This window comes from Brevundimonas sp. 2YAF1 (assembly GCF_052114745.1).
In the GTDB taxonomy this organism is placed as follows: domain Bacteria; phylum Pseudomonadota; class Alphaproteobacteria; order Caulobacterales; family Caulobacteraceae; genus Brevundimonas.
On sequence record NZ_JBFRFI010000011.1, the window covers coordinates 1 to 55,813 of the forward strand.

Annotated in this window: 52 protein-coding genes (1 of these 52 cut by a window edge); 17 read left to right on the forward strand and 35 right to left on the reverse strand. The window is 68.7% G+C overall.

Annotation, left to right across the window (positions count from 1 at the left end; all coding sequences use genetic code 11):
* On the forward strand, positions 1-149 hold a 149-nt coding region (locus AB4Y68_RS13350; protein ID WP_441456305.1), incomplete at its 5' end, for an integrase core domain-containing protein.
* A 110-nt stretch (positions 150-259) separates the two neighbouring features.
* On the opposite strand, the gene AB4Y68_RS13355 is transcribed toward AB4Y68_RS13350, so the two are convergent.
* The 11 genes from AB4Y68_RS13355 to AB4Y68_RS13405 all read right to left on the reverse strand — a co-directional run bounded on the left by AB4Y68_RS13355 (position 260) and on the right by AB4Y68_RS13405 (position 8,429).
* On the reverse strand, positions 260-811 hold the full coding sequence (locus AB4Y68_RS13355) for a TIGR00645 family protein (RefSeq protein ID WP_441456246.1): 552 nt from the start codon (positions 809-811) through the stop codon (positions 260-262).
* A 3-nt stretch (positions 812-814) separates the two neighbouring features.
* Complete coding sequence (gene pheT / locus AB4Y68_RS13360) at positions 815-3,223, reverse strand: phenylalanine--tRNA ligase subunit beta (protein ID WP_441456247.1); 2,409 nt, start codon at positions 3,221-3,223, stop codon at positions 815-817.
* Entirely contained in the window at positions 3,220-3,621 is a 402-nt protein-coding gene (locus AB4Y68_RS13365; protein ID WP_441456248.1) for a hypothetical protein, read from the reverse strand. Before AB4Y68_RS13365 ends, pheT begins: the two co-directional genes overlap by 4 nt.
* Complete coding sequence (locus AB4Y68_RS13370; protein ID WP_441456249.1) at positions 3,618-4,037, reverse strand: hypothetical protein; 420 nt, start codon at positions 4,035-4,037, stop codon at positions 3,618-3,620. The genes AB4Y68_RS13365 and AB4Y68_RS13370 overlap by 4 nt, the downstream gene beginning before the upstream one ends.
* Positions 4,038-4,050: 13 nt before the next feature.
* Positions 4,051-4,440, reverse strand: coding sequence for a hypothetical protein (locus AB4Y68_RS13375; RefSeq protein ID WP_441456250.1), 390 nt, complete (start codon positions 4,438-4,440; stop codon positions 4,051-4,053).
* A 1-nt stretch (position 4,441) separates the two neighbouring features.
* Entirely contained in the window at positions 4,442-5,518 is a 1,077-nt protein-coding gene (gene pheS, locus AB4Y68_RS13380) for a phenylalanine--tRNA ligase subunit alpha (RefSeq protein ID WP_441456251.1), read from the reverse strand.
* A 58-nt stretch (positions 5,519-5,576) separates the two neighbouring features.
* Complete coding sequence (locus AB4Y68_RS13385; protein WP_441456252.1) at positions 5,577-5,780, reverse strand: dodecin family protein; 204 nt, start codon at positions 5,778-5,780, stop codon at positions 5,577-5,579.
* A gap of 149 nt (positions 5,781-5,929) precedes the next feature.
* Positions 5,930-6,286 carry a 50S ribosomal protein L20 gene (rplT, locus tag AB4Y68_RS13390; RefSeq protein ID WP_441456253.1) on the reverse strand — a complete coding sequence of 119 codons (357 nt, stop codon included), beginning with the start codon at positions 6,284-6,286 and terminating at the stop codon, positions 5,930-5,932.
* A 55-nt stretch (positions 6,287-6,341) separates the two neighbouring features.
* Positions 6,342-6,539, reverse strand: coding sequence for a 50S ribosomal protein L35 (gene rpmI, locus AB4Y68_RS13395; protein WP_003166435.1), 198 nt, complete (start codon positions 6,537-6,539; stop codon positions 6,342-6,344).
* A 276-nt stretch (positions 6,540-6,815) separates the two neighbouring features.
* The gene (gene infC, locus AB4Y68_RS13400) at positions 6,816-7,337 is read right to left on the reverse strand and encodes a translation initiation factor IF-3 (protein WP_441456254.1); all 522 of its coding nucleotides are present in this window, start codon (positions 7,335-7,337) and stop codon (positions 6,816-6,818) included.
* Positions 7,338-7,463: 126 nt separating this feature from the next.
* Complete coding sequence (locus tag AB4Y68_RS13405; protein ID WP_441456255.1) at positions 7,464-8,429, reverse strand: glycosyltransferase family 9 protein; 966 nt, start codon at positions 8,427-8,429, stop codon at positions 7,464-7,466.
* A gap of 81 nt (positions 8,430-8,510) precedes the next feature.
* On the opposite strand from AB4Y68_RS13405, the gene AB4Y68_RS13410 reads away from it, so the two are divergent.
* Positions 8,511-9,263 (forward strand): alpha/beta fold hydrolase, encoded by a 753-nt coding sequence (locus tag AB4Y68_RS13410; protein ID WP_441456256.1) that lies wholly within the window; start codon positions 8,511-8,513, stop codon positions 9,261-9,263.
* Positions 9,264-9,415: 152 nt separating this feature from the next.
* Here the strand turns inward: AB4Y68_RS13410 and hslU are convergent, their stop codons facing one another.
* The 3 genes from hslU to hslV all read right to left on the reverse strand — a co-directional run bounded on the left by hslU (position 9,416) and on the right by hslV (position 12,337).
* Positions 9,416-10,720: an ATP-dependent protease ATPase subunit HslU gene (hslU, locus tag AB4Y68_RS13415; protein ID WP_441456257.1), complete on the reverse strand. Its 1,305-nt coding sequence runs from the start codon at positions 10,718-10,720 to the stop codon at positions 9,416-9,418.
* Positions 10,721-10,739: 19 nt separating this feature from the next.
* Positions 10,740-11,618: a DUF4440 domain-containing protein gene (locus AB4Y68_RS13420; RefSeq protein ID WP_441456258.1), complete on the reverse strand. Its 879-nt coding sequence runs from the start codon at positions 11,616-11,618 to the stop codon at positions 10,740-10,742.
* Between the two features lie 167 nt (positions 11,619-11,785).
* Positions 11,786-12,337, reverse strand: a complete 552-nt coding sequence (gene hslV / locus AB4Y68_RS13425; protein ID WP_441456259.1) for an ATP-dependent protease subunit HslV — start codon at positions 12,335-12,337, stop codon at positions 11,786-11,788.
* A 158-nt stretch (positions 12,338-12,495) separates the two neighbouring features.
* Here hslV and AB4Y68_RS13430 point away from each other — a divergent pair, with 158 nt between their 5' ends.
* A complete protein-coding gene (locus AB4Y68_RS13430; RefSeq protein ID WP_441456260.1) occupies positions 12,496-12,906 on the forward strand; it encodes a BLUF domain-containing protein in 411 nt (136 codons plus the stop codon).
* Positions 12,907-12,938: 32 nt separating this feature from the next.
* Positions 12,939-13,703 carry a HesA/MoeB/ThiF family protein gene (locus AB4Y68_RS13435; RefSeq protein ID WP_441456261.1) on the forward strand — a complete coding sequence of 255 codons (765 nt, stop codon included), beginning with the start codon at positions 12,939-12,941 and terminating at the stop codon, positions 13,701-13,703.
* Here AB4Y68_RS13435 and AB4Y68_RS13440 read toward each other — a convergent pair.
* Positions 13,700-15,727 (reverse strand): alpha/beta hydrolase family protein, encoded by a 2,028-nt coding sequence (locus tag AB4Y68_RS13440; RefSeq protein ID WP_441456262.1) that lies wholly within the window; start codon positions 15,725-15,727, stop codon positions 13,700-13,702. The two genes, AB4Y68_RS13435 and AB4Y68_RS13440, sit on opposite strands and share 4 nt — an antisense overlap.
* Before the next feature lie 75 nt (positions 15,728-15,802).
* A complete protein-coding gene (locus AB4Y68_RS13445; protein ID WP_441456263.1) occupies positions 15,803-16,789 on the reverse strand; it encodes a 2-hydroxyacid dehydrogenase in 987 nt (328 codons plus the stop codon).
* A 53-nt stretch (positions 16,790-16,842) separates the two neighbouring features.
* Here AB4Y68_RS13445 and AB4Y68_RS13450 point away from each other — a divergent pair, with 53 nt between their 5' ends.
* The 3 genes from AB4Y68_RS13450 to fabB all read left to right on the forward strand — a co-directional run bounded on the left by AB4Y68_RS13450 (position 16,843) and on the right by fabB (position 19,387).
* Positions 16,843-17,412, forward strand: coding sequence for an SH3 domain-containing protein (locus AB4Y68_RS13450; protein WP_441456264.1), 570 nt, complete (start codon positions 16,843-16,845; stop codon positions 17,410-17,412).
* 68 nt (positions 17,413-17,480) lie between these two features.
* Positions 17,481-18,017: a 3-hydroxyacyl-[acyl-carrier-protein] dehydratase FabA gene (gene fabA, locus AB4Y68_RS13455; RefSeq protein ID WP_441456265.1), complete on the forward strand. Its 537-nt coding sequence runs from the start codon at positions 17,481-17,483 to the stop codon at positions 18,015-18,017.
* A 140-nt stretch (positions 18,018-18,157) separates the two neighbouring features.
* Positions 18,158-19,387 carry a beta-ketoacyl-ACP synthase I gene (fabB, locus tag AB4Y68_RS13460; RefSeq protein WP_441456266.1) on the forward strand — a complete coding sequence of 410 codons (1,230 nt, stop codon included), beginning with the start codon at positions 18,158-18,160 and terminating at the stop codon, positions 19,385-19,387.
* Positions 19,388-19,656: 269 nt separating this feature from the next.
* On the opposite strand, the gene AB4Y68_RS13465 is transcribed toward fabB, so the two are convergent.
* The 3 genes from AB4Y68_RS13465 to AB4Y68_RS13475 form a co-directional block, all read right to left on the reverse strand.
* A complete protein-coding gene (locus AB4Y68_RS13465; protein ID WP_441456267.1) occupies positions 19,657-21,006 on the reverse strand; it encodes a trypsin-like peptidase domain-containing protein in 1,350 nt (449 codons plus the stop codon).
* 84 nt (positions 21,007-21,090) lie between these two features.
* A complete protein-coding gene (locus AB4Y68_RS13470; RefSeq protein WP_441456268.1) occupies positions 21,091-22,203 on the reverse strand; it encodes a serine hydrolase domain-containing protein in 1,113 nt (370 codons plus the stop codon).
* 59 nt (positions 22,204-22,262) lie between these two features.
* Positions 22,263-23,453 carry an acyl-CoA dehydrogenase gene (locus AB4Y68_RS13475; protein WP_441456269.1) on the reverse strand — a complete coding sequence of 397 codons (1,191 nt, stop codon included), beginning with the start codon at positions 23,451-23,453 and terminating at the stop codon, positions 22,263-22,265.
* A gap of 149 nt (positions 23,454-23,602) precedes the next feature.
* Between AB4Y68_RS13475 and AB4Y68_RS13480 the strand changes: the two genes are divergently transcribed.
* Both AB4Y68_RS13480 and AB4Y68_RS13485 read left to right on the forward strand, forming a co-directional pair.
* Positions 23,603-23,869 (forward strand): DUF6356 family protein, encoded by a 267-nt coding sequence (locus AB4Y68_RS13480; RefSeq protein ID WP_441456270.1) that lies wholly within the window; start codon positions 23,603-23,605, stop codon positions 23,867-23,869.
* Between the two features lie 38 nt (positions 23,870-23,907).
* On the forward strand, positions 23,908-25,101 hold the full coding sequence (locus tag AB4Y68_RS13485; RefSeq protein WP_441456271.1) for a CaiB/BaiF CoA transferase family protein: 1,194 nt from the start codon (positions 23,908-23,910) through the stop codon (positions 25,099-25,101).
* Between the two features lie 2 nt (positions 25,102-25,103).
* Here AB4Y68_RS13485 and AB4Y68_RS13490 read toward each other — a convergent pair whose 3' ends face one another.
* From AB4Y68_RS13490 to AB4Y68_RS13520, 7 genes are all read right to left on the reverse strand, one after another.
* Entirely contained in the window at positions 25,104-25,547 is a 444-nt protein-coding gene (locus AB4Y68_RS13490; RefSeq protein ID WP_441456272.1) for a hypothetical protein, read from the reverse strand.
* Positions 25,548-25,632: 85 nt separating this feature from the next.
* Positions 25,633-27,111, reverse strand: a complete 1,479-nt coding sequence (odhB, locus tag AB4Y68_RS13495; protein ID WP_441456273.1) for a 2-oxoglutarate dehydrogenase complex dihydrolipoyllysine-residue succinyltransferase — start codon at positions 27,109-27,111, stop codon at positions 25,633-25,635.
* Between the two features lie 57 nt (positions 27,112-27,168).
* Positions 27,169-30,189: a 2-oxoglutarate dehydrogenase E1 component gene (locus AB4Y68_RS13500; protein WP_441456274.1), complete on the reverse strand. Its 3,021-nt coding sequence runs from the start codon at positions 30,187-30,189 to the stop codon at positions 27,169-27,171.
* 231 nt (positions 30,190-30,420) lie between these two features.
* Positions 30,421-31,323 carry a succinate--CoA ligase subunit alpha gene (gene sucD / locus AB4Y68_RS13505; RefSeq protein ID WP_441456275.1) on the reverse strand — a complete coding sequence of 301 codons (903 nt, stop codon included), beginning with the start codon at positions 31,321-31,323 and terminating at the stop codon, positions 30,421-30,423.
* Positions 31,324-31,380: 57 nt separating this feature from the next.
* Positions 31,381-32,571 carry an ADP-forming succinate--CoA ligase subunit beta gene (sucC, locus tag AB4Y68_RS13510; protein ID WP_441456276.1) on the reverse strand — a complete coding sequence of 397 codons (1,191 nt, stop codon included), beginning with the start codon at positions 32,569-32,571 and terminating at the stop codon, positions 31,381-31,383.
* Positions 32,572-32,708: 137 nt separating this feature from the next.
* Positions 32,709-34,085, reverse strand: a complete 1,377-nt coding sequence (locus AB4Y68_RS13515; RefSeq protein WP_441456277.1) for a spinster family MFS transporter — start codon at positions 34,083-34,085, stop codon at positions 32,709-32,711.
* 141 nt (positions 34,086-34,226) lie between these two features.
* Positions 34,227-36,434 (reverse strand): TonB-dependent receptor, encoded by a 2,208-nt coding sequence (locus AB4Y68_RS13520; protein WP_441456278.1) that lies wholly within the window; start codon positions 36,432-36,434, stop codon positions 34,227-34,229.
* Positions 36,435-36,701: 267 nt separating this feature from the next.
* On the opposite strand from AB4Y68_RS13520, the gene AB4Y68_RS13525 reads away from it, so the two are divergent.
* The 5 genes from AB4Y68_RS13525 to AB4Y68_RS13545 all read left to right on the forward strand — a co-directional run bounded on the left by AB4Y68_RS13525 (position 36,702) and on the right by AB4Y68_RS13545 (position 42,636).
* The gene (locus tag AB4Y68_RS13525; RefSeq protein WP_441456279.1) at positions 36,702-37,433 is read left to right on the forward strand and encodes a TetR/AcrR family transcriptional regulator; all 732 of its coding nucleotides are present in this window, start codon (positions 36,702-36,704) and stop codon (positions 37,431-37,433) included.
* A 74-nt stretch (positions 37,434-37,507) separates the two neighbouring features.
* Complete coding sequence (gene rpe, locus AB4Y68_RS13530; RefSeq protein ID WP_441456280.1) at positions 37,508-38,191, forward strand: ribulose-phosphate 3-epimerase; 684 nt, start codon at positions 37,508-37,510, stop codon at positions 38,189-38,191.
* Complete coding sequence (locus AB4Y68_RS13535) at positions 38,188-39,999, forward strand: heparinase II/III family protein (RefSeq protein ID WP_441456281.1); 1,812 nt, start codon at positions 38,188-38,190, stop codon at positions 39,997-39,999. Before rpe ends, AB4Y68_RS13535 begins: the two co-directional genes overlap by 4 nt.
* 84 nt (positions 40,000-40,083) lie before the next feature.
* A complete protein-coding gene (gene purH / locus AB4Y68_RS13540) occupies positions 40,084-41,688 on the forward strand; it encodes a bifunctional phosphoribosylaminoimidazolecarboxamide formyltransferase/IMP cyclohydrolase (protein WP_441456282.1) in 1,605 nt (534 codons plus the stop codon).
* Positions 41,689-41,886: 198 nt separating this feature from the next.
* Positions 41,887-42,636, forward strand: a complete 750-nt coding sequence (locus AB4Y68_RS13545) for a dienelactone hydrolase family protein (protein WP_441456283.1) — start codon at positions 41,887-41,889, stop codon at positions 42,634-42,636.
* Between the two features lie 7 nt (positions 42,637-42,643).
* Here AB4Y68_RS13545 and AB4Y68_RS13550 read toward each other — a convergent pair whose 3' ends face one another.
* The 9 genes from AB4Y68_RS13550 to AB4Y68_RS13590 all read right to left on the reverse strand — a co-directional run bounded on the left by AB4Y68_RS13550 (position 42,644) and on the right by AB4Y68_RS13590 (position 54,781).
* Positions 42,644-43,108, reverse strand: a complete 465-nt coding sequence (locus AB4Y68_RS13550; RefSeq protein WP_441456284.1) for an OsmC family protein — start codon at positions 43,106-43,108, stop codon at positions 42,644-42,646.
* An 11-nt stretch (positions 43,109-43,119) separates the two neighbouring features.
* On the reverse strand, positions 43,120-43,830 hold the full coding sequence (locus tag AB4Y68_RS13555) for a GNAT family N-acetyltransferase (protein ID WP_441456285.1): 711 nt from the start codon (positions 43,828-43,830) through the stop codon (positions 43,120-43,122).
* A gap of 72 nt (positions 43,831-43,902) precedes the next feature.
* Positions 43,903-44,967 (reverse strand): tryptophan--tRNA ligase, encoded by a 1,065-nt coding sequence (gene trpS / locus AB4Y68_RS13560; protein WP_441456286.1) that lies wholly within the window; start codon positions 44,965-44,967, stop codon positions 43,903-43,905.
* A gap of 160 nt (positions 44,968-45,127) precedes the next feature.
* Positions 45,128-46,846 carry a murein biosynthesis integral membrane protein MurJ gene (gene murJ, locus AB4Y68_RS13565; protein WP_441456287.1) on the reverse strand — a complete coding sequence of 573 codons (1,719 nt, stop codon included), beginning with the start codon at positions 46,844-46,846 and terminating at the stop codon, positions 45,128-45,130.
* A 27-nt stretch (positions 46,847-46,873) separates the two neighbouring features.
* On the reverse strand, positions 46,874-49,564 hold the full coding sequence (gene glnD / locus AB4Y68_RS13570; protein ID WP_441456288.1) for a [protein-PII] uridylyltransferase: 2,691 nt from the start codon (positions 49,562-49,564) through the stop codon (positions 46,874-46,876).
* A gap of 150 nt (positions 49,565-49,714) precedes the next feature.
* Positions 49,715-52,411: a DNA mismatch repair protein MutS gene (mutS, locus tag AB4Y68_RS13575; RefSeq protein ID WP_441456289.1), complete on the reverse strand. Its 2,697-nt coding sequence runs from the start codon at positions 52,409-52,411 to the stop codon at positions 49,715-49,717.
* A 93-nt stretch (positions 52,412-52,504) separates the two neighbouring features.
* Positions 52,505-53,404, reverse strand: coding sequence for an aldo/keto reductase (locus AB4Y68_RS13580; protein ID WP_441456290.1), 900 nt, complete (start codon positions 53,402-53,404; stop codon positions 52,505-52,507).
* 70 nt (positions 53,405-53,474) lie between these two features.
* Positions 53,475-54,128 (reverse strand): maleylacetoacetate isomerase, encoded by a 654-nt coding sequence (gene maiA / locus AB4Y68_RS13585; RefSeq protein WP_441456291.1) that lies wholly within the window; start codon positions 54,126-54,128, stop codon positions 53,475-53,477.
* Positions 54,125-54,781, reverse strand: a complete 657-nt coding sequence (locus AB4Y68_RS13590) for a fumarylacetoacetate hydrolase family protein (RefSeq protein ID WP_441456292.1) — start codon at positions 54,779-54,781, stop codon at positions 54,125-54,127. Before AB4Y68_RS13590 ends, maiA begins: the two co-directional genes overlap by 4 nt.
* Before the next feature lie 159 nt (positions 54,782-54,940).
* Between AB4Y68_RS13590 and AB4Y68_RS13595 the strand changes: the two genes are divergently transcribed.
* The 3 genes from AB4Y68_RS13595 to AB4Y68_RS13605 form a co-directional block, all read left to right on the forward strand.
* Positions 54,941-55,285 (forward strand): glycine zipper domain-containing protein, encoded by a 345-nt coding sequence (locus tag AB4Y68_RS13595; protein ID WP_441456293.1) that lies wholly within the window; start codon positions 54,941-54,943, stop codon positions 55,283-55,285.
* On the forward strand, positions 55,285-55,677 hold the full coding sequence (locus AB4Y68_RS13600) for a hypothetical protein (RefSeq protein WP_441456294.1): 393 nt from the start codon (positions 55,285-55,287) through the stop codon (positions 55,675-55,677). Before AB4Y68_RS13595 ends, AB4Y68_RS13600 begins: the two co-directional genes overlap by 1 nt.
* Positions 55,678-55,782: 105 nt before the next feature.
* Positions 55,783-55,813, forward strand: partial view of a DUF1328 domain-containing protein gene (locus AB4Y68_RS13605; protein WP_300201173.1) — the 5' end (the start) only. Its footprint extends 146 nt past the window's final position; only the first 31 of its 177 coding nucleotides appear in the window; it begins with the start codon at positions 55,783-55,785; its stop codon lies off the right edge, out of view.

Here is a 55,813-nt window from a genome sequence, read left to right on the forward strand (position 1 = left end):
CCTACGCCAGGCCCTATGCCTCGTCAGACGAACGTGCCGCCGCCATCAAACCCTGGACCGACGACTACAACCTGAACCGACCACACTCCGGCATCAAAGGCCTCACACCCTGGAAACGGGTGAACAACCTTCTTGGAAACGACACCTAGCCTGATCAAGGCTTCGTCAGTAGGCCTCCCCCGCCTGATGGCCTCAAGTAGCGCGAAGCGCGATAGGCCCCCCAAAAGAAAGAAGCCGGAGCTTTCGCTCCGGCTTCGCTTCAGTGCTTGTCCGTCTTGGAGGCGACCCAGTCCATCAGCGCCAGAAGCACGCCCGAGACGACGAAGGTCAGGTGGATGATCACCGCCCACATCAGCCCCGCCTCGTCCAGCGGAACGCCCGGCTTGCCGATGTTCATGAAGCTCTTCAGCAGGTAGATGGCCGAGATCGCCACGATGGAGGCGATCAGCTTCATCTTCAGGCCCGAGAAGTCGACCGTGCCCATCCACGGCGGCCGGTCCACCTGGTTCTCGTCCAGATCCAGCTTGGAGACGAAGTTCTCGTAGCCGGAATAGATGACGATCAGCAGCAGATTGCCCGCCAGAGACAGGTCCACCAGGCTGAGGATGGCCAGGATGGCCCCGTCGGACTTCATGTGGCCTTCGCCCATGAGGAAGGCCTGCGGCACGTAGTAGATCAGCTCGCGCACGAAGACAGCCAGCAGCATGACCAAGGCCGCCACCAACCCCAGGTAGAAGGGCGCCATCAGCCAGCGAGCCCGGAACAGGCCGCGTTCGAAGTGGGTCTCCGCCCAGGGCTTCTTGTCCGCCATCCTCTAGGTCCTCAGCGTCGCGCCGGTCTTGGCGGCGGCGGCGACGATCCTGGCCGTCAGGGCCTCGATCTCGGCTTCGGTCAGGGTGGCGGCGCGCGGCTGGATCTCGACTTCCAGGGCGACCGACTTCTGGCCCTCGGGCACGCCCTGGCCGCGATAGACGTCAAAGACGCGCACCTCGGCGATCAGGGCCTTGTCGGCGCCGACGACCGCCCGGGTCAGGTCGCCCACGGCCTTGGCTTCCTCCAGCAGGAAGGCGAAGTCGCGGCTCAGCGGCATCAGGTTCGGCAGGTCCGCTGCACCGCGAGCCTTGCCGCCCTTGCCTTTAGGCTCGGGCAGGGCGTCGAGGATGATCTCGAAGCCCAGCATGGGACCGTCGGCGTCCAGAGCCTTGAGCACGCGCGGATGAAGCGCGCCGAACTCGACGATGACGTTCTTGGGCCCCAGTTGCAGTCGGGCCGAGCGGCCGGGATGCCACCAGTCGCGGTTGGAACCCTGCGCCAGCTGCAGCGAGGCGACCGGCGCGCCGATCTCCTCCAGCAGGGCGAACAGGTCGCCCTTGAGGCCGAACAGGGCGTCTTCGCCCGTCCCGCCCCAGTGGCGGTCGGGGTGGGGCGCGATCAGGCCGGCGATGGCGGTGCGCTGGCCGTTCGGCTGATCGTTCAGATAGACGGGGCCGATCTCGAACAGGGCCGCGTCGGCATGGCCGCGCGCGGCGTTGCGCGCCGCCGCCTGGATCAGGTTGGGCAGGATCGACGGCCGCATGCAGTCGAGGTCCGCCGCGATGGGGTTTTCCAGCACCAGCCGCTCGTCGCCGCCGCCGAACAGGACGGCCGTCAACTGTTTGGTGAAGGACCAGGTCACGGCCTCGGCGTAGCCCAGGGCCGCCAGCGCCCGACGCGCGGCGCGGACGCGCGCCTGACGCGGGCTGAGGACGCCGCGCGCATTGCGGGCGATCTCGGGCAGGGGCGTGTGCGGCAGGGCGTCGAAGCCCTCGATGCGGGCGACCTCCTCGACCAGATCAGCCGGTCCTTCGACGTCGCGGCGCCACGACGGCGGCACCACGGTCCAGGCTGCACCGCGCATGACGGTGAAGCCCAGCGCGGTCAGGATTTCGAAGATGCGGTCGTCGGTCAGGCTCAGACCCGCCAGGCGCTTCACATAGGCGGGGTCGAAGGCGAAGCCTTGCGGCGCGACGGGCGCCTGGCCCGCCACCGTGATCTCGGACGGTTCGCCGCCGCACAGGTCGAGGATCGCTTGGGTCGCCAGCTCCAGCCCCGGCACGACCGAGGCCGTGTCCACGCCGCGCGCGAAGCGGTACTGGGCGTCGGAGCTGATGCCCAGCGACCGGCCCGTCTGGGCGATGGCCAGCGGGTCGAACCAGGCGCTCTCGACGAAGACGTCGACGGTCTCGTCCGAACAGCCGGTGCTCTCGCCGCCCATGACGCCGCCCAGGCCGACCGGGCGCTCGCCCTCGGCGTCGGCGATGACGCAGTCGGCGGGCGAGGCGGCGTAGGTCTTGCCGTCCAGGGCGATCAGGTGCTCGTGCTCGCCCGTGTCGGCGGCGACCAGACCGGCGCGCACGACGATCTCGTGGCCCGACAGCTTGGCCACGTCATAGACGTGCAGGGGCCGGGCGCGGTCGTAGGAAATCAGGTTGGTGATATCGACCAGCTTGTTGATCGAGCGCAGACCGATGGCGGTCAGCCGGTGCTGCAGCCAGGCCGGCGACGGCCCGTTCTGCACGCCGCGGATCACGCGACCGGCGAAGACCGGGCAGAGGTCCGGCGTGTCGATCCGCACCGTGATCGGCGAGGCGAACCCGCCCGCGACCGGCTTGATCTCCGGCGTCGTCAGTCGGCCCAGGCCCGCGGCGGCCAGGTCGCGGGCGATGCCCGCCACGCCCAGCCAGTCGGGACGGTTCGGCGTCACTTCGAAGTCGATCACCGGCTCGGCGCCGAAGACCCCGGCGGCGGGCATGCCGACCTGCAGGTCGTCGCTCAGTTCAAGGATGCCGTCGCTGTCGTCCGCCAGTTCCAGCTCGGCCCCCGAGCACAGCATGCCGTGGGAGACCACGCCGCGCACAGGCTTCTCGACCAGGGTCACGCCCAGGCCGGGCACATAGGCGCCGATGGGAGCATAGATGGTGGTCAGGCCCGCGCGCGCGTTCGGTGCGCCGCAGACGATCTCTTTCAGCCCGTCCACCGTCTCGACCTGACAGACCTGCAGCCGGTCGGCGTTGGGGTGGCGTTCGGTCGAGACGATCCTGGCCACGGTGAAGGGGGCCAGCGCCGCGATGGGATCGTGGACCTCCTCGACCTCCAGGCCCGCCATGGTCATGGCGGCGGCGACCTGATCGACCTCGGCGGTCGTGTCGAGATGTTCCTTCAGCCAGGAAAGCGTGAACTTCATTCGGAGGCTCCGCCGCCGAGCGCCTGGACCATGTTTTCAAGGAAGCCCGCCGCGCCGGTGAAGCCGACGCCGAGGAAGCGGCAGTTGACGAACTGGCAGTTCTTGAACGGCACCACGCCCACGACCTGGCGCGGCCCCTGGGGGGCCAGCATCAGATTGCGCGGATCGCCGTTGGAGACGCCCATGTCGCATCCTTCGAACTGGCAGCCCTCGACCGCCAGCAACACAGCCGGCCCCTCGATCAGGCAGCCTTCGAACCGACGGTTCTCGATCATTTGCGAGCCCGCCCGTGCCGTCTCGAGGAAGAGCTGCGGCAGCCAGACGTTGACGTTGGTATAGGTCGGCCCGGCGCCCAGGGGCTCGAGCGTGATCGGGGCGTTGGTGTTGACGTCGGTCATGCCTGGGCCGCCTGTTCGCGCGCGCTGAGAAGATCCTTTTCGATGCTGTCCAGCAGGTCCGGCGCGCCGGTGAAGCCGACCTGGACGAAACGGCAGCGCACGAAGCGGCAGTTCGACATGCCGACGACGCCGGCGATCATGTCGCCGCGCGGCTCCAGCAGCAGGGTGCGGGGATTTTCCGCCACGCCCATGTTGCAGGTGTCGAAGGACGTGCCGTTCATCACCGCCATCACCGCCGGCCCCTCGATCAGGCATTCGGTGAAGGTCTTGTCTTCGATGAAGGTCTGGCCGGCGTTCATATGGTGCACCGCCAGCGAAGGCAGCCAGACGGCCTCCTTCTCGAAGGTCGTGCGGGCCACCAGGTCGCGGCCGAACTTCTCTTCTGCGGACATCGGTGTCTGGGTCTGGTCGGTCATGTCTGTCTTCGATCTAGATAGAGTTCGGCAGGGCGATGATCTGGGCGATGAATTCATCCGTCCCGGTAAAGCCGACGCCATAGAATTCGCAGCCGATGAAGGCGCAGTCGCGCATCGGCACCGTGCCGATCGCCTTGTCGCCGACGGGCTTCATCACGAGGTTGCGGATGTCGCCGCGGCTGTCGCCGAAATTGGTTTCTTCGAAGGTCACGCCGTTGGAAGCCAGAACGATGGCGGGTCCCTGGATGCGGCAGCCCTTGAAGGTCCGCCCCTGGATCAGGCCAGGTCCGTTCTTCACCGCATGGGCGAAGACGTCATAGAGCGTCAGGTCGACGTTCTCGAACACCGCAGCGCCGAAGTCCTCGGCCAAGGCGACAGGGCGGTTGATCGGAAGCAGGCTCATGTCAGGACAGTCCCGAGGCAGGGTTGGGGGCGGCAAAGGCCGAGAAGCCGTAGTGCGCCAGCCAGCGCGTATCGGCGTCGAACATAGGGCGCAGGTCGGAGACGCCGTATTTCAGCATGGCCAGGCGGTCGACGCCCATGCCGAAGGCGAAGCCCTGATACTCGTCCGGGTCGATGCCGCAGTTGCGCAACACGTTGGGGTGAACCATGCCGCAGCCGAGAATCTCCAGCCAGTCGTCGCCCTCGTTCAGCGTCAGCTTGCCGCCCGAGCGGTCGCAGCGGATGTCCATCTCGGCCGAGGGCTCGGTGAAGGGGAAGTGATGGGGGCGGAAGCGGGCGTTGACGTCGTCCAGCTCGAAGAAGCGGGCGATGAAGGTCTCCAGCGTCGTCTTCAGATGACCCATGTGGATGTCGCGATCAATCACCAGACCCTCGATCTGGTGGAACATCGGCGTGTGGGTGGCGTCGGAATCCTTACGGAAGGTGCGGCCCGGCGCGATGATGCGGATCGGCGGCTTCTGGGTTTGCATGGTCCGCACCTGCACCGGGCTGGTGTGGGTGCGTAGCACCTTGCGCTCGCCCGTCTCCGGGTCCGGCTTGAGGAAGAAGGTGTCGTGCATTTCCCGCGCCGGGTGCTTGGGCGGGAAGTTCAGGGCGGTGAAGTTGTGGAAGTCGTCCTCGATGTCCGGGCCTTCGGCGACGGCAAAGCCCATCTCGGCGAACAGGGCGATCATCTCGTCCATGACCTGCATGGTCGGATGCACCCCGCCCTTGCGGCGCGGGCGGCTGGGCAGGGTCAGGTCGACGCGCTCGGCCAGCAGACGGGCGTCCAGTTCGGCGGCCTCCAACTCGGCCTTGCGGCCGGCGATGGCGGCGGCGACGCGGTCGCGCAGGCCGTTGATGATCGGCCCCTGTTCGCGGCGTTCGTCGGGGCTGAGCGCGCCCATCCCCTTCAGCAGGGCCGAGATGGTCCCCGTCTTGCCGAGGGCGGCGACGCGCACCTCTTCGATCGCAGCGACGCTGGGGGCCGCTCCGATGGCGTTGATCAGGTCGAGTTCTAGCTGGGCGAGATCGGTCATGGTCCGCAGCGTCTAGCCCGACATGGCCGTCACGCAAAGCCTTCAGCGACGATCAGGTTCAGTCCGCAAGGACGAAAGTGACCTTCATATTGACCCGGTACTCGGCGATCTTGCCCTCGCGGACCAGAACCTTTTGTTCCTGGATCCAGGCGCCCTCGACGTGACGCAGGGTCTTGTCGGCGCGGGCGATCCCCTGGGTGATGGCGTCGTCGAAACTGACGGTGGACGACGCGGTGATCTCGGTGACACGGGCGATGGACATCAGCACAGCCTCCTGAACCGCCGGGTCGCCAGTCGACCCGGCTGTCGAACCCCAACGCCCGATCCGGCCAAAAGGTCAGGCTTGGCCATGAAAAACGCCCGCCCCGGAGACCGGGACGGGCGTATTCAGCATCAATGATGCGGTATCGCTTAGGCGGCCAGAGCGGCGCGGACCTTATCGGCGATGCCCTTGAAGCTGGCTTCGTCGGCGGCGATCGTCGACAGGACCTTGCGGTCCAGCTCGATGCCGGCCTTGGCCAGGCCGTGCATGAACTGCGAATAGGTGAAGCCTTCCAGACGGGCGGCGGCGTTGATGCGCTGGATCCACAGGGCGCGGAACGAACGCTTCTTGTTGCGACGGTCGCGGTAGGCGTACTGGCCTGCGCGGTCGACAGCGGCCTTGGCCGTGCGGATGGTGTTCTTGCGGCGGCCGTAGAAGCCCTTGGCCTGCTTAAGAACCTTCTTGTGTTTGGCGTGGGACGTTACGCCCCGTTTGACGCGAGCCATGTGTCGCTATCCTTTCAAATTCAACGTGGAGATCAGATCGAAACGCGCGCGCCGATCAGGCGTACGGCATGTAGGATTTGATCTTCTTGGCGTCGGCGTCGGCCATGACCGAAGTGCCGCGGTTCTGGCGGATGTACTTCGAGTTGTGGCTGATCAGACGGTGGCGCTTGCCGGCAACGCCAGCCTTCACCTTGCCCGTGGCCGTGAATTTGAAGCGCTTCTTGGCGCCAGACTTCGTCTTCAGTTTCGGCATTTTCACTCTCTCTTTTTAGTGGGCTATCGCTCTTCGAGCTGCTTGAGCCCGGAGTGCGAAGCTGAAACGAACGGCCCAGGCATGCCTGTTAGCCCGGCTGTTCGGTCGCGAAGAGGCGGCTTCTACGCCAACCCCCCGCGCGAGGCAAGCGGAGTCACAGCTTCAGCAATCCGGTCGAAGGGATCCCTTGGCTTCCAGCAAGCGCCCGTGCCCCATCGGGCAAGAAAAAGCCCCGACCTTTCGACCGGGGCTCTTCCGTTTAGCGATGCATCGCGATCAGCGAGGCGCCAGGATCATGATCATCTGGCGGCCTTCCATACGCGGAGCGTATTCGACCTTGGCGACTTCGTCGAAGTCGGCCTGCACCTTGTGGAGCAGTTTCATGCCCAGTTCGGGGTGGGCCATTTCACGACCGCGGAAGCGCAGGGTCACCTTGACCTTGTCGCCCTCCTCGAAGAAGCGGTGCATCGACTTGGCCTTGACCTCATAGTCATGGACATCGATGTTCGGACGGAGCTTGATTTCCTTAAGCTCGACGACCTTCTGACGCTTGCGCGCCTCGGCCTTCTTCTTCTGCTCCTGGAAACGATGCTTGCCGTAATCCAGGATCTTGCAGACCGGCGTCTCGGCGTTGCCGACGATCTGGACGAGGTCCAGACCAGCCTCTTCGGCCGCTTCCAGCGCGGACGACAGCGGCATGACGCCCTGTTTCTCACCGTTCTGGTCGATCAGCAGCACGCGCGTGGCGCGGATTTCCTGGTTGATGGGCGGCCCGTCCTTGACGGGCGGCGCTTGCATGGGACGGCGAATGGGCGTCGTTTCCTTATGTGATCAGAAGACAGGCGATAAATCTTGCAGGGACCAGCGCGCGACGGAGGCGTCGCGTTCCCGACTGCGGGAATATGACGATAGAAGGCCTGTAATTCAAGGCTGGTCGGGGTTTGCGCCGTCGATGTAGGCGTCGTGCAGCGCCAGCACCCCTTCAAAGACGTGATCGACGGTCAGGTCTTCGATCGGCGCGAACTGGCCGCGGGTCTCGTTGGAGGCCACCGTGCGCGTCTTTGGTCCCCAGGGCCCGTAGAGCCACCATTCGGTCGGGCCGAACAGGCCCAGCGTCGGTCGGCCCAGCGCCGCCGAGACGTGCATCAGCCCGCTGTCATTGCCCACGAACAGGGCCGCGCGGTCGATAGCGGCGGCCGAACACAGGATGTCGCCCTTGCCCACGCAGTCGATGGCGCGGTCGCCGGCGGCCTCCAGGGCAGGGGTCGCCGGCGGCCGGTCGCCGGGTCCTCCGACGGGCATGAAGCGCCAACCGTCGAAGCGCGGCTCGGCCTTCATCCGCTCGACCAGAGCGCCCCAGCGGTCGGCCGGCCAGGACTTGCCGGGCTGGTGGGCGATGGGGGCGAGGGCGATGATCGGCCCGGGACCAGCGCCCTGGGTCAATTGGGGGTCGATGATGGCGGCGGCCTCGGCCCGCGCCCGGTCGTCGAGGAAGATTTCGGGGTCCAGCGGCACGGCCGCGCCCATCATCGCCGACACCGTCTCGACCTTGCGCAGCCCGGTCTCCCAACTGCGATTGTAGATGATGCGCCGCTTGGCCGGGATCAGATAGGCCAGGGCCGAGCCGCGGATGTCGACGACCAGATCCCATTTCGTCCCGACCACCTGTTTCCACAGTTCGATCCAGTGGCCGGCGGCCTTCTTCTTGTCGAGTGCGATGACCTTGGTCACGCCGGGCGCCGAGCGAAAGAAGGGCGCGGGCGGGCGGCCCGCCGCGACGGTGATTTCCGCCCCCGGCAGGCGGCGGTTGATTTCACGGATCACCCCTGACGAGATGACGCTGTCGCCGATACGGTTGGCGGACACGAACAGGACTTTGGGTGCGGACAAGCGGGGGCCCCTCGCGGCCTGTGAAGAAACGCCGTCTCTGCTAAAGCCATTCCGCGCCGAATGACAGTCCGAGGAGCCTTCATGTCCGACTTCCAGACCCTGCCCCAGATTCTGGCCCGCCCCGACGGCGAGACCCTGGCCTTCAAGGCGGTCACGGGCGCCGGGCCGACCGTGGTCTGGATCGGCGGCTTCCGCTCGGACATGGAGGGGACCAAGGCCCTGGCGCTGGAAGCGGCGGCGCGCGAGCGCGGCTGGAACTTCGTCCGCTACGACCATTTCGCCCACGGCCAGTCGTCCGGCGACTGGAAACAGGCCACCATCGGCCGCTGGCGCGAGGACGCCGTCGCCCTGATCGACAGTCTGGATGGACCGGTCATCCCCGTCGGCTCGTCCATGGGCGGCTGGGTCGCCCTGTTGGCGACCCTGGCCCGACCTGAGCGGATCAAGGGGCTGGTGCTGGTCAATCCGGCGCAGGATTTTACGGAAAAGCTGATGTGGCCCGGTCTGGCCGACCATGAGCGTCAGGCCATCCTGCGCGAGGGCGAGACGATCATCACCGAGGAAGGCCTCGGGTCCTATGTCCTGACCCGGCGGATGTTCGAGGAGGCGCGCGACTGGCTGCTGCTGGACGGCGTCATCGAGATCAGCGCCCCGATCCATGTGCTGCAAGGCCGCGCCGACGACGTGGTGCCGTGGCGTCACCAGGTCGAGCTGGTCGAGCGGCTGACCGGCGGCGACGTGCGCCTGGACCTGATCGAGGCCGGCGACCACCGCCTGTCGACGCCGAGCGATCTCGACCGTCTGGTCGCGGCGGTGGAGGCGATGCGGGGCTGAAACAGGCTCTTTCCTCCCCATTTCATGGGGAGGTGGCGCGGCGCTGCAGGCGGCGTGACGGAGGGGGCGACTCGACGCCTGACGTTGGCGCCGCCCCCTCCACCACTGCGTGGTCCCCCTCCCCACAAAGTGGGGAGGAAAGACTTAGCCCATCACAGAATGAACCGGCTCAGGTCGATGTTCCTGGCCAGTTCGCCGACCTTTTCGCGCACCTTGTCGCCGTCGAAAGTCAGGGTCTGGCCCGACAGGTCGGAGGCCTTGAAGCTGGTTTCCTCCAGCACCCGCTCCAGCACGGTCTGAAGCCGCCGCGCCCCGATGTTCTCGATCGTCGAGTTGGCGGTCACGGCGGCGTCGGCCATGGCCTCGACCGCATCGTCGGTGAAGACCAGGGTCACGCCCTCGGTCTCCAGCAGGGCCTGGTTCTGACGGATCAGATTGGCCTCGGGTTCGGTCAGGATGCGTTTGAAATCGTCGCGGGTCAGGGCCTTCAACTCGACCCGGATCGGCAGGCGCCCCTGCAGTTCCGGCAGCAGGTCCGACGGCTTGGCGACATGGAAGGCGCCTGAGGCGATGAACAGGACATGGTCGGTCTTCACCGGCCCGTATTTGGTCGAGACGGTCGTGCCCTCGATCAGGGGCAGCAGGTCGCGCTGCACCCCCTCGCGCGACACGTCGGCGCCGCCCCCGCGATCCTGCCGCGTCGCTACCTTGTCGATCTCGTCGAGGAAGACGATACCCTCGTTCTCGGCCAGCAGCAGGGCCTCCTTGGTCAGGCTCTCCTGATCCAGCAGCTTGTCGCTCTCCTCGGTGGTCAGCGGGATCAGGGCCTCGGCCACGGTCAGCTTGACCGTCTTGGTGCGCCCGCCGCCCATCTTGCCCAGCAGGTCCGACAGGTTCAGCAGACCGACATTCCCGCCGCCCGGCATGTCCAGCCCGTGGATCGGCGAGCCCGTGTCGGCCAGGGCGATCTCGATCTCCTTGTCGTCCAGTTCGCCGTCGCGCAGCTTCTTGCGGAAGGCGTCGCGCGTCGCGGCTTGCGAGCCCGGCCCGACCAGGGCGTCCAGAATCCGTTCCTCGGCCTGGCCTTCGGCCCGGGCTTTGACCCCGGCGCGGCGCTTTTCACGCACCATGACCAGGGCGCTCTCGACCAGATCGCGCATGATCTGATCCACGTCGCGGCCGACGTAGCCGACCTCGGTGAACTTGGTCGCCTCGACCTTGAGGAAGGGCGAGCCGGCCAGCTTGGCCAGGCGCCGGGCGATCTCGGTCTTGCCGACCCCCGTAGGGCCGATCATCAGGATGTTCTTGGGCGTGACCTCGTCGCGCAAATCTTCCGGCACCCGCTTGCGGCGCCAGCGGTTCCTCAGGGCCACGGCCACGGCGCGCTTGGCGTCGTCCTGGCCGACGATGAAGCGATCCAGTTCGGAGACGATTTCGCGGGGAGAAAGGTCGGTCATGGACCCCAGATAGGAGGCCTCACTCGCCAGCGGGAGGGGGGACGGCGACCGGAGGGGCTGGAATCAGCTGGGCGAACATCAGAGCCCATCCGTCCGCCCCCTTGCGCCACAGCCGGACATACCAGCCGCGCCGCTCGGCGCCGTCGCCCATCCACCGCGCCGGGCCGTAGGTCCAGGCCAGATCGCCGGCCCGCGAAGCCTCGCCGCCCTCGGTCGGGCCGAAGTCGAAAGTTGCGGGCCAGCCGTCCAGCGCCGCCGCCATGGCCCCGCGTCCAATGGCGGGCGGACGCGGGGCGACATAGAGCCGCCCGTCGTCGGTCAGGACCGCCAGATGCGCCGCCTTCTGATCCGCCCGCGCGGCCTCGGCCAGCGCCGCCTCGACGGCCCGCACCTCCTGCATCGCCGCCTCGGGCGAGGTGGAGGCGCCATCGCCGGCCGCCATAAGGTCGGGCTCGCTGTCGGGGCCAGGGACAGCCGCCGCCGTCGCGCCCGAACCGCCGTCATAGACCCAGGCCCAGCGGCCGTCCGGCTGACAGGCCCAGATCGTGAAATAGTGACCGCCGCGCACGCCGTTCACCGCCACCCCGCCGGTGGTGAAGCCCAGATCGCCGGAACGGGCGATCCCGGCCCAGTTGGGCCACCATTCCAGTTTCGGCTCGTCGACGGGACGCGCCGCCTCGGGCGGATAGACGTCGCGCACCGTCTGCGCCCGCCCCTGGGCGATGACCACGGCGTCGGGCAAGGCCCATTTGTTGAAACTGCCGCCGATCCCCAGACCGGGCGCGTCGGCGGCGAAGGCCCGTTCGGCGGCGACCACCGGCGCGGGCGAGTCCGCGGGACAGGAAGGCCTGTCGGCGGACATCATGGCGGCGGCGAACAGCAGGGCGTCGAGCGGCATGGCGGCGATCCTCCGCGCTCATTGATCGCCCGAAATCGACAAGTGTCGCGTTAATTCGCGGAAAACCGGACCACCGCGCTCGCGCTCAAGCACAAGCGCCCCGGCGGCGAGCGTCAGAGCAAAGACCTGCTCGAGCCGCGAGGCTCCGCGAGCCCAGGGTCGCGCCCTTAAAGACTCTCGATGGTCAGATTGCCGTTGGTGTAGACGCAGATCTCGGCGGCGAGCTTCATCGCCTTGCGGGCGATCTGCTCGGCGTCCAGGTCTGTCTCTTCCAGCAGGGCGCGGGCGGCGGACAGGGCGTAGTTGCCGCCCGAGCCGACGGCGGCCACGCCGTATTCCGGCTCCAGCACGTCGCCGACGCCGGTGACGGTCAGGATCGCATCCTTGTCGGCCACCAGCAGCATGGCCTCCAGCCGGCGCAGGTAGCGGTCGGTGCGCCAGTCCTTGGCCAGTTCGACACAGGCGCGCGCCAACTGGTCGGGATACTGCTCCAGCTTGGCTTCCAGCCGCTCGATCAGGGTGAAGGCGTCGGCCGTGGCTCCGGCGAATCCGGCCAGGACCTTGCCGCCCGCCAGCGTGCGCACTTTGCGCGCGGCGCCCTTGACGATGGTCGCCCCCATCGAGACCTGACCGTCGCCGGCGATGACGGTGCGGCCGTTCTTGCGCACCGCCAGAATGGTGGTGCCGTGCCAGTCGGGGAAGCCTGATGTCTGGGTCATGGCGGATCAGATGGCGAGGATTGATCGCTCCCGCAAGACGCCCCGCGCCGCAGCCCGCCGACGGCACTGGCGTGGTGACCTCTTTGTTAACCTCGGCGTGACAGGGAGCGCGCCCCCCTTGCGATCGCGTCGCTTTCGCCTGCCTTTCGAGTACCGCCTTGCCTCTTCACCGCGCCATCTACGTCAGCGACGCCGTCGCCGACGCCGCGACCAGCCTTCTGGTTCTGGCCGAGATCCTCGGCGTGTCCGAACGCAACAACCGCCGCGACGGCTTGACCGGGGTGCTGATGCGTCACGGCGGGCGGTTCCTGCAGGCCATCGAAGGCCATCGCGCCGACGTGGACCGGCTGATGGACCGGCTGCGCGCCGATCCCCGTCACGAGAACATCCGCCTTCTGTCGGATCAGGACGTGCCCTGCCGCCTCTTCCCCGAGTGGCCGATGACCCTGGCCGAACTGACCCCCGCCGCCGCGCGCCTGCTCAACGGCGCCACGCTCGACCAACTTGGGCCCGACCGCGCCGAAGTGCTGCTGAGCACGGCGGCGCAAGCCCTGCCCGTTCCAGCCTGACGGGCCGGTCCGACTGCGCTAGACAGGCGGACGTGACCCAGTCCTCCGCCCCCGCCAGACCCGTCCGCTTCTCCGACGAGGAGGTCGACCGCTATGCGCGCCAACTGGTCCTGTCTGAGATCGGCGGCCCCGGCCAACAGGCGTTGAAGCGCGCCCGCGTTCTGATCGTCGGCCTGGGCGGGGTCGGCGCGCCCGCCGCCCTCTATCTGGCCGCTGCGGGGGTCGGGACCCTGGGTCTGATCGACGACGACACGGTCGCCCTGTCGAACCTTCAGCGCCAGATCATCTTCACCACCGCCGACGCTGAGCGGCCCAAGGTCGAGGCGGGCGCCGCGCATCTGGCCGCCCTCAACCCCCATGTCGCCGTCGAGCCCTTCGTCGAGCGGCTGACCCCCGACAACGCCCGCGCCGTCATCGAGCGGTTCGACGTGGTTCTGGACGGCACCGACGACTTCAACACCCGGTTCGCCGTCAACGCCGCCTGCGTCGCGGCGGGCGTGCCGCTGGTGTCCGGGGCGCTGGGCCGCTGGAACGGTCAGGTCGGGGTCTTCACCGGCCAGCCCTGCTATCAGTGCCTGGTCCCCGAGACGCCGCCCGACGCCGAGACCTGCGCCCGCGTCGGCGTCGTCGGCGCCCTGGCCGGCGTCATCGGCGCCATGGCGGCGCTGGAGACGATCAAGCTGATCACCGACGCGGGCCAGCCCCTGACCGGCCGCCTGATGCTCTACGACGGCCTGGCCGGAACCAGCCGGGTGGCGAAGGTCGCGGCGGACCCGGCCTGCCCGGTGTGCGGCTAGGCGAAGGCCCGACGCAACAGAGCCACGTAGCGCTCCATCAGTCCTTTCTCGACGTCGTCCTCCCAGTCGGCGTGGCCGGCGTCGGGCACCTCGACATAGTCAACGGTCTTGCGCGCGCCGCGCAGGGCGCTGTTCATGATGCGCGACTGAATCACCGGCACGATCCCGTCGTCCACGCCGTGCACCAGCAGGACCGGGCAGACGATGTCGGCGGCGCGAAGGCGAGGCGAAGCCGCCCGCAGCATGGCCGCGTCCGTATCCGGGTCGCCGATCCGCTTCTTCCAGAAGCCGTAGACTTCCTTGGTCGGGGTGTCGTCGTCCCGTTTTTCCCAGGCCAGTATGTCTGACAGGTCCGATACGCCGCAGATCGAGATCGCGGCCTTGTACAGGTCAGGCCGTCGCCCGGCGCCCATCAGGGCCGCATAGCCGCCATAGCTGGTCCCCATGATGGCCACCCGGTCCCCGTCCAGCCCCTTGTCGCGCACGACCTGAGCGACCGCGTCCTCGACGTCCTCCTGCATCCGCTCGCCCCAGCGCCGCCAGCCTTGCTGGGCGAAGGCCAGCCCATACCCGCCCGAGCCCCGGAAATTGGGCTGCAGCACCCACCAGCCTTGCGCGGCCAAGACCTGGACCTGACGATCATAGCCCCGCTGGTCACGGGCCTCGGGGCCGCCGTGCGGCATCACCACCAGCGGTCCCGGCGCGGCGCCGGGCGGGGCGGTCAGATAGGCCTCGATCGAGGCCCCGTCGCGCGTTCGCACCGACAACAGTTCGCAGCCGCCCAGCCGCTCGAAATCCAGGGCGTATCGCGAGCCCAGATTCGTCATGCTCCGGGCGGTCTTGTCGTACAGATACCAGGCGCCCGGCTCGCGGGGCCCCTCGACATAGGCGATGAATCGGTTGCGGTCGTCGCTGACCTGGCTGAGGTGCACGTCGCAGTCGTCATCGAAGAAGCGGTTCATGGCGCGATGGTGCGCCGCCAGTCCCGCCTCGACGAAGTCATACTCCAGCCTGTCGCCATAGTAGGCGGCTCCCATGTAGCGGTTGCGGGCATCCATCAGGCCGTACAGCACGTCGCGGCCCGCCCTCGGCTGGATCGGCGCGCCGAAAGCCAGGGTGTGCAGGTTCATCTCGCGAATGGTCTCGACGTCTTCGCCCTCGGCGCGGGCCGACACCAGGACCATGTTCGGCGCGCTTCCTCCGCCTACCCATGAGAAGTCCGGCGCATCGACAATGCGGTTGCGGCGAACGAAACGCCATTCCGTCTCGCCCGGAGCGCGGGCGTGGATCGTCTCCACCGTCCATCGCGCGTTGACGTCGCGGCGCAGCACCGCGACGCCCTGATGGGTCTGCCAGCCGATGGTCGAGGAGGCGCCGCGCTCCAGCCGTTCGGCCTTGCCGTCGACGATATTGACCCGGTGCAGCCCCATAACGCCGTCCATCTCCCAGGCGGTCATCAGGACGTGATCGGGGTCGTCGGGCAGAATGTCGATGACGCGGCCGAGATCCGGCGAATAGCGCATACGCTGGCGTTCGCCCTCGAACAGGACGACGTTTTCCCCGGTCTCATGATCCAGAGACATGACCCGGCGCGACGTCACCGTTTGACTGGGGCCGGTCAGGTTCGACCCTGGCGGCTTTCTGCCCGGTATCACCCGCTTGATGGCGACCCGCACGAGAAGCCGCCGATCATTGGCCCACTCCAGCGCCTCGACGGTGAGCTTGCCCAGTTCGATACGCCGACGCCGCCCTTCAGGAGCGGCGGCGTCGAGCAGGTCGAGGACGCCGCGCGGTTCGTCGCGGGTTCCGAGCTGTTCCAGGATCGCAATGCGCGCGCCTGACGGCGACAGGACCACCGCCTTCGTCTTCTGCCCGACAAAGAAATCGGCGGCGGCGTAGGCGGCTGCGGGCGCCGCGTTCGCCAACCGCGCGCCCGTGAGCGCAAAAACAGCCCCGGCGGCGCCCGCATAAAGCAGGCCTCGTCGTGACAGCGCCGCGCCGCGACCGTGATCTCGAACCTGCACCCATCCCTCCGGTCTCACCCCTAAACCCCATTACGGAGCGGCGGCGCCAGAGGTCAAGAAATCAGATAACACCGGTCACAACATCGCCGGGATGACCCGGTCCGGCGGGCGGTGGCCGTTCTGGTAGGTCATGATGTTGGCGATGACGCGGTCGCCCATGTCCTGTCGGGCCTCGATCGTGGCCGAGCCGAGGTGGGGCAGGAGCACGACGTTGGCGCGGCCCACCAGACCCGGATGCACCGCCGGCTCGTGCTCGAACACGTCCAGGCCGACGCCGAACAGGGCGCGGCGATCCAACGCCTCGACCAGGGCGGCCTCGTCGATCAGCTCGCCGCGCGCGGTGTTGACCAGGATGGCGTGGGGCTGCAGCCGGGCCAGGCGTTCGGCCGACAGCAGATGGTGGGTGTCCTTGGTCGCCGGACAGTTCAGCGAGATGACGTCCATCCGCGCCAGCATCTGGTCCAGATCGTCCCACCAGGTCGCGCCCAGTTCCTCGGCGATCATGGCCGAGACGGGTTTGCGGTTGTGATAGTGGACCTGCATGCCGAAGGCCCTGGCGCGGCGGGCCAGGGCCTGGCCGATCCGGCCCATGCCGATGATGCCCAGACGCTTGCCCCACAGCTTGCGGCCGCACATCCAGGTCGGGCTCCAGCCCTCGAACTGTCCTGCGGCGACGACATTGGCGCCTTCGACGATGCGGCGGCTGACGGCCAGGATCAGGCTCATGGTCAGGTCGGCGGTGTCCTCGGTCAGGACGCCCGGCGTATTGGTGACGATGATCCCGCGCCCCACGGCGGCGTCGATGTCGATATGGTCCACGCCGGCGCCGAAGTTGGCGATCATCTTCAACTGCTCGCCCGCGCCCGCGATCAGGTCGGCGTCCAGATGGTCGGTGATGGTCGGGACCAGGACGTCAGCGCGTTGCAGGGCGGCGGCCAGGGCCTCGCGGTCCATGGCGCGGTCGGTCAGGTTCAGCTCGGCGTCGAACAGTTCGCGCAGGCGCGTTTCGACGGCGTCGGGCAGGCGCCTGGTTAATACGACCTTAAGCTTGCGGGCGGACATAGGGGGCCTGGGTTTCGACGGGCGGGAACGCCCGTACGGGACGGGTCGATCCGGTGTCTAGCAAAGCTGTGGTCAGGTTCAAAAGTTTCCGGCGTATCGCCGTCATCACCGCCGTTCTGGGGCTGGGCGTCTTCGCGGGCGCCGGCGCCCTCATGCCTGACGGCCGGCCGACGCCGACCGGGCTGGAAGTGCCGCGCTGGGTCACGCTGAAATCCTCTCAGGTTCGGGCGCGCCAGGGGCCGGGCCTCGATTACCAGATCCTGTGGGAATACCACGCCGCGGGCCTGCCCGTGCAGGTGATCGCCGAGACCCGCGAGTGGCGCAAGATCTGCGACCCCGACGGCTCGGTCGCCTGGATCCACCGCACCGTGGCCTCGGGCCGCCGCAGCGTCTTCAACCGCTCGGCCGAAGAAATCATGATCCATTCCGGTCGGTCCGCCACCTCGTCGGTGCGGGCCCGCCTGTCGCCGCGCTCCATCGTCTCGCTGGACGAGTGCGAAGAGGGTTGGTGCCGGGTTCGCGCCCGCAAGATGAGCGGCTGGGTGGCCCAGCGCGGGGTGTTCGGAACCCAGGACCGGGCCCTGTGCAACGCCTCGCGCCCGGCCGGAACAGGCCGGAGCTAGACTTCACAACAGTTGAGCGGGCGCGCAGGGTCGTGTAACCCGCCCGCAACACTTCCGGAGCGTCATCCTTGAGCCAGTCCCAATATCCGTCGTCGTTCGATCATGAAGGCCTGCTGGCCTCGGGCCGTGGCGAACTGTTCGGTCCGGGCAACGCCCAGCTGCCGGCCCCGCCGATGCTGATGTTCGACCGGATCAAGACCATTTCCGCCGACGGCGGCGACTACGGCAAGGGCTATGTCGAGGCGGAACTCGACATCAACCCGGACCTCTGGTTCTTCCAGTGCCACTTCATCGGCGATCCGGTCATGCCGGGCTGCCTGGGCCTGGACGCCATGTGGCAGTTGGTCGGCTTCTACCTCGGTTGGATCGGCGGTGCCGGCAAGGGCCGCGCCCTGGGCGTCGGCGAAGTGAAATTCACCGGTCAGGTGACCCCGGACGTCAAGAAGGTGGTCTACAAGGTCCACCTGAAGCGCGTCATCAACCGCAAGCTGGTCATGGGCATCGCCGACGGCGTGCTCGAGGCCGACGGCCAGGTCATCTACACCTGCGCGGATATGCGCGTCGGTCTGTTCGGCGGCCAGAGCGAAACCGGCTCGAATACCTAGCATTCGCGCTCAGGTTTCGCTCTCTTTGTCGTGGGACCATTCTCTTGGGAATGGTCTGGTGGCGCCGACCGAAGCCTGACCCCATTTAATCCAGACCGCGGTCAACGCGGCGCCTGAAGACTGAACGTTAGGAAACCAGCATGCGGCGTGTCGTCGTCACCGGATTGGGCATCGTCTCCTCCATCGGCACTGGCCAGGACGAGGTCACAGCCTCCCTGCGCGAAGCGAAATCGGGCGTGCAGGCCGCGCCGGACCACATCAAGCACGGCTTCCGCTCCCAGGTCTGGGCCCCGCCCGCCCTCGGCGTGACCGCCGAAGACTGGGCGCCGCTGGTGGATCGCCGGGCCGCCCGCTTCCTCGCCAACGGCACCGCCTGGGCCCACATCGCGTTTGAAGAGGCGCTGAAGGACTCAGGGCTCAGCGCCGACGAGATCAAGGACGAGCGCATCGGCCTGATCGTCGGCGAGGGCGGCCCCTCGACCCAGATCATCCTGCAAGCCGCCGCCACCACCATCGAAAAGGGCTCGCCCAAGCGCATCGGCCCGTTCGCGGTGCCCAAGGCCATGGCTTCCGGCCCCTCGGCCGTCCTGGCCACCTGGTTCCAACTGAAGGGGATCAACTATTCGATCTCCTCGGCCTGCGCGACCAGCGCCCACTGCATCGGCGCGGCCGCCGAACAGATCGCCTGGGGCAAGCAGGACGTGGTCTTCGCCGGCGGCTGCGAGGACATCGACTGGTCCATGTCGAACATGTTCGACGCCATGGGCGCCATGTCCTCCAACTTCAACGAAACCCCCGCCAAGGCCAGCCGCGCCTATGACAAGGACCGCGACGGCTTCGTCATCGCCGGCGGCGCCGGCATCGTCGTGCTGGAAGAATACGAACGCGCCGTGGCGCGGGGCGCGACCATCTACGCCGAAGTCACCGGCTACGCCGCCAACTCGGACGGCTACGACATGGTGGCCCCCTCGGGCGAGGGCGCCGAGCGCTGCATGAAGCTGGCGCTGAAGATGGCCGGCGATCCCCGCATCGACTATCTGAACCCGCACGGCACCTCGACGCCGGTCGGGGACTCCAAGGAAATGGGCGCGGTGCGCAACGTCTTCGGCGACGACCTGCCGATGATCTCCTCGACCAAGTCGCTGACGGGCCACTCGCTCGGCGCTGCGGGGGCCCAGGAAGCCATCTACTGCCTGTTAATGATGAAGCACGGCTTCGCCGCCGAAAGCGCCCACATCGAAAACCTGGACCCTGAATTTGAGGGCATGCCGATCCTGCGCGAACGCCATGACGGCGAACTGAAGCACGTCATGTCCAACAGCTTCGGCTTCGGCGGCACCAACGGCACCCTGATCCTGTCCAAGGTCTGATTTCGGCCCGCCGAGACGAAAGTTTCGCAGAACACGAAAAGGCCCCCATTCGGTCGTTCGCCCGCCCGGAACGGATGCCAGAGATAAACCATCGGCCTGTCGGAGTTCGGAAGAGTCCCGGATCCTGAACAGCCCCCCCAGCCCCCCAGGATTTTTCCGCTAAAGGGCTTCGATGGGCCGATGCTTCCTCCAAGCGAGACGCCCGCGCCTGCCCCCCTCCCCCTCCTGGCAGCGCGGGCGTTTTGCTGTCTGGACCTCGAGACTGAGGATCAGCCGGGCAGGCTGATCGTCGTCCGCTCTCCCTCCCGCGTCACGGTCAGGTCGATCGCGCCGGTCGCGCCCTGCAGCGCGCGGGCCAGAGCCGCCATGCCGTCCACGCCCGCGCCGCCCGCCTCGACCACGACGTCGCCGGCCTGCAGCCCCGCCGCCGCCGCGACCGATCCGCCCTCGACCACCGTGATCTGGGCCCCCGCGCCGTCGCCGGCGTTACGGAAGGTCAGGCCGCGCGCCATCCCCGCGCTGACCCCGACGCGCACCGCCACGGGATCAGACGAAGCGACCGTCATGCTGGCGGTCGCCTCACGCCCGCCGCGCAGATAGACCACCGGCAGGGTCGCGCCCGGCCGGGCGATGCCGACCGTGGCCTGGACCGACCCGGCGTTGGCTACGGGGCGGTTCTGGATCCGGGTGATGACGTCGCCGGGGCGCAGCCCCGCCTGTTCGGCAGGCGATCCCGGCGCGGCGTCATAGACCACCGCCCCGCGCACGATATTGAGGCCCAGGTCGCGGGCCCGCTCGGCCGTCAGCGACCCCAGGGCCACGCCGATCTGGCCGCGCTTGACCTCGCCCGAGGCGCGCAACTGATCGACCACGAACATCATGATCCGTGTCGGCACGGCGAAGGCGATGCCGTCGTTGCCGCCGCCCATGCCGCTGGACAGGATCGAGGTGTTGATGCCGATCAGCCGCCCCCGACTGTCCAGCAGCGGCCCGCCCGAATTGCCCGAGTTCACCGCCGCGTCGGTCTGGATATAGTCCTCGATGGCGTCGCCCAAGCCCGAGCGGTTCAGGCCCGAAATCACGCCCATGGTCAGAGTCTGATCCAGCCCCAGCGGATAGCCTACGGCGAAGGCCAGGTCGCCCGTGCGCAAGGTGTCGGAATCCACCGTCTCGACCTGCGACAGTCCCTTGGCCTCGATCTTCAGCACGGCGATGTCGGTGGCCTTGTCGGACCCGATCAGCACCGCGTCGAACAGGCGACCGTCGATCATGTCGACGGTGAATTTCTGGCCGTTCTCGACGACGTGGTTGTTGGTGACGATGATGCCGTTCGCGGCGTCGATGATCACGCCCGATCCGCCCTGGGCGGGCTTGGGCTCACCGGCCGAACTGGGGCCGCGCGACTGACCCAGGGTGGTGACCTGGACCACGGCGGGCAGGGAGGCGTCCAGTCCCGCGGCGAAGGTGAAGACGCCGCGCCGCGCATCGTAGGGCAGGCCCTGAAAGCCCGGCGTCTGGGCCAAGGCCGCCGCGACGCCAAGGGGGGCGCCGACCGGCGCGATGCTGAGGATCACGGCCAGGACGGCGCCGGTCGAGGCCAGCAGGGTGTGTCGCATCATGGTCGATCCCTTCACAGGCTTGCAGCCTAGCGCGAGATTCCAGACGTGACGACCGCCCCGTTCGCAACGAACCACGCGGCGCGGTCAGTCGCCCAGCGTTTCCGCCGCCAACATGCGCAACACTTTCAAATTCAACGCCGCCGCCTCGGTGTCGTCGCCTCCGTTGGCGACGGTCAGGATGGCGCTGCGATTATCCAGACGCACCACGATCATCGCGTTCCAGTAGCCGTTGGATCCGACATGGGTCAGGAAGCGTCCGGGCATCTTGGCGAAATCGCCGCGCGCCCCCCACCCCAGCGCCGATCCGCTGTCGCCTTCGGGACGATGCAAACGACGGTAGCTCTCGGCGGACAACAGCTTGCCCTTTCCAGTCTCGCCCTCGACCTGGTCGACGGCGAACAAGGCCCAGTCCTGCAAGCTCATGTGGAGTTCGCCCGCCGGGGCCAGCACGGCCGGATTGTCGGCGCGAGGGCCGGTCAGAGGCCTGCCCCCCTCATGACCCAGAGGCTGCCCGGGCTCGGTGGGTCCGAAGGCCGCGGTCGTCATGCCCAGAGGCCTCAGGACCTGCTCGACGGTCAGTTGCTCGAACGGCTTTCCGGTGGCCTGTTCGGCGATCGCCGCAGCCAGGATATAGCCGCCGTTACTGTAGTGCTGAACGGTGCGCGGCTCGACCTCGGCGGGCTGTGTCACGGCGACCGCCGCATAGGCCCGGCGCTGCTCGGGCAGAGGGCGCGGATCGTCGAAAAAGGCCAGGGTCTCGTCCAGGCCGATGATGTCCGGCAGGCCCGCGCGATGCGACAGCAGATCGACCAGGGTCGCCTGGCGGTATTCGGGCCGCATGGCTGCCGCCAGGTCCGGCAGCATCGTCTCCAACGGCGCGGTCCATGACAGGACGCCCTGGTCGACCAGGCGGGCGATCACCGTCGCCGAGATCGCCTTCCCGTCCGAGCCCAGGTGCCAGACGTCCCCGATCGCGGCCGGCGCTCGGCTGTCCAGGTCCCGAACGCCCGCCACGCCCTCGCCGACGACGACGCCGTTCCGGATAGTCAGCACGGCCGTGCCGGGCACGTCCGTTCCCGCCAAGGCCTCGGTCAGGCGCGGGGACAGGTCCTGAACCGCCCCCTCCTGCGCCTGCGCGGGCGCGGCGAGGATGAGCGCCGCAGAGACGGCGGCGAGAAGGACGCGTTTGACGAACATGGGAATCTCCGTGAACGCCTCCCCCTTAGCTTCACCGTAACGGCGAGAAAAGAGCCTTCCTAGAAGGCGCTCTGCCCCGTGATGGCCCGGCCCAGGATCAGGGCGTGGACGTCGTGGGCGCCCTCATAGGTATTGACCGTCTCCAGGTTCATGGCGTGGCGCATGACGTGCATCTCGCCGGTGATGCCCGCGCCGCCGTGCATGTCGCGGGCTTCGCGCGCCACGGCCAGGGCCTTGCCGCAGTTGTTGCGCTTCATCAGGCTGATGGCCTCGGGAACCCAGGCGCCGGCATCCAGCAGGCGACCCAAGGCATAGGCGCCCTCGAAGCCGAGGAAGATCTCGGTCTGCATGTCGGCCAGCTTCTTCTGCACCAGTTGGCGCGACGACAGCGGGCGGCCGAACAGCATCCGCTCGCCGACATAGTCGCGGCTGGCGTGGAAGCAGAACTCGGCGGCGCCCATGGCCCCCCAGGCGATGCCGAACCGCGCCTTGTTCAGGCAACTGAAAGGACCGCGCAGCCCCCGCACGCCCGGCAGAATGTTGGCTTCCGGCACGAAGACGTCATTCAGGCCGATGTCGCCGGTGATCGAGGCGCGCAGACTCAGCTTGTCGCCGATCTTGTCCGTGGTGAAACCGTCGAAGTCGCGCTCGACGATGAAGCCTCTGATCTTGTCATCGAGCTTGGCCCAGACGATGGCCAGGTCGCTGATCGGGCTGTTGGTGATCCAGTATTTGGCGCCGTTCAGGCGATAGCCGCCCTCGACCTTGACCGCTTTCGTCTTCATCGACGCCGGATCGGACCCGCCGTCGGCCTCGGTCAGGCCGAAGCATCCGATCAGTTCGCCCGCCGCCATCTTCGGGAGAAATTTAAACTTCTGTTCTTCCGAGCCGAAGGCGTAGATCGGGTACATGGCCAGCGACGACTGCACCGACATAGCCGAGCGATAGCCGCTGTCGATGGCCTCGACTTCGCGCGCGATCAGGCCATAGGCGACGTGGCTGGCTTCCGAGCCGCCGTACTGCTCGGGCAGCATGGCGCCGAGGAAGCCCATCTCGCCCATCTCGGTCATGATGGCGCGGTCAAAGGTCTCGTCGCGGAAGGCCGCGACCACGCGCGGCAGCAGGGCCTCGCGGGCATAGGAGCGCGCCGCGTCCTGGATCATCCGCTCGTCGTCGGTCAGGCGGCCGCGCAGGTCGAACGGGTCGTCCCAGCGGAAGGTCTGTTGCGGGGCGTGCGAGCCGTCAGCCATGGCGTGTTTCCTGCGCGAGTTGCGGAGTTCTCTGAGCGTCACGCCGGGTGGAAGGGGCGTGACGACGCGACCCCTGTTCCGGTCGCAGGTTTAGGCCAAAATGCATCATCCGGGTAGAGGGCGGCGGGGAACCGCGTTAGGCTGGAACCATGTCGAACACCTTTTCACGCCTGTTCCGCGATCACCCGCGCGAGGTCAGCGAGACCTATCTCGAGCATATGGCCGCGTCGTCGCGGTTCGGCTTCAAGCTGATCCGGCTGGCCGGCTGCGCTTTCGCGCATGCGGTCGTGCCGGGCGTGCACAAGAGCACGGTCTCCGACGCCATCCGCGGCATGGCCCGCGACATGGGCGGCCGCGCCGAGGAAGCGCGCGAATGCCGGATGCGCAACGCTGGCGTCTGGGACGTGGGGCTCTAGGCCTTCTCGCTTCGTCTGAGGCGGGCTAGTCAGGTCCTATGACCCAGATCCAAGGCCCCCTTTCCGGCGTTCGTGTTCTTGATCTCAGCCGCGTCCTGGCCGGCCCGTGGGCGACGCAGACGCTGGCCGACCTCGGCGCCGAGGTGATCAAGATCGAGCGGCCGGGCGCGGGCGACGACACCCGCCACTGGGGCCCGCCCTTCACCACCACGACCGACGGCTCCAAGGGCGACGCCGCCTACTTCTTCTGCGCCAACCGGGGCAAGAAGTCCGTCGAACTGGACATCGCCACGCCTGAAGGCGCCGAGGCCGTGCGCAAACTGGCCACGACCTGCGACGTGGTGGTCGAGAACTTCAAGACCGGCGGGCTGAAGAAGTACGGCCTCGACTACGCCGCTCTGTCGGTCCTCAATCCGCGCCTGGTCTATTGCTCGATCACCGGCTTCGGCCAGGACGGGCCGGACGCCCACCGGGCGGGCTACGACTACATGATCCAGGCCATGGGCGGGCTGATGTCGATCACCGGCCAGCCCGACGGCGCGCCGGGCGCCGAGCCGATGAAGGTCGGGGTGGCGGTCGTGGACCTGTTCACCGGCCTCTACGCCTCCAACGCCATCCTGGCCGCCTTGTGGCACGCGCGAGCGACGGGCGAGGGCCAGTCCATCGACATCGCCCTGTTCAACGTCCAGGCGGCCATGCTGGCCAATCAGGCGACGAACTACTTCGTCTCGGGGGCCGCCCCGACGCGGATGGGCAACGCCCACCCCAACCTGGCCCCCTACCAGCCCTTCCCCTGCTCGGACGGCATGGTGGTGATCGCCGTCGGCAACGACGGCCAGTTCCGCGCCCTGGCCAAGGCCCTGGGCACCGAGCCCATGGGCGCCGATCCCCGCTTTGCGACCAACGCCCTGCGGGTCCAGCACCGTGTCGAGCTGTCGCCCGTCCTGTCGGCCCTGACGGCGGGCTTCACCATGAAGGGGCTGATGGCGGCGCTGGAGGCGGCGGGCGTGCCCTGCGGCCCGGTCAACACCATCGACCAGGTCTTCGAGGAGCCGCAGGCGATCCATCGCGGCCTGACCGTCGAACAGTCCCGCCCCGACCTGGCCGCGCCGATCCGCACCGTCGCCTCGCCCATCCGCCTGTCGAAGACCCCCGTCCGCTACGACGCTCCGCCGCCGAAGCTGGGGCAAGACACGGAAGAAGTGCTGCAGGGACTGCGGTCCGAGCCCTAGGGTCAGGGCGGATTCAGAACGAGCTCCGCAGCCACCCAGAGCAGGCCCCCGAGCGCCGCAAGCAGGGCTGCGGACGCCAGCATGCCCTGCCATGCGACTGGTCTGAACCGACGCGGCAAACTGGAGCCCCAGAACCCGCCGCAGGCGAAGGCCGCCAAGGCCATGACGGTGCCCGCCGCGCGCGTTCCCGGCGTGATCGCGTCCAGATCGTCGCCTTCCGCCGTTGCAAACTCACCCGCCCGAACCCGCGCCAGCAGATCGCGAGCCTGCTCCGCTTGATCGGCGCGTCCCATCAGCCGCAGGCCCAGCGCGCGCTGCATCAGAGGATCGACCGTGGTCTGGAACCGCTCGGTCACATCCACATCCACGCCGTGCGAGGCGAGGAAGGCCGCCGCGAGGTCGGCCTCATAAACATCCTGATAGCGGGCGATTTCGACAAGGCTCATGAGCCGAGGCTAGCACGACCGACGCAATTGAAAACGGCGGCTCCGAAAGAGCCGCCGTCGTCAATCATGGCTGTGCTTGCGAGCCTTACAGGTCCAGCAGGGCGCGGGCCGGATCTTCCAGCAGTTCCTTGATGCGGACCAGGAAGGTCACGGCTTCCTTGCCGTCGACGATGCGGTGATCGTAGCTGAGGGCCAGGTACATCATCGGGCGGATCTTGACCTCGCCGTTGATGGCCATCGGGCGCTGCACGATGTTGTGCATGCCCAGGATGCCCGACTGCGGCGCGTTCAGGATCGGCGTCGACATCAGCGAGCCATAGGTGCCGCCGTTGGTGATGGTGAAGGTGCCGCCCTGCATCTGATCCATGGTCAGGGCGCCGTCACGAGCGGCCTTGCCCAGGGCGCCGATGCCCTTTTCAATACCCGCCAGCGACAAAGTGTCGGCGTCGCGCAGGACCGGAACCACCAGACCCTTATCGGTGCCGACGGCCACGCCGATGTCGTAGTGGTTCTTGTAGATGATGTCCGTGCCGTCGATCTCGGCGTTGACGGCCGGGAGCTCGTGCAGGGCCTGAACCACGGCCTTGGTGAAGAAGGACATGAAGCCCAGCTTCACGCCGTGGCGCTTCTCGAACACTTCCTTGTACTGGGCGCGCAGGGCCATGACGTTGGTCATGTCCACCTCGTTGAAGGTGGTCAGCTGGGCGGCGGTGTTCTGGGATTCCTTCAGGCGGCGGGCGATGGTCTGACGCAAGCGCGTCATCTTCACCCGCTCTTCGCGCGGCTGGTCGGCGCGCGGGGCGGCCGGAGCGGCGGCCTTGGCGGCGGGAGCGGCGGCGCCGATGGCGGCGACGGCGTCAGCCTTGGTGATGTTGCCCTTCGGACCCGAGGCCGACAGCGAGGCCGGGTTCAGGTTGTTTTCCGAGACGACGCGCTGAACCGCCGGCGACAGGTGAGCCGAAGCCTGGGCCGAGCCGGTGTTGGCCGGAGCGGCGGCGGGAGCCACAGCAGCCGGAGCAGCCGCCGCGCCCGAAGCCGAGATCGAACCGATGACCTGACCCGGGGTCACGGTCGCGCCGTTGTCGGCGACGATGGTCAGGACGCCGGCGGCCGGGGCCGAGACTTCCACCGCGACCTTGTCGGTCTCGATCTCGACCAGCAGTTCGTCCTTGGCGACGGTGTCGCCCGACTTCTTCAGCCAGGTGCCGATCGAACCTTCGGCGACGCTCTCGCCCATGGTCGGGACGGCGATCGAGATCGAAGCCGAAGCGGCGGCCGGAGCCGCAGCCGGGGCGGCAGCAGCGGCGGGCGCAGCGGCCGGAGCCGAAGCGCCTTCGCTCACCGAACCCAGCACCGTGCCGGGAACCACGGTGTCGCCTTCAGCGGCGTTGATCGCCGCCAGGACGCCGTCGGCCGGGGCCACGACTTCCAGCGAAACCTTGTCGGTTTCCAGCTCGACCAGGACTTCATCCTTACGGACGGCGTCGCCGACCTTCTTGGTCCACTTGGCGATGGAGGCTTCGCTGACGGATTCACCGAGAGCGGGGGTCAGGATGTCGGCCATGGTTGGGTCCAGTGTCTTTTCGTGTCTTGGCGTATCTATAGGTCAGGCGGGGGCCGGTCAGGCCATCGCCTCGGCGAGGAAGGTCTCGAGTTCCTTCAGGTGGCGGCTCATCAAGCCGGCCGCCGTGGAGGCGGAGGCCGGACGCCCGACGTAACGCGCGCGCTTGGCCTTGATATCCATCTTCTCGAGCGTCAGTTCGATCCACGGATCGACGAAGGTCCAGCCGCCCATGTTCTTGGGCTCTTCCTGACACCAGACCAGGTCGGCGTTGGGGAAGCGGGCCAGCTCGGTCGAGATCGACTTGATCGGCCACGGATAGAACTGCTCGAGACGCAGGATGTAGATGTCGTTGACGCCCGCCTTCTCGCGCGCGTCCAGCAGGTCGTAATAGACCTTGCCCGAGCAGACGATGACCTTGCGGATGTCCTTGTCCGCCTTCAGCGAAACGCCGGCCACTTCCGGACGCAGTTGGGCGTCGTCGCGCAGCACGCGGTGGAAGGACGAGCCCTCGGCCATGTCGGCGATGGTCGAGACCGCCTTCTTGTGACGCAGCAGCGACTTGGGCGTCATCAGGATCAGCGGCTTGCGGAACGACCGGTGCATCTGGCGACGCAGGATGTGGAAATAGTTGGCCGGCGTGGTGCAGTTGGCGACCTGCATATTGTCTTCGGCGCACTGCTGCAGGAAGCGCTCGAGACGGGCCGAGGAGTGTTCCGGGCCCTGGCCCTCATAGCCGTGCGGCAGCAGCATGGTCAGGCCGCTCATGCGCAGCCACTTGCGTTCGCCCGAGGAGATGAACTGGTCGATGACGACCTGGGCGCCGTTGACGAAGTCGCCGAACTGGCCCTCCCACAGGGTCAGGGTGTTCGGGTCGGCCAGCGAGTAGCCGTACTCGAAGCCCAGCACCGCCTCTTCCGACAGGGCCGAGTCGATGACTTCGAAGTGGGCTTGGCCGTCGCGCAGATGGTTCAGCGGGATGTAGCGCTGCTCGGTCGTCTGGTCGGTGATGCCCGAGTGACGCTGCGAGAAGGTGCCGCGCACCGAGTCCTGACCGGACAGTCGGACGTTGTAGCCCTCGTCCAGCAGCGAGGCGAAGGCCAGGCTTTCGGCGGTGGCCCAGTCGATGTTCTGGCCGGTGGTGACGGTCTCCCGGCGCGCCTCGACGACGCGCTTCAGCGTCTTGTGCACGTCGACGCTGTTGGGAATCTGCGTCAGGCGATGACCGTAGTCGATGAGCTTCTCAGCCGGGACGGCGGTCTGGCCGCGCAACTGCTGCTGATCGTCGCCCTTGGGCAGGCCCAGGCCTTGCCACTGGCCGTCCAGCCAGTCGGCCTTCTTGGCTTCGAAGCTCTTGCCGGCTTCGAACTCGGCGTCGAGGAAGGCCTCGAAACGGGCGATCTCGGCGTCGACCTCGGCCTGGGTGACCACGCCCTGTTCGACCAGGCGCTTGGAGTAGATCTCGCGCGTCGACGGCTGGGCGCGGATCTTCGAATACATCAGCGGCTGGGTGAAGGTCGGATCGTCGCCTTCGTTGTGGCCGAAGCGGCGGTAGCAGAACATGTCCACCACCGCGTCCTTGTGGAACTTCTGACGGTATTCCGTCGCCACCTTGGCGGCGAAGACGACCGCTTCCGGGTCGTCGCCGTTGACGTGGAAGATCGGGGCCTGGACCATCAGCGCCACATCCGACGGATAGGGCGACGAACGCGAGTTGCGCGGGCTGGTGGTGAAGCCGATCTGGTTGTTGATGACGAAGTGCAGGGTGCCGCCGGTGCGGTAACCCTTCAGTCCCATCAGGGCGAAGCATTCGGCCACCACGCCCTGGCCGGCGAAGGCGGCGTCGCCGTGGATCAGCAGGGGCACGACCTTGGAACGGTCCAGCGCCCATTCGGCCTCGGGCTTGCCGGCGTTGGCGTCGCGGATGTCGAAGGCCTGCTTGGCGCGCGCCTTGCCCAGGACGACCGGGTTGACGATCTCCAGGTGCGACGGGTTGGCGGTCAGCGACAGGTGGACCTTGTTGCCGTCGAACTCACGGTCCGACGAGGCGCCCATGTGATATTTGACGTCGCCCGAGCCCTCGATGTCCGACGGGACGGTCGAACCGCCCTGGAACTCGTGGAAGATGGCCTTGTAGGGCTTGCCCATGACGGCGGCGAGCGTGTTCAGGCGGCCGCGGTGGGCCATGCCGAAGACGATCTCGTCGACGCCGAGGTTGCCGCCGCGCTTGATCACCTGCTCCAAGGCCGGGACCATGGCCTCGCCGCCGTCCAGGCCGAAGCGCTTGGTGCCGGGGAAGCGCTTGTGCAGGAAGCGTTCGAAGCCCTCGGCCTCGATCAGCTTGTGCAGGATGGCCAGCTTGCCTTCCTTCGTGAAGGCGTTCTGCTCGAACTTGTCCGGGCCTTCGAAGCGCTGCTGCAGCCAGGATTTCTCTTCCGGCTCGGCGATGTGCGTGTACTGCACGCCGATGTTGCCGCAGTAGGTGCGCTTCAGCAGTTCCAGCACCTGCCGGACGCTGCCGGTCTGCATCCCCAGGACGCCGTCGAGGAAGATCGGGCGGTCCAGGTCAGCGGCGGTGAAGCCGTAGAATTCGGGGGTCAGCTCCGGGTTGTCGACCGGCTGCTCGATGCCCAGCGGGTCCAGCGTCGCCTGCAGGTGGCCGCGCACGCGATAGGCGCGGATCAGCATCAGGGCGCGGATCGAGTCATGGGCGGCGGCGCGCACGTCGTCGGCGGTCAAGGCGCCGGAAGCCGAGGCGGCCGGGGCGGCCGGACGCGGGCCGGGTTTGCCGCCGGCGGCCTTGGCATCGACCTTGGGAGCGGGCCAGCGGCCGTCGAAGACGGCGGTGTCTTCGGTCGGGTCGGTGGCGGCGCCGCGGCCCCACGAGCCGGCGGCGGCCGACTGCTTCACCAGGTCGGCGTTGTCCTTCAACTGATCGAAGAAGGCGCGCCATTCCCCCGACACGGAGCCGGGGTCCGAAGCCCATTTTTCGTGCAGGTCCTCAATGAAGGCGGCGTTCGCGCCATAGAGGAAGCTGGTCTCGGCAAAGACCTGGTTCAGCTGACCTGCATCGTCCGCCATGTTTCTCACATCGTCCTACATTCGGCCGCGCGCGCACGCCTGCGCGGTGAGCGGCGCCGCTCATATAGGCCGTGTTTCCTTACTGGTCATGACCGAAGCGGGGCGTTGCGGGTGGAAATTGGTCGAATCCGCAAGAAAAAACGCCTCCGGACGATTCCGGAGGCGTTTCAAAAGGTCGCAGGACGCTAAATTTCGCCCCGGAACGTCGTTCTTTTATTTTTGAAGGACTTCTTAGCCCTTCAGCACTTCCAACAAAGTATGACCCAGGCGCGCCGGCGACGGCGAGACGCGGATGCCCGCAGCCTCCATCGCGGCGATCTTGGATTCCGCATCGCCCTTGCCGCCCGAAACGATGGCGCCGGCGTGGCCCATGGTGCGGCCGGCCGGAGCCGTACGACCCGCGATGAAGCCGGCCATCGGCTTCTTGCGGCCCTTCTTGGCTTCGTCGATCAGGAACTGGGCGGCGTCTTCTTCGGCGCCGCCGCCGATTTCACCGATCATGATGATCGACTGGGTTTCGTCGTCGGCCAGGAACATTTCCAGGATGTCGATGAACTCGGTGCCCTTGACCGGGTCGCCGCCGATGCCGACGGCCGTGGACTGACCCAGGCCGGCGTTGGTGGTCTGGAACACGGCTTCATAGGTCAGGGTGCCCGAGCGCGAGACGACGCCGACCGAACCCTTGGAGAAGATGCTGCCCGGCATGATGCCGATCTTGCACTGTTCCGGGGTCAGGATGCCGGGGCAGTTCGGGCCCAGCAGGCGCGACTTGGACTTTTCGAGGCGGGCCTTCACGCGCACCATGTCCAGCACCGGGATGCCTTCGGTGATGCAGGTGATGAAGGGGACTTCAGCCTCGATGGCTTCGATGATGGCGTCGGCGGCGCCTGCCGGCGGGACGTAGATGACCGAGGCGTCGGCGCCCGTGGCTTCCTTGGCTTCAGCGACCGAGCCGTAGATCGGCAGGGTTTCGCCATGCGAGCCGGTCCAGTTGGTGCCGCCCTTGGTGGGGTGCACGCCGGCGACCATCTGGGTGCCGTGATAGGCCAGGGCCTGTTCGGTGTGGAAGCCGCCGGTCTTGCCGGTCAGGCCCTGGACGATGATCTTGGTGTTCTTGTCGACGAGAATGGACATGTGTCTGTGCTCTGAATCTGTGTGTCTGCAGGGCGGTGGCGAGTAAGGCGTGAAGCCTTAGCCGACCGCCGCGACGATCTTCTGGGCGGCGTCGTCGAGGTCGTCCGCAGCCGTGATGGCCAGGCCGCTCTCGTTCAGGATCTTCTTGCCCAGTTCGACGTTGGTGCCTTCCAGACGCACCACCAGCGGCACCTTCAGGCCCACTTCCTTGACGGCCGCGACCACGCCTTCGGCGATGACGTCGCACTTCATGATGCCGCCGAAGATGTTGACCAGGATGCCCTCGACCTTCGGGTCAGCGGTGATGATCTTGAAGGCCGCCGCGACCTTCTCCTTGCCGGCGCCGCCGCCGACGTCGCAGAAGTTGGCCGGCTCCTTGCCGTACAGCTTGATGATGTCCATCGTCGCCATGGCCAGGCCGGCGCCGTTGACCATGCAGCCGATGTTGCCGTCGAGCGCCACGTAGGCCAGGTCCCACTTCGAGGCCTCGATTTCCTTGGCGTCTTCTTCGGTCTCGTCGCGCAGAGCGCGGATGTCTTCGTGACGGTACAGGGCGTTGCCGTCGAACGACACCTTGGCGTCCAGAACGCGCAGGTGACCGTCGGTCATGACGATCAGCGGGTTCACTTCCAGCATGGCCATGTCCTTCTCGACGAAGGCCTTATACAGGGCCGGGAACAGCGACTTGCCGTCCTCGCGGGCGTCGCCGTCCAGCAGAAGCGCGTCCGACAGGGCGGCGCAGTCGGCCTCGGTCACGCCGGTCGTCGGGTCGATGACGACGGTGATGATCTTTTCCGGAGTGTCGTGGGCGACGGTTTCGATGTCCATGCCGCCTTCGGTCGAGACGACGAAGGCGACGCGGCCGTAGGCGCGGTCGACCAGGATCGACAGGTACAGCTCGCGCGAGATGTCGGCGCCGTCTTCGATGTAGAGGCGGTTGACCTGCTTGCCGGCGTCCGTGGTCTGGGCCGTCACCAGGGTGTTGCCCAGCATTTCCTCGGCGTTCTTGACCACGTCCTCGATCGAGAAGGCCAGGCGCACGCCGCCCTTGGCGTCAGCCGGCAGTTCCTTGAACTTGCCCTTGCCGCGGCCGCCGGCGTGGATCTGCGACTTCACGACGTAAAGCGGGCCAGGCAGTTGCTTGGCGGCGGCTTCGGCCTGGTCGGCGCTGGTGATGGCCACGCCTTCAGCGACCGGGGCGCCAAAGGCCTTGAGAACCTGCTTGGCCTGATACTCGTGAATGTTCATGTCTGATCCGCGCCGTTGGGAGGAGGTGTGTGGAAACTTTGGTCGCGCTTATAGGCGTCGCGCCTTCGCAGACGCAACCGTCCGTCTCCTTATGCGCCTGCCAGGCTTTTCTTATGCGCGAAACGGCTCAGGTCGGATCAGTCGACCCAGTCCTTCTTCAGCGTGCGCGAGGCCCCGAACAGCAGGGCCGAGGACAGCAGGTAGAAGCCCATGCCCGTGTAGATGGCCCAGCGCAGGCTTTCCTCGCCGAAGGCCGGCCGCAGCAGATCGGACATCCAGCCGAAATAGTAGATGCCGACGGCGATCCCCAACAGGTTGTTGATCAGCAGGAAAAGGGCCGAGGTCGTGGTCCGCATCGACGGCGGAGCCAGTTGCTGCACCGCCGCCGTGATCGGTCCCAGCCAGGCCAGGTTCAGCCCGGTCGGGATCAGGAAGATCAGGAAGGCCAGGGTCAGGGCCGCGAACCCGTTGGGATTGGCGCCCGGCATGACCGCCCCGACCAGGGCGCCGGAATTCATCGCCAGGAGGAAGCAGGGGACCGAGATCAGGAAGGCGATGGCCGGGGTCAGCGGATAGGCCGACTTCGATTTCTTGCCCAAACGGTCGGCGATGTAGCCGCCCATCCAGATGCCGGCCACGCCGCCGGCCAGGACGATGCCGGAATAGTACCAGGCGGTGTTGGCCAGGGTCAGGCCGAAGCTGCGCATGAAGAAGCTGGGCAGCCAGGCGGCCACGCCATAGCCGCACACCGACGACGAGGCCGCGCCGAAGGCCAGCAGCCAGAAGCTGGGCTTGGGGGCCAGGGTCTTGAGCACGTCGCCGAACGGCGGGGCCTTGTGCACGAGCGGCGCGACCGGCGCGGGCGCGACCGAAGCCGGCGTATCCATGCCGCCGCGTTTCGGGTCCTTGACCGTCAGGCGCAGGACTGGCGCAACCAGCACGCCCAGGACGCCGACCACGATGAAGGCCGTGCGCCAGCCGTAGGTCGCCGCCAGCAGACCGCCGACCAGGGTGCCGGCCGCCATGCCCAGGGGAATGCCGAAGGCGTAGGCCGCCAGCGCCCGCGCGCGCTGCGACTTGGGGAAATAGTCGGCGATCAGGGAATAGGCCGGGGCCACGCCGCCCGCCTCGCCGATGCCCACGCCCATGCGGCACAGGAACAGCTGACCAAAGCTGCCGGCCACGCCGCACAGGGCGGTGAAGCCGGACCACAGGGTCAGGGCCGCCGTCATGATCCAGACGCGGCTGACCCGGTCGGCCAGCCAGGCGATGGGAATGGCCAGGGTCGAATAGAGCAGGGCGAAGGCCAGCCCGCCCAGCAGCCCGAACTGGGTGTCCGACAGGCCGAACTCGGCCTTCAGCGGCGCCGCCAGGATGCCGATGATCTGACGGTCGAGGAAGTTCAGCATGTAGATGAGGATCAGGACCCCCAGCACATAGTAGCGATAGCCTGGGGAGACGGCCTTTTCGGCCGTTTCGGCCTGCTGCGGCGCGGCGGCCTCGGACGTGGTCATGGCGTGCCCCCCTTGGGCCTCAGGTCTGGTTGCGACGGACCGTAGCGGCGGCGCCCGGCGGCGCCAAAGAAAAAGGGCGGCGGTCCAGTTCGGACCGCCGCCCGCGATCAAATGATCAGGCGTTCAGGAGAAAAGGACGGATCAGAACTTGTACTGCAGCGACGCCGTCACGGTGCGCGGCGGGCCGTAATAGCCGATCACCGAGTCGTTGTAGGTCGCCCCGAGGAAGTTGTAGCCGCCGACACGGTATTCCTCGTCGGTCAGGTTCTTGCCAAAGACGCCGACGGTCCACTTCTGGCTCGGGTCCGTCCAGACCACCGCCAGGTCGACCAGGGCGAAGGCCTTCTGATCCAGGATCGGGTTGGGGAATTCGAACTGGCTGTAGGCGTCGCGGTAGCTGACCGACGGCGTCACCGCCAGCGATCCGCCCGCCACGTCGCCGCGCCAGGTCAGACCCAGATAGCCGGTCCATTTCGGGGCGTTCTGCAACACCACCTGGCTCGAGATATCCTCGTACTGCTTCGTCGTCAGATTGTAGCGCAGGAACTCCTCGAACTTGGAGTCGAGGTAGCCGACCGCGAAGTTGGCCGTCAGGTTGTTGGTGACGACCAGCGCGCCTTCCAGTTCGGCCCCGTAGAATTTGGAGGAGCCGACGTTGTCGACGAAGCTGGCGATGCCGCCCACGGCCGGAACCTGGGTGGTGACCTGCTGGTCCTGGTACTTGTTGTAGAAGACAGCCGAGCTGAAGGTCAGGCGACGGTCGAAGGCCGAGCCCTTGAGGCCGATCTCGTAGGAGTCGACGGTTTCCGGCTGATAGCCGTTGACCGTGTTCGGCGTCAGGATGGCGTCGCCGCGCATGTCGAAGCCGCCCGACTTGAAGCCCTTCGAATAGGAGGCGTAGCCGGTGATGCGGTCCGAGAAGTCGTAGGACAGCGAGGCCTTGGGCGTGAACTGGTCGAAGCTGTTCGAGTTCGTATAGTCGGTGCGCAGCAGGATCGGCGCGCGCGCCGTGCCGCCCAGCAGCGGACTGCGGGTCGCGCCCAGATAGTTGGCGCGGAAGACGTGGCCGGTCTTGTCGTCCAGCGTATAGCGGGCGCCCAGGCCCAGGTGCAGACGGTCGGTCAGGTCCAGGTTCACGTCGGTGAACAGGGCGATGCTGGTCGTCTTCACATAGCCGGCTGTGCCGACCACGACGCCGAGGTTGCCGGCGATGGTGTCGAAGGCGCCCGAGGCGGTGCCGTCCAGATAGAAGATCCCGGCCACGCCCTGGATCCGGTCCCCGGTGAACAGGGCCTGGAATTCCTGGGTGAACTGATGGTCGCCATAGACCGCCGGGATATCCAGCGTCGGCGCCGGCGTGTTGTCGAAGTCGATCAGGGTGTCGGTGTCGCCGGAGCGATAGGCGGTGATCGACTTGAACGACCAGACGTCGTTCAGATCGACCTGCGCGGTCAGCGACACGCCTTCGGTCGTCACCTTGTTCTTGTCGCCGAGGCCGGCGTAGGTGTCATAGACGCTGCTGGGCACGCCGGCGCCCGGACCGACGCCAGCGATCTCGCGGTGGCCGTGACGGGGGTTCGACTTGTCCTCGACCCGATCATAGGCCAGGCGGAAGAAGGTGTTGTCGTAGGGCTGGAATTCGGCGCTGACGCGGCCGGCCAGGACGTCCTTGTTATAGTGTTCGGCGCCGGTGTTCAGGTTCTTGCCGAAGCCGTCGCGGTTGTAGCTGGCGACGGCGCCGCCGATGCGCAGCTTGTCGCCCAGCGGGGTCGAGCCCGAGGCCAGCAGGTCGATCTGGTTGTAGCTGCCGTAGGCGCCGCGCAGCGTGCCTTCGGCCTCATCCGGGTTCAGACGCGCCGTGACGTACTTGATCGCGCCGCCGACGGTGTTGCGGCCGTACAGCGAGCCTTGCGGGCCGCGCAGCACTTCGATGCGCTGGATGTCGAAGATGTCCAGAACGGCGCCCTGCGGACGCGCCACATAGACGTCGTCGACATAGAGGCCGACGCCGGGCTCGAAGCCCCACAGCGGATCCTGCTGGCCGATGCCGCGAATGAAGGAGATCAGCGTCGAGTTCGAGCCGCGCGCGACCTGAACCGTGGCGTTCGGGGTCTGCTGCTGCAGGGCGGTGATGTCGCTCGCGCCGGTTTCTTCCAGACGCTGGGCGCCCAGGACCGACACCGCGACCGGCACGTCCTTCAGGCTTTCCTCGCGGCGACGGGCGGTGACGATGATGTCGTCGACGTTCGAGGCCTGCGCTTCGGTCGAAACCTGCTGCGCCACAGCGCTGGCCGAGAGCGCGCCCCAGGCGGCGCCCGCCAGCAAGGCGGTCTTCACGAGTCTGTTCATTTGGATCCCAATCTCTGTTTCCAGCCCAATCGACGCTTTTATTCAGCGTTCAATGATTTTCACGGAACGTGCCGATCTTTCACCGGTCTGTCAAACGGCCACGCTGGAAACCGCCGCAAATCCGACGCGCCTGTGGCGCCGTTGCACTGGAGGTCGAACCACGCCCCGAGCCTGATGCTCGGCATCAGGCTCCAGGATTGATGCTGGAGCGAATATCCGCGTTCAGAGGCGTTCGCATCTGAACCGATTTCGCTCTAGCTTGCGCGCATGACACGTGACGACGACATCGCCCCGACCCTGCCGCCCGTCGCCGCCGCGCCGGCCCGCCGCGGTCGGCCGAAAAAGACCAAGACCGCCGGCGCGGGCGAGACCCGCGACGCCATCCTGAACGCGGCCGAGGACCTGTTCTCCAAACACGGCTTCTACGGCGTCACCATCCGCGAGGTGGCGCGCGAGGCCGGCGTGGATACCGCCCTGGTCCATTATTACTTCGGGGCCAAGAAGGAGTTGTTCGACGCCGTCTTCATCCGCCGCGCCGAGGTCTGGAACAACGAGCGCGTCGCCGCCATCGACCGCTACGCCGAGGCCGCCGGCGACGCCATGACGCTGGAAGGCCTGTTCGAAGCCTTCCTGCGCCCCCCCTTCCAGTGGTCGCTGAAGGGCGGCCCGGGGTGGAAAAACTACGCCGCCCTCGTGGCCCAGACCAACGCCAACCCGGCCTTCGGCGGCGAGACCATGGCCCGCTATTTCGACCCGGCCATCCGCCGCCTGATCGAACTGGTCAAACGCATCCTGCCGGACGCCGGGGAGGCCGATCTCTACTGGGCCTACCACAACCTGTCGGGCGCCCTGACCCTGACCCTGGGCGAGACCGGACGTCTGGACCGGCTCTCGGGCGGCCTGTGCCAGTCCGGCGATCTGGACAGCGCCTGCGACTACATGGTGCGCTTCGCAGCCGCCGGCTTCCGCGCCGTCTGCGTGCCGCGACAGAACGGCTGATGCGAGAGGCGGGTCGAGCCTGCGTCAGCAGCCCGGCTTGCCCCCCGCGCGCCATGGCCGTAAGTCGCAGAACCATGACCCAGACCGTCGCCGCCCCCGCTCCGCTGATCTGCCCCTCCATCCTCGCCAGCGACTTCGCCAAGCTGGGCGAAGAGGTCCGCGCGCTGGAAGCCGCCGGGGCCGACTGGATCCACGTCGACGTCATGGACGGCCATTTCGTGCCCAACATCACTCTCGGCCCGGACATCGTGAAGGCCCTGCGCCCGCACACGAGCCTGCCCTTCGACGTCCACCTGATGGTCGCCCCGGTCGATCCCTGGCTGGAAGCCTTCCGCGAGGCGGGTGCCGACATCCTCAGCATCCACCCGGAAAGCGGCCCCCACGTCCACCGCACCCTGGGGCGCATCCGCCAGCTGGGCGCCAAGGCCGGTCTGGTCTTCGATCCGGCCACGCCGCTGTCGATCCTGGAAGAGGTCGTCGACATGGTCGACCTGGTGCTGATCATGTCGGTCAACCCCGGCTTCGGCGGCCAGAAATTCATCCCCTCCTCGCTGAACAAGATCGAGCGCGCCCGCGCCATCCTCGACCGCGCCGGGTCCAAGGCCCGCCTGCAGGTGGACGGCGGCGTCATCGCCGACAACGCCGGGGCCTGCCTGTCCGCCGGGGCCGACGCCCTGGTCGCCGGCTCCTTCGTCTTCAAGGGCGGGCCGGACGCCTACGCCGCCAACATCCAGGCCCTGAAAGCCGCCGCCGCGTGAGCCCCCTCGGCCCCTTCGCCCCGCGCGAGACGGACGGCGGCCTGAACGAGGGCCATATCCCCGGCCTGCGCGGCGCCCCGGTCCGCACCCCGGTGCGGGCCACGGGAGCCAAGGCCGATCCCGCCCTCTGGGCCGCGGTCGCCGGTCAGCTGGCCGCCCGCCAGCTGTGGATCGAGCTCTACGGCCTGCCCGGCTACGCCCTGACGTTGAAGGGCGCCCGCGCCGACGGCTTCGCGGTCAGTCCGCGCGACTTCCGGCCCCTGCGCGAAGAGGCCCCGCGCCCCCTGCTGTCGGGCCGGTTCACCCTGGCCGGGCTCAGCCTCGACGCCGAGGGACCCGCCGACCTGTGGAACCGCCCCACCCCCAGCCGCGCCTTCGCCGTCGAGCTGCACGCCTTCGTCTGGATGCCCGAGATGATGGCCCTCGGCGATCGCGGCGCGCGCGAGGCTCTGGCGCTGACCCTGGCCTGGGACGAGATCTTCAACCGCTGGTCGCCCTTCTCCTGGGACCCCGACATTCTGGCGCGGCGCACCTATCATCTGGCCTGCGCCGGGCGCCGTCTGGCCCAGGTCGCGACCGAGGCCGAGCGTCTGCGCCTGACCGACATTCTGGCGCGGCAGGCCCGCCAGTTGCTGCGACCGCCCGGCGGGCCGATGGGCCGGGCCGAGCGCCTGACCGCCGTCGCCGTGGCCGGCTGCGCCCTGGCGGGCAAGGCCGGGGCCGGTCTTCGCCGCACCGCCCTGAAACGCCTGCCTCACGCGCTGGAGGCCACCGTCGCCGCCGACGGCCATCACGCGGCCCGCGCCCCGGAAATGGGGCTGGAGCTGCTGCTCGACTTGCTTACCCTGGACGACGCCCTGGCCCAGCTGTCCGAGCCGACGCCCGAGCCGGTGGCCGCCGCCATCTCGCGCCTGACCATGGCCCTGCGCGTCCTGACCCTGCCCGACGGTCGGCTGGCCGCCTTCCAGGGCGGGGGCGCCTCGACGCCCGAACGCGTCGCCGCCGCCCGAGCCCATGACGAGACGCCCGCCGCGCCGTCCAGCGGCGCCGTCGGCGGCTTCGTGCGCGTCTCCAGCCCCCTGCTGACCCTCATGGTCGATGTCGAGGCCCCCGCGCACGGCGCCTGGTCGACCGCCGCCTGCGGCCAGCCCGCCGCGCTGGAAGTCGTCTGCGGCCGCGACCGCCTGTTCACCTCCGCCGGCTGGACCCCGCGCGCCCTGGACCGTCAGGCCCTGCGCCTGACGCCGGGCGCCTCGACCCTGACGCTGGGCGAACAGCCGCTGGGCGAGCCCCTGTCCGGCTGGAAGTCGGAGCTTCTGGGTCCGCGCCTGGTCGGCCCGACCCTGCACGTCAGCCGCGACCACCGCGAAGGCGACGGCGCCGTCTGGCTGGAGGTCGAGCACGACGGCTGGATGCCCGGCTACGGCCTGATGCACCAACGCCGCCTCTATCTGGATCAGCGGCTGGACGAACTGCGCGCCGAGGAACGGCTGCATCCGCCCGAAGGTCGCCCCGAGGTGACGCGCGCCCTGGCCGCGCCCTATGCGCTGCGCTTCCAGCTGGAGCCCGGCGTGCAGGCCTCGCTGGCCCGCGACCGCCGCTCCATCCTGCTGCGCGGCCATTCAGGACGCGGCTGGTGGTTCCGCAGCGACGGCCCCGACGTGGCCATCGAACCCGCCGTCCATGTCGACGAAGGCATGACCCGGCGTTCCTTGCAGATCGTGGTCCGCGGCTCCGTCCGCACCGACGCCGACACCAAGATCCGCTGGAAGCTGAGCCCGGCCGGGGCCGCGGGCGACCCCCACTAATCGGACCGCGCGGGCTGACGCCGTCGCCCGATGGTGCTAGAGCGCCCGCCATCTCCCCGCCCCAGCTGTTAACGGACGCCGCCCATGCCCGCCGCTCCCGACTTTCCGCCCGCCCCGGACGCGATCAAACCTGTCCGCGCCCTGATCTCGCTGTCGGACAAGGCGGGGCTCGAGGATGTCGCGCGCACCCTGGCCGGGCTCGGCGTCGAGCTGGTCTCGACCGGCGGCACCAAGGCGGCGATCGCGGGCTTCGGCCTGCCGGTCAAGGACGTGGCCGACCTGACCGGCTTCCCGGAAATGATGGACGGCCGGGTCAAGACCCTGCACCCCGTGGTCCACGGCGGCCTGCTGGGCGTGCGCAACGCCCCGGCCCACGCCGCCGCCATGACCGAGCATGAGATCGGCGCCATCGATATCGTCTGGATCGACCTCTACCCCTTCGAAAAGACAGTGGAATCCGGCGGCGGCTTCGAGGCGGCCATCGAGAACATCGACATCGGCGGCCCGGCCATGATCCGCTCGGGCTCCAAGAACCACGGCCACGTCGCCGTCGCCGTGGACGCCGAGAGCATCGGCCTGATCCTTGACGCCCTGAAGGCCGACGGCTCGACCACGCTTAACCTGCGCAAACAACTGGCCGCCCGCGCCTTCGCCCGCACCGCCGCCTATGACGCCGCCGTGTCGGGCTGGTTCGCCGCACAGCTGAACGACGCCGCCCCGGCCCGCAAGTCGATCGCCGGAACCCTGGCCCAGACCCTGCGCTACGGCGAAAACCCGCACCAAACGGGCGCCTTCTACCGCACCGGCGAGAAGCGTCCGGGCGTGGCCTACGCGACCCAGGTCCAGGGCAAGGAGTTGGGCTACAACAACATCGCCGACGCCGACGCCGCCTATGAGCTGGTGGCCGAGTTCGAGGCCCCGGCCTGCGTCATCGTCAAGCACGCCAACCCCTGCGGCGTGGCCGTCGGCGCCACCCTGTCGGACGCCTACGCCCGCGCGCTGGAATGCGATGCCGTGTCGGCCTTCGGCGGCGTCATCGCCGTCAACCGCCCGCTGACGGGCGAGGACGCCCGCGCCATCACCGGCATCTTCACCGAGGTGGTCATCGCCCCCGGCGCCGACGACGAAGCCAAGGCAGTCTTCGCCGCCAAGAAGAACCTGCGCCTGCTGATCACCAACGGCCTGCCCGACCCGCACGGGCCGGGCGAGGTGTTCCGCTCCGTCGCCGGCGGCTTCCTGGTGCAGTCGCGCGACCGCAGCCTGATCAAGCCCTCGGACCTGAAGATCGTCACGCGCCGCCAGCCGACGCCGACCGAGATCCAGGACATGCTGTTCGCCTTCACCGTGGCCAAGCACGTCAAGTCCAACGCCATCGTCTACGCCAAGGACGGCCAGACGGCGGGCATCGGCGCCGGCCAGATGAACCGCCGCGACTCGGCCCGCATCGCCGCCATCCGCGCCAAGGAAGCCGGCGAGGCCAAGGGTCTGGCCCATTCGTTGGCCCAGGGTTCGGCCTGCGCCTCCGAAGCCTTCTTCCCCTTCGCCGACGGCCTGCTGGAAGCCATCGCCGCCGGGGCCACGGCGGTGATCCAGCCGGGCGGCTCGATGCGCGACGCCGAGGTCATCGCCGCCGCCGACGAGAACAACATCGCCATGGCCTTCACCGGCGTGCGGGTCTTCCGGCACTAGGCCTGAAGCCTCTCTCCCTTCCGTCATCCCGGGGCGCGCAGCGAACCCGGGACCCAGGCGGCGGCCACACTCATGGCCCGTCCGGCTTTGACGGCGACCGTAGAAACGCCTGGGTTCCGGGTCGGCTTGCGCCGCCCAGAATGACAGCAAGTCCAGACGCCTCTTTCCTCCGCGCGGCTAAACCTTAAGCTGCCCGTCATGGATACGCTCTCCGCCCGCTGGGCCATGCTGGAACCGCACACGACCGTGGTCGGCCCCGACGACGACCGGCCGCGTCCGGCGGTGCTGCTGTTCCACGGCTGCGGCGGTCTGCGGGACCATCTGCCGCGCTACGCCGAGGCGGCCAAGGCGGCCGGTTGGCGCGCCTTCATCGTCGATTCCTACGGCCCGCGCGGCTGGAACCGGGCCTTCACCCTGACCACGGTCTGCACCGGACTGGTGCTGCGCGGCTATGAGCGGGCGGGCGACCTTCTGGCCGCCGTCGACGGCATCTCGCGTCGCCCCGACGTCGATCCGACCCTGCTGTCGCTGGCGGGCTGGAGCCACGGCGGCTGGTCGATCATGGAGATGATGAGCGAGGACCCGCTGCCGGGCCGGATGGGCGTGGCCGACCCCGGCGCGGCCGACCTGTCGGGGGTCAAGGCGGTGTGGCTGGCCTACCCCTACGTCGGCTTCTGGGCCTTCAACAGGATGAAGCCGTGGCGGCACTGTCCGCGCGTTCTGGCCATGACGGCCAGGCGCGACCACCTGACCACGGTGTCGAACGCCGAACGGGTCAACGCCATGATCCGCGACTGCGGCGCCGAGGTCGAAAGCTGGATCGCCGAGGGCACCCACGCCTTCGACGAACCGACCAGCAACGGCCCCATGCGGCACGATCCCGAACTGACGCTTGAGGCCCTGCGCCGCTTCACCGCCTTCCTCAAGGACGTCGCGCCCGAGGCCTGAAAAACGGTCAGCCCAGACGGGCCGTCACGGTGATCTCGGACCGCACCGTATGGGCCATGTCGCAGTGCTCGTGCGCGGCGTGATGCAGGGCGTCCAGCTCGGCCTGATCAGGCTGGCGGCCCGTGAAGCTCGTGACCGGGTTGAGGGCCACGCGCGCCAGATAGCGCTTGCCTGCTTCGTTCTGGTCCAGCTCGCCCGAGGCCTCGTCCAGATAGCGGTCCACCACCAGGCCGACGTTGGCGGCGAAGGCCAGGAACCACAGCATGTGACAGCTGGACAGGGAGGCGATCATCGCCTCTTCCGGGTCCACGCCCGTCGGGTCCGACAGGGGGACCGGCACGCCCGAGGGGGCCGAAGAGCCGGTCACCACCGCCCCGCCGTCGAAGCGCCAGACATGGGCGCGGCTATACCGCTTGTCGACGAAGGCCTGATCGCCCCGCGTCCATTCCACCGTTGCGCCGTGCCCGCTCATGTCCGTCTCCTCTAGACCTCGCCCAGCGACGTATAGGTCATGCGCGCCCGCGCCTGAAATCCCAGACCACGATAGAAGGCGATCGTCGCCTCGTGATCGGCGAAGGCGTGCAGGAAGGCCGCTTCCCCCGTCGCCAGAATCTCGCCGACCACGACGCGGGACAGGGCGGCGGCGTAGCCCTGGCCGCGATGATCCGGGTGGGTGCAGACCCCGCTCAGCTCGGTGAAGCCGTCGACGCGCAGCCGCCGCCCCGCCATGGCCACCAGTTCGCCGCCCTGCTTGATCCCGACGAAGGGGCCGAGCGCGCGCGTCTTTGAGCGAAAGGGGCCGGGCCGCGTCAGGGTGGCCAGCGCCAGCATGGCCGGGGCGTCCGTCTCGCTCAGCACCTCGATCGCCCCGTCCAGCCGCGCGCCCGTCGGCCCGACCGGCGTCAGAGCCGTCGCCGTCATCTGCACCAGGGCGACCTGTCCTGCGATCGTCATCCCCTCGGGCAGGACCGCAGCCATCGGCCCGTCTTCGCGCTCGACCAGTCCCGCGCCCGGATGCCGCCGCGCCAGCTCGCCCAGGGCCCTGCGGCTTTCCGCGCTGTCGTCCGCCGCCGCCAGAAAGACGCCGACCTCGGGATCGATGCGCACGGCGGCCGGCCCGGAATCCGGCGTCGCAAACCGGGACAGGCGCGTCGTCAGGGCGTTGAAGATCGCGCGATCAAGAGGATGGTTCATGGCCCGACGATCTAGACGGCAACGCCCGGAGGCGAAAGCCGCCGCGCGGCCGTCACGTCCGAAAAAGGCTGGTCAGCCCTGCCAGAAGCCGACGATCTTCTTGACCTCGTCCACGACCGGCTGAGCGACCTCGCGGGCGCGCTCGGCGCCGACGGCCAGGGCGCGGTCGATCTCGGCGGGGTCGGCCATCAGGCGGCGCATCTCGGCGGTGACCGGGGCCATCGAGGTGAGGGCCAGCTCGGCCAGCTTGGGCTTGAAGGAGCCGAAGCCCTGACCGCCGAACTCGGCCAGAACGGCCTCGCGCGTGGTGTCCGACAGGGCGGCGTAGATGGCCACAAGGTTCTTGGCCTCGGCCCGGCCGTCCAGACCCTCGACCGTTTCCGGCAGCGGCTCCATGTCGGTCTTGGCCTTCTTGATCTTGGCGGCGATGGTGTCGGCGTCGTCGGTCAGGTTGATGCGCGACAGGTCCGACGGATCGGACTTGCTCATCTTGGCCGAACCGTCGCGCAGGCTCATGACCCGCGTGCCCGGTCCCTGGATCAGGGGTTCCGGCTGGGGGAAGAAGCCGGGCACGCCGAAGTCGTTGTTGAACTTGGCGGCGATGTCGCGGGTCAGCTCCAGATGCTGTTTCTGGTCCTCGCCGACCGGCACCTCGGTCGCCTTGTAGAGCAGGATGTCCGCCGCCTGCAGCACCGGATAGGTGTAGAGGCCGACGCTGGAGCGCTCCTTGTGCTTGCCCGACTTCTCCTTGAACTGGGTCATCCGGTCCAGCCAGCCGAGGCGGGCGACGCAGTTGAAGATCCAGGCCAGCTCGGCGTGAGCCGGCACCGCCGACTGCGGGAAGATGACAGCCTTGGCCGGGTCCAGGCCCGAGGCCAGATAGGCCGCCGCGATCTCGCGCGTCTGGGCCGCCAGCTTCTCGGGCTCCTGCCAGACGGTGATGGCGTGCATGTCGGCGACGAAGACGAACAGGGGCGCGCCCGTGTCCTGCAACTCGGTGAAGCGCTTCAGCGCGCCCAGGTAGTTGCCCAGGTGCAGGGCGCCGGAGGCCTGGATGCCGGACAGGATGCGACGCGGACCTGCGTAAGCCGGGGCGACGGGGGCCAGAACGTCAGAAACGGGGGTCTGGTCAGTCATGGGAATATTTCTCGGGACTCAAATAGGCTGGATATCGGCGCACGCGCGGACGTGCGGGGTCAGGCGGTGAACAGTCAGCCGCGCCATCGCCGAGCGGCGAGAGGATGTCCCGAAAGAGCCATGCCCTCGCGCTTATCGTTTCAGGCAGGCAAGGGCAAGCTTACCGCCCTCCGCGCAGCAGCCCCTTGACCTCGGCGACCGTGACCGCGCGCGTGGCGAAGGCCAGGACGACATAGGTCAGCCCGCCCGCCGCCACCACCAGGGCCAGGGTGATCTCCTTCGCGCCGTGCGAGGTTCCCAGCAGGGCCAGAAGATCGGCGACCGGGGCCTGAAGCATGGGCCGCGCCCAGGAGGCGACGCCGACCACCAAGCCCAGACCGGCGCTGGCCAGGCCAATGCGGACCAGCCGCGACGCGGCCTCCGGGCTGGGCCGGTAATGCCCGCGCCGCCACAGGGTCGCGCCCAGCAGCAGGGCGTTGGTCCAGGCCGCCGCGCTGACCGCCGCCGCGATCCCGGCTATGCCCATGCCCAGATTGAACAGGGCGATGGCCAGGGCCGCGTTCACCGCCACCGAGACCAGGGCGAAGACCATGGGCCGGCGCGTGTCGCCGCGCGCGAAGAAGGCCGGGGCCAGGATGCGGATCAGCACGAAGGCCGGCACGCCCCAGCCGAACTGGAACAGGGCCTGAGCGGTGTTGACGGCGTCGACCTGCAGGAAGGCGCCGCGCGTGAACAGAGCGTCGATCAGGAAATAGGGCATGGCCATCAGGGCCGCCGCCGCCGGCAGGGTCAGGGCCATGGACAGGGCCAGGGCCTCGTCCATCGAGGCCTGCTGCTGGACGTGATCCTTGGACGCCACCGCCGAGGACAGACGCGGCAAGAGGGCGATGCCGATGGCTACCCCGACCAGGCCCAGCGGCAGCTGGTACAGCCGGTCCGCCGTGGCCAGCCAGGTCCGCCCCCCGGCGACGAAGCTGGACAGGTTGCCCGAGATGAAAACGTTGATCTGGGTCGCGCTATTGCCGATGGCGGCGGGGACGGCGGTGATGATGATAGCCTTCACCGCCGGCGTCAGCCTGGGCATGGTCAGGCGGATATTGGCCCCGGCCTTCCTCGCCGCCCACCAGCACAGGCCCGCCTGGGCCACGCCGGCCACGGCCACGCCCCAGGAGGCGGCGTAGGCGGCGCCGACCTGGTCGCCCTTGGCCGGGATGACGGCGGCCAGCATGATCAGGTTCAGCAGGATGGGATAGGCGCCCGAGACGATGAAGCGCCCGCGCGCGTTCAGCACGCCGCTGAGCAGGGCGGCGATCGCCATGCAGGGCAGGTAAGGCATGGTGATCTGGGTCAGGATCACCGCCAGCTTGAACCGCGCCGGATCGTCAAGGAAGCCGATGTTGATGACCGTCATCAGCCACGGCATCGTCAATTGGGCGATAATGGTCAGGACCACGGTGACGGCGGCGACAGCGGCCAGGGCGTCGGTGGCGACCTGATCGGCCACGGCCTCGCCCTCGGTCTTCAGCGTCTTGGCGTAGGCCGGCACGAAGGCGGCGGCGAAGGCCCCTTCGGCGAAGATGCGGCGGAACAGATTGGGGAAGTTCAGGGCGGTGTTGTAGGCGTCGGCCGCCGGTCCCGCCGAGGCCCCCAGGGCCGCCGAGATCACCACGTCGCGGGCGAAGCCGGCCAGGCGGCTCAGCATGGTCATGGCGCTGAAGATGGCTGAGGAGCGCATGACGCCGCCCCCCTTGCCCATGCCTTTGGGCGCATCGCCGTCCAGCGTCGTCGAGGCGGCGGGCGGCTGGACAATGGGCTCGACGGTGGCCGTCGCGCTCGGCACGGAGGCCGCGGGTTCGAACGGATCGGTCTTGTCGGTCACGGAGTTCTCGCTGTCGTCGCTACCGACTTAGCGCGCTCGCGGCCCGCTGGATACGGGTTTGCGCCCGACCTCGCCTTCCAGATCGGAGACGTCGCGCACGCTGGCCCGCACCGGAACGATGCGTCGTCCCGCCGGGCCCTGCGGCGCCCGATCCAGAACCGCGATCAGCGCCGTCTTCAACGCCGCCAGCCGCGCCCCGTCGGTCGGCTTACCGCCATCCGCGTCGGTGATGTAGAAGCCGTCCACCGCCCGCTCGCCGAAGCTGGCCACGTGGGCCGAGCGGGTCGAATAGCCGTGCGCCGAGATCGTCCGCGCCAGGTCGGCCAGCAGGCCGGGCCGGTCGGCGCCCGAGACCTCGACCACCACGGCGCTAGTTCCTGCCTCGACGTCGATCCACACCACCGGGCGCACCTCGAAGACGGCGCGACGGGCGCTGACGCGCGGCGTCTCGACGGCCGAGGCCCGCGCCCCCTTCTGCGCCGCCCGCACCAGCGCCTTGACCAGAATGGCCAGCCGTCGCGGCTCGCGCTGGCCATAGGGCTCGCCCGCGCCGTCCTGAATCTCGAACACGTCCAGCGCCGTGCCGTCCTCGGCCGTGGCCAGGCGCGCGCCCACCACGTCGGCCCCGGCCAGGGCCAGTGTCGCGGCCAGGTCGGCGAACAGGCCGGGCCGGTCCCACGCCGCCACCGCCACCCGCGCCGTCGATTCCAGCGGCCCCTCGGCGGCCAGGGCCTCCACCGCCGCCCCCTCGCGCCGCGCCCGTTCGACCAGGGCGGGGTGATCGGCCAGCGGGTTTTCGCGCGTCACGGCGTCGCCCCGGAACAGGGCCTCGGTCGCCTCGAACAGCGCCCGCATCAACTGACCCTTCCAGCCGTTCCACACGCCCGGCCCCACGGCGCGGATATCCGCCACGGTCAGCACCATCAGCATCCGCAGACGCTCGGGGTCGCCCACCGCCTCGGCGAAGGCGCGCACCGTCGAGGGGTCCGACACGTCGCGCTTTTGCGCATAGTCGCTCATCAGCAGGTGATGGCGCACTAGCCAGACCACCAGTTCGATCCGGCGCGGGTCGACGCCCAGCCGCTCGCAGGCTCGGCGCGCGGCGATGGCGCCGTCCTCCAGCTGCCCCCGGTCGCCGCCCTTGCCGACGTCATGCAGCAGCATGGCCAGCATCAGCACCTCGATGTCGGCGATGCGGTGGATGATGGCGGTCGAGGTCGGGTGGTCGGCCTCCAGCTTGCCGCGCGCGATGTCGTTGATGACGCCCACGGCCTGCAGGGTGTGCTCGTCGACCGTATAGGCGTGATACATGTTGAACTGGGTCTGGCCGACGATCCGCCCCCATTCAGGCAGGAAGCGGCCCAAGAGGCCCGTCTCGTTCATGATCGACAAGACGCGATAAGGCCGCTGACCATGGGCCAGCACCGTCAGCAAAGCCTCGGCCGCGCGCGGGTCGCGCCGCAGCGCCGGCGTCACCAGCGACAGGGCGCGGATCACGGCGGCGAAGGCGTCGGGGTGCAGGTCCAGATCCAGCCGGTCGGCCTCGACGAACAGCAGCAGCAGCCGCACCGGGTCATGGGCGAAGACGCCCCCCCCCGTCACCGTCAGACGCCCGCCCTCGATGGCCAGCCCCTCGAACGCCAGTTTCGCCCGGCGGCGCGGGATCAACCGGGACAGACCGCGCGCCAGGCCTTGCGCCTTCTTCTGCTGGCGGGCCTCCAGCTGGGCTGAGACGGCGCGGGTCAGGGCCCCGACCTCGCGCGCCACCTGGAAATAGCGGCGCATGAAGCGCTCGACCGCCAGTTCGTCGCCGCGCCCGCGCCAGCCCATGCGGCGCGCGATCTCGGGCTGGAAGTCGAAGGTCAGCTTTTCCTCCGCCCGCCCCGCCGCCAGATGCAGATGAATGCGCACCCGCCACAGAAAGCCGATCGCCTCGCGGAAGGCGCGCCGCTCGCGCGCGGTCAGCAGACCTTCCAGCGCCGCCTGCCCCTGCTCGCTGTCCGGCGCCAGCGACCGGGCGATCCAGAACAGGGTGTTCAGGTCGCGAAGCCCGCCCTTGCCGTCCTTGACGTTGGGCTCGACGCGATAGCGCACCGCCCCGGTCTTCTGCAGGCGGACGTCGCGCTCCTCCATCTTGGCGGCGATGAAGGGACGAGGATCGGCGCGGGCCACCTCGGCGCGAAACCGCTTCAGCAGACCTTCGCCCAGGGCGCTGTCGCCGGCCAGAACGCGGGCCTCCAGCAGGGTCGTGCGCACCGTCATGTCGCTGCGGGCCAGATCCATGGTCTCGCCGACCGAGCGCGAGGCCGAACCGACCTTCAACCCGAGATCCCAGAGGACGTAATGGACGAAGGCGATCACCGCCCCGGCGCGGGCGCTGGTCGTCTGACCGGGCCGCAGGAACAACAGGTCGAGGTCGGAAAAGGGCGCCAGCACCCCCCGGCCGTAGCCGCCGACCGCCAGAAGGGCGAGCCGCTCCTTGGGCGACGGATGCAGGATCTCGGTCGCGAGCCGCCACAGGCTGGTCAGCATGGCGTCCGCCGCCGCCGCATAGAGGCGCGCCGCCTCGGCCCCGTCGACGCCGCCCTCCAGCCGCCGGGCGACGCGGGCGCGATCTACGGCGAAGCTTTCGCGCAGAAGATCGGTGACGGCAGCGCGCGCATCGGGCGCCGCGGCGGCGCCGACGAGGCGCGGATCGAGAGGGGGCGATGGGCTCACGTCACGAGTCATAACACGCTCCCCTTCTTCCGCTCATCCCGGCGGACGCCGGGATCCAGTCCTTTGGCTTCACGCGCGAGGTCCGCCAATTCACACCGTCGAGAATGGGGCTCTCACTGGGTCCCGGCGTCCGCCGGGATGAGCGGGCTTTTAAGTCTTCGCCAGACCCTTCAGCCGATACAACGCTTCCAGCGCCTCGCGCGGGGTCAGCTCATCGGGGTCGATGCCGGCCACCGCCTGGTCCAGCGCCGAGCTGATGGGGGTGGGCGGCGGCTCGGCCACGGCGGCGAACAGGGGCAGGTCGTCCAGACGCGCCGTCGCCGCCTTCTCGCTCTCCAGCCGCTCCAGCACCTCGCGGGCGCGGCCGACGACGGCGGTCGGCACCCCGGCCAGCTTGGCCACCTGCACCCCGTAGGAGCGGTCCGCCGCGCCGGGCGCCGCCTCGTGCAGGAAGACCAGATCGCCGTTCCACTCGCGCGCCTTCATCGACAGGTTGCAGACGTGGTCCAGCCGCTCCTCCAGCCGCGCCAGCTCGTGATAATGGGTGGCGAACAGGGTGCGGGCGCGGTTGGTCTCGTGCAGGGCCTCGGCCGTCGCCCAGGCGATGGCCAGACCGTCGTAGGTGGCCGTGCCGCGCCCGATCTCGTCCAGCACGACGAAGCTGCGATCCGTAGCCTGGGTCAGGATGGCGGCGGTCTCGACCATCTCCATCATGAAGGTCGAGCGGCCGCGCGCCAGATCGTCGCCGGCCCCGACGCGGCTGAACAGCCGGTCCACCACGCCCAGCCGCATGGCCCGCGCGGGGACAAAGGCCCCGGCCTGAGCCAGCACCACCAGCAGGGCGTTCTGGCGCAGGAAGGTCGACTTACCGGCCATGTTCGGCCCGGTGACGATCGACAGGCGCGAGGCCCCGGCGCCGTCGCCGGCCAGTCGGCAGTTGTTCGGGGTATAGGGATCGCCCTGCGCCGTCACCGCCGCCTCGACCACCGGGTGGCGCCCGGCCTCGACGTCGAAGCACAGACTGTCGTCGACCACGGGGCGCACGGCGCCGACCTCCTCGGCCCATTCGGCCAGGGCCGCGTGGGCGTCCAGTTCGGCCAGGGCCTCGGCCACGCCCTGCAACAGAGCGGCCAGCCGCGCCACCTCGCGCCGCCAGTTTTCGAAGGTCTCGCCCTCCATGGCCAGGGCGCGATGCCCGGCCTGGCTGATCCTGGCGTCCAGTTCCGACAGTTCGACCGTGGTGAAGCGGACCTGATTGGCCAGGGTCTGACGGTGGATGAAGGGGCTGTCGGGACCTGCCCGCAGCAGGCCCTCGGCCGCCTTGGCGGAGGCTTCGAGGAAATAGCCCAGCACGGCGTTGTGGCGCACCTTGAAGGCCACGCCGCTCTCGGCCACGGCGCGCGCCTCCAGATCGGCGACCACGCGACGGCTGTCGTCGCGCAGGGTGCGGGCGGCGTCCAATTCGGGCCGGTGGCCGGGGTTCACATAGCCGCCGTCGCGCGCCAGATGCGGCGGCTCCTCGATCAGACCCTCGATCAGATCGGCCAGCAGATGCGACAGCTCGGCGTCCAGCGTCAGCCGGTCGAGACAGGCCAGAACCCGCGCCGGCGGCCCCGCCAGCGGGTCGCGCGCGGCGGCGGCGAACAGGCCGGCCAGTCCCTGCGCCGTCGTCAGCCCCGAACGGATCGCCGCCAGATCGCGCGGTCCTCCGCGTCCCAGCGCCAGCCGCGAGGTCGCCCGCGCCACGTCGGCCGACGCGCGCAGCCCGTCGCGCAGATCGCGCCGCAGATCGCGCCGCTCCAGCAGCCACTCCACCGCGTCCAGACCGGCGTTGATCGCCGCCGGATCGCGCAAGGGCCGGGACACCCGCTCGGCCAACGCCCGCGCCCCGCCGGAGGTGACGCTGCGGTCAATCGAGTGCAGCAGGCTGCCGTCGCGCTCGCCGCGCTGGGTGCGGTCGATTTCGAGGCTGAGGCGGGTGGCCGGGTCGATGGCCAGAAAGCCGCTCTCGCCCGAGCGACGCGGCGGGGCCAGGGCCGGAATCTTGCCGGCCTGGGTGGTCTCCAGATAGGCGGCGATCAGGCCCAGCGCCGAAACCTCGGCCTCCTCGAAGGCGCCGAAGCCGTCCAGCGCCGAAACGCCATATAGCCGCTGCACCCGGTCGCGGGCGCCCACGGGCTCGGCGAGGGCCTGCGGCATGGCCTGAACCACGCCGCCGGAGCCGTCCAGCGCCCCCTTCAGCGCCTCGTCCGAAAACAGCCGGTCGGGCACCAGCACTTCCGACGGGCGGAAGGCCGCCAGCGCCGCGCCCAGATCGCTCAGGTCGCAGGCCACCGAGTCCACGGCGCCCGCCGACAGCTCGACCACCGCCACGGCGGCTCTTCCTTTTCGCACCGCCACCGCCGCCAGCCGGTTGGCCCCGCGCGCGTCCAGCAACGCGTCTTCGGTCAGGGTGCCGGGCGTCACCACCCGCACCACGCCGCGGTGGACCACCGCCTTGTGACCGCGCTTCTTGGCCTCGGCGGGGTTCTCCAGTTGCTCGCAGATGGCGACCTTGAAGCCCATGCGGATCAGCCGCGCCAGATAGCCGTCCAGCGCATGGACCGGCACCCCGGCCATGGGGATGTCCTCGCCCTGATGCTTGCCGCGCTTGGTCAGGGTGATGCCCAGCGCCGCCGCCGCCTTCACCGCGTCCTCGAAGAAGAGCTCGTAGAAGTCGCCCATGCGGAAGAAGAGGATGGCGTCCGGCTGGCCCGCCTTGGCCGCCAGGAATTGCGCCATGACCGGGGTCGTGCCGGAATCAGACTTCAGATCGGCTTGCGGGGGATGGGCGAGGGGCGCGTTCATTGTCCGTCAGGGTGACGGATCGGGGCAGCGGCCTCAAGCGGGATCGGCGGCGGTCATGCACAGGGCGGGGCGCAAACCCCTCGCGCCTGTGGATCAGGCGGCGTTGCTGACGTACAGGCGGGCGCGGGAGGCGACGGCGGCGGGGGCTTCGTCCAGCGCCAGGGCGTCCCAGTCGATGTCGGGCTTGTCCGCGTGCGAAGCGGCGACGATGGCGCGCAGTTCGGCCGCCGAGGCCACGCTGGCGATCACCGAGGCCACGCCGGGCAGGTTCAGCGCATAGGCCAGGGCCGCCTGCATCGGATCGACGCGCGCCTCGGCCAGACGCCGACGCGTGCGCGACAGGGCCATGCCGTGCGCGGCCAGCTCGGGCGGCAGGCTTTCGCGGTTGGCGAACAACAGGCCCTGGGCGAAGACCGAGGCCAGATGCACCTCGACCCCTTGCGCGGCCAGAGCCTCGATCACCCCGCCGCGCGCGGCGCGCTGGTCCAGGATGTTGCAGGCGACCTGCACCACGTCGGGCTGGAAGCGCCGCGCGATCAGGGCCGGGCCGTCCTCGACCGTGGCGACGAAGCCGATCTTGCGGAAGATGCCGCGTTCCTTCAGCGCCGTCAGGCGGGCCCACAGGGCGCGGCCCTCGGCCCCGGCCAGATCGGACGCGTTCTGCACCAGGACGGCGTCGCCGCGCGGCAGACCCATGCGTTCCAGCGAGCGGCGGGCGCGAGCCTCGACCCGGTCCAGACCGTCGGCCAGGGGCACGGTGCGCGCGGTGACGCGGAAGGGCGAAGGGAAGGGCCAGGCCTGGCCCAGCAGCCGTTCGACGTCGCCCTCGGGCCGGGTCGCGACCACGCCGACGCCCGCATCGCCCGCCGTTTGCAGCAGATGACGCATGGCGTCCTCCCGCTGGCCGGGCGGCAGCGGGCGGGACCGTTCGGGCTCAGTCACCACAGCGATGGCGAGCCGGTCGGCTGGAGAGGGCGGGACGGCGAATCTCACGACGCCGATATTCAGCGCCAAAGCTTAAGGGAGATTGACCGAAATCAATGCCGTTGGTGAACGAACAGGCTTAATCCGCGTCCGGTTGCCCGTCTGGTTGCCCGTCTGGTTGATTGTCCGGATGCGCCGCAATGAAGGCCGGATGCAGGTCGGCCCGCATTTCGATCTCCAGCAGACGCGGAAACGCCGTCAGATCGACGTTGAACCGCCGGGCCGAATAAATCTGCGGAATCAGGTAGCAGTCGGCCAGCGTCGGGCCCCCGCCGAAGCACCAGCCCTCGCCGTGGCGCACCACCTGGGCCTCCAACGCGTGGAAACCCTCGACGATCCAGCGCCTGGCCCAGGCGTCCACCCCCGCCTGATCGGCGCCGAGATCCTTCACCGCCTTCAGCACCCGCAGATTGTTCAGCGGATGGACGTCGCAGCCGATCAGCGCCGCCATGGCGCGCACGCAGGCGCGGTCGGCGGCGTTTGAGGGCAGCAGCGGCGGCGTCGGACAGGTCTCCTCCAGCCACTCCACAATGGCCGGGCTCTGGGTCAGGACCAGGCCGTCGACTTCCAGCGCGGGAACCAGACCCTGAGGGTTGAGCGCGCGATAGGCCTCCGACCTCTGCGCCCCAGCCCGCAGATCGACCGGCGCCGTCTGATAGGCCAGACCTTTCAGATTAAGCGCGATGCGGGTGCGGTAGCTGGTGCCCGAGCGCCAATAGCCGTGCAGGATCATGGCTGTACCGTGAAGGCGAGCGGGGCCAGACCGTCGATGCTCGCCTCGACCCGGTCGCCGGGAACCAGAGGCCCGACGCCCTCGGGCGTGCCGGTGAAGATCAGGTCGCCGGGCTGCAGGCTCCACAGCTCATTGGCCTTGGCCAGAATCCCCGCCGGGTCCCAGATCATGTCCGACAGACGCCCCGACTGGCGCGTCTCGCCGTTGACCTTGAGCGCGATCACCGCGTCCGCGTCGGGCAGGGCGCCCAGCGTCAGCGCGCCGCACGGGGCCGACTGGTCGAAGGCCTTGCCCGCCTCCCACGGCCGCCCCTTGGCTTTCGCTTCGGCCTGCAGGTCGCGCCGCGTCAGATCGACGCCGACGGCCCAGCCCGCGACGGTTCCGCCCTCGCCGACGGCGACGACCAGTTCGACCTCATGGTGCAGGTTCGCCGTCGCCGACGGATAGGTCGGATCGACCCCGTCCACGACCAGGGCGTCGGCCGGCTTGGCGAAGAAGAAGGGGGCAGGCTTGTTCGGATCGGCCCCCATTTCGCGGGCGTGGGCGGCGTAGTTCTGGCCGACGCACAGGATGCGGCGGACGGGGAAGCGGCGCGCGTCGCCGACGATGGGCAGGGACGGGGTCGGAGCGGGGGGGAACAGCCATTGGGTCATGACGTTCTTTCTAGAACGGCGGTTGGAACGACGCCAGAAGGCGGCTTGCGCGACAGGCCAAGGCTTGCTGCATTGCGGGAACCTTGGCCCCCGGTGTGGCGTTCGGGCCAGGGGTTCTCTATTTAACCGTCAAGCTTACACAGAAGCGGAGCGCGCATCATGGCCACGACCAAGGCTCGGGAAGACATCAAGAACGATCTGAAGACCCTCAAGGAGGATCTCAAGACCGGGGCGCGCGAGGAAACCCAGCGCCTCAAGGAAAAGGCCGCCGAGGCCGAAGCCCGTCTGCGCGAGCAGGGCGACGAGCTGCGTGACAAGGCGCGCGGCTATTACGACGACGCCCGGGTGCGCGGCCGCGAGTATTACGACGACGCCGCCGAGCGCTTCGAGGAAGCCCAGCGCTACGTCATCGAACGCGTGCAGGAACGTCCGGTGCAGTCGACCGCCATCGCCCTCGGCGTCGGCGTCGTGCTCGGCCTGCTGCTCGCCGGTCGTCGCCGCTGATGATCGGGCGGGGGCTCATCAACCGCGCGGTCGCGACCTTCGTCGCGGCCGGCGCGGCCTTCGTGGCCATGGTCGCCCTGGGCGCCACGGCCTATTACCTGCTGGCGCTCGTCGTCGTGCCTTTGGCTGCGGCGGCGATCACCTCGGCCGTCTTCGCCGTCATCGCCCTGATCGTCGCCCTGATCTTCGTGCGCCGCGCGCACGGCGAGGACGAGGAAGAGGACTACGAGCCGGAAGGTCTGGGCATGCGCGCCTTCCACCTGTTCCAGCAGCGTCCGATCCTGGGCGCGGCGGCGGCCCTGGCCGGCGGATGGATCTTCCTGCGCAATCCCGCCCTGGCCACCATGGTCGCGGCGGCCTTCACCGAGAAAAGCCGCACACGTCGGCGTTAAATCTCGGAACGGTCAAGCCTTCGGAGCGTTGTTGAAGCAGGCGGAACGGTCGACGGGAGGGGTCGACGGCTTCGCTCCCGTCAACCACGTTCCGGAGGATTTTCCATGCTTCGCTGGGCCATCATCTTCTTCATCA

Bases quoted from the DNA above. Each gene is read 5' to 3' on its own strand.
- AB4Y68_RS13420 (WP_441456258.1), bottom strand. From the start codon at position 11,618: ATGCCGCTCGACGCCCTGCTGTTCGCCGCCGCCATGATGTCCGCCGAC.
- AB4Y68_RS13590 (WP_441456292.1), bottom strand. From the start codon at position 54,781: ATGACCCAATGGCTGTTCCCCCCCGCTCCGACCCCGTCCCTGCCCATC.
- AB4Y68_RS13365 (WP_441456248.1), bottom strand. From the start codon at position 3,621: ATGACCGACGTCAACACCAACGCCCCGATCACGCTCGAGCCCCTGGGC.
- AB4Y68_RS13550 (WP_441456284.1), bottom strand. From the start codon at position 43,108: ATGAGCGGGCACGGCGCAACGGTGGAATGGACGCGGGGCGATCAGGCC.
- AB4Y68_RS13545 (WP_441456283.1), top strand. From the start codon at position 41,887: ATGGATACGCTCTCCGCCCGCTGGGCCATGCTGGAACCGCACACGACC.
- sucC (WP_441456276.1), bottom strand. From the start codon at position 32,571: ATGAACATTCACGAGTATCAGGCCAAGCAGGTTCTCAAGGCCTTTGGC.
- hslV (WP_441456259.1), bottom strand. From the start codon at position 12,337: ATGACCCAGACATCAGGCTTCCCCGACTGGCACGGCACCACCATTCTG.
- AB4Y68_RS13375 (WP_441456250.1), bottom strand. From the start codon at position 4,440: ATGAGCCTGCTTCCGATCAACCGCCCTGTCGCCTTGGCCGAGGACTTC.
- hslU (WP_441456257.1), bottom strand. From the start codon at position 10,720: ATGACCGACCTTTCTCCCCGCGAAATCGTCTCCGAACTGGATCGCTTC.
- AB4Y68_RS13515 (WP_441456277.1), bottom strand. From the start codon at position 34,085: ATGACCACGTCCGAGGCCGCCGCGCCGCAGCAGGCCGAAACGGCCGAA.
- maiA (WP_441456291.1), bottom strand. From the start codon at position 54,128: ATGATCCTGCACGGCTATTGGCGCTCGGGCACCAGCTACCGCACCCGC.
- trpS (WP_441456286.1), bottom strand. From the start codon at position 44,967: ATGACTGACCAGACCCCCGTTTCTGACGTTCTGGCCCCCGTCGCCCCG.
- purH (WP_441456282.1), top strand. From the start codon at position 40,084: ATGCCCGCCGCTCCCGACTTTCCGCCCGCCCCGGACGCGATCAAACCT.
- AB4Y68_RS13470 (WP_441456268.1), bottom strand. From the start codon at position 22,203: ATGTTCGTCAAACGCGTCCTTCTCGCCGCCGTCTCTGCGGCGCTCATC.
- AB4Y68_RS13595 (WP_441456293.1), top strand. From the start codon at position 54,941: ATGGCCACGACCAAGGCTCGGGAAGACATCAAGAACGATCTGAAGACC.
- AB4Y68_RS13445 (WP_441456263.1), bottom strand. From the start codon at position 16,789: ATGTCCGCCCGCAAGCTTAAGGTCGTATTAACCAGGCGCCTGCCCGAC.
- AB4Y68_RS13385 (WP_441456252.1), bottom strand. From the start codon at position 5,780: ATGTCCATCGCCCGTGTCACCGAGATCACCGCGTCGTCCACCGTCAGT.
- pheS (WP_441456251.1), bottom strand. From the start codon at position 5,518: ATGACCGATCTCGCCCAGCTAGAACTCGACCTGATCAACGCCATCGGA.
- fabB (WP_441456266.1), top strand. From the start codon at position 18,158: ATGCGGCGTGTCGTCGTCACCGGATTGGGCATCGTCTCCTCCATCGGC.
- AB4Y68_RS13475 (WP_441456269.1), bottom strand. From the start codon at position 23,453: ATGGCTGACGGCTCGCACGCCCCGCAACAGACCTTCCGCTGGGACGAC.
- odhB (WP_441456273.1), bottom strand. From the start codon at position 27,111: ATGGCCGACATCCTGACCCCCGCTCTCGGTGAATCCGTCAGCGAAGCC.
- pheT (WP_441456247.1), bottom strand. From the start codon at position 3,223: ATGAAGTTCACGCTTTCCTGGCTGAAGGAACATCTCGACACGACCGCC.
- infC (WP_441456254.1), bottom strand. From the start codon at position 7,337: ATGCAAGCGCCGCCCGTCAAGGACGGGCCGCCCATCAACCAGGAAATC.
- AB4Y68_RS13500 (WP_441456274.1), bottom strand. From the start codon at position 30,189: ATGGCGGACGATGCAGGTCAGCTGAACCAGGTCTTTGCCGAGACCAGC.
- AB4Y68_RS13410 (WP_441456256.1), top strand. From the start codon at position 8,511: ATGTCCGACTTCCAGACCCTGCCCCAGATTCTGGCCCGCCCCGACGGC.
- AB4Y68_RS13490 (WP_441456272.1), bottom strand. From the start codon at position 25,547: ATGAGCCTTGTCGAAATCGCCCGCTATCAGGATGTTTATGAGGCCGAC.
- AB4Y68_RS13520 (WP_441456278.1), bottom strand. From the start codon at position 36,434: ATGAACAGACTCGTGAAGACCGCCTTGCTGGCGGGCGCCGCCTGGGGC.
- sucD (WP_441456275.1), bottom strand. From the start codon at position 31,323: ATGTCCATTCTCGTCGACAAGAACACCAAGATCATCGTCCAGGGCCTG.
- AB4Y68_RS13525 (WP_441456279.1), top strand. From the start codon at position 36,702: ATGACACGTGACGACGACATCGCCCCGACCCTGCCGCCCGTCGCCGCC.
- rpe (WP_441456280.1), top strand. From the start codon at position 37,508: ATGACCCAGACCGTCGCCGCCCCCGCTCCGCTGATCTGCCCCTCCATC.
- AB4Y68_RS13485 (WP_441456271.1), top strand. From the start codon at position 23,908: ATGACCCAGATCCAAGGCCCCCTTTCCGGCGTTCGTGTTCTTGATCTC.
- AB4Y68_RS13480 (WP_441456270.1), top strand. From the start codon at position 23,603: ATGTCGAACACCTTTTCACGCCTGTTCCGCGATCACCCGCGCGAGGTC.
- rpmI (WP_003166435.1), bottom strand. From the start codon at position 6,539: ATGCCGAAACTGAAGACGAAGTCTGGCGCCAAGAAGCGCTTCAAATTC.
- AB4Y68_RS13465 (WP_441456267.1), bottom strand. From the start codon at position 21,006: ATGATGCGACACACCCTGCTGGCCTCGACCGGCGCCGTCCTGGCCGTG.
- mutS (WP_441456289.1), bottom strand. From the start codon at position 52,411: ATGAACGCGCCCCTCGCCCATCCCCCGCAAGCCGATCTGAAGTCTGAT.
- AB4Y68_RS13600 (WP_441456294.1), top strand. From the start codon at position 55,285: ATGATCGGGCGGGGGCTCATCAACCGCGCGGTCGCGACCTTCGTCGCG.
- AB4Y68_RS13370 (WP_441456249.1), bottom strand. From the start codon at position 4,037: ATGACCGACCAGACCCAGACACCGATGTCCGCAGAAGAGAAGTTCGGC.
- rplT (WP_441456253.1), bottom strand. From the start codon at position 6,286: ATGGCTCGCGTCAAACGGGGCGTAACGTCCCACGCCAAACACAAGAAG.
- AB4Y68_RS13355 (WP_441456246.1), bottom strand. From the start codon at position 811: ATGGCGGACAAGAAGCCCTGGGCGGAGACCCACTTCGAACGCGGCCTG.
- AB4Y68_RS13555 (WP_441456285.1), bottom strand. From the start codon at position 43,830: ATGAACCATCCTCTTGATCGCGCGATCTTCAACGCCCTGACGACGCGC.